Source organism: Rossellomorea sp. GAMAL-10_SWC (assembly GCF_049568075.1).
Taxonomy (GTDB): Bacteria; Bacillota; Bacilli; order Bacillales; family Bacillaceae_G; genus Gottfriedia.
The window spans coordinates 1-57,671 of record NZ_CP144911.1; the positions used below are offsets into that span (position 1 = coordinate 1).

41 protein-coding genes, 16 tRNA genes, 3 rRNA genes and 3 pseudogenes (1 of these 63 running past the window's edge) are annotated in these 57,671 nt (G+C 34.5%); 52 read left to right on the plus strand and 11 right to left on the minus strand.

What is annotated here, in order from left to right; translation table 11 throughout:
- Nucleotides 1–80 precede the first annotated feature (80 nt).
- From V5E38_RS00005 to V5E38_RS00095, 19 genes are all read left to right on the plus strand, one after another.
- Nucleotides 81–1,630: ribosomal RNA gene (locus V5E38_RS00005) — 16S ribosomal RNA — on the plus strand.
- 153 nt (nt 1,631–1,783) lie between these two features.
- Nucleotides 1,784–4,721 (plus strand): 23S ribosomal RNA (locus tag V5E38_RS00010).
- Nucleotides 4,722–4,842: 121 nt separating this feature from the next.
- Nucleotides 4,843–4,958 (plus strand): 5S ribosomal RNA (gene rrf, locus V5E38_RS00015).
- Together the 16S, 23S and 5S rRNA genes with 16 tRNA genes alongside form the textbook arrangement of a ribosomal RNA operon.
- Before the next feature lie 10 nt (nt 4,959–4,968).
- Nucleotides 4,969–5,043, plus strand: a tRNA-Asn gene (locus tag V5E38_RS00020).
- A 4-nt stretch (nt 5,044–5,047) separates the two neighbouring features.
- A tRNA-Ser gene (locus tag V5E38_RS00025) sits at nt 5,048–5,139 on the plus strand.
- A 23-nt stretch (nt 5,140–5,162) separates the two neighbouring features.
- A tRNA-Glu gene (locus V5E38_RS00030) sits at nt 5,163–5,237 on the plus strand.
- A 9-nt stretch (nt 5,238–5,246) separates the two neighbouring features.
- A tRNA-Val gene (locus V5E38_RS00035) sits at nt 5,247–5,322 on the plus strand.
- A gap of 164 nt (nt 5,323–5,486) precedes the next feature.
- Nucleotides 5,487–5,563: transfer RNA gene (locus V5E38_RS00040), tRNA-Met, on the plus strand.
- 3 nt (nt 5,564–5,566) lie between these two features.
- Nucleotides 5,567–5,642, plus strand: a tRNA-Asp gene (locus V5E38_RS00045).
- Nucleotides 5,643–5,650: 8 nt separating this feature from the next.
- Nucleotides 5,651–5,726 (plus strand) — tRNA-Phe (locus V5E38_RS00050).
- A gap of 32 nt (nt 5,727–5,758) precedes the next feature.
- Nucleotides 5,759–5,831 (plus strand) — tRNA-Thr (locus tag V5E38_RS00055).
- Nucleotides 5,832–5,841: 10 nt separating this feature from the next.
- A tRNA-Tyr gene (locus tag V5E38_RS00060) sits at nt 5,842–5,926 on the plus strand.
- Between the two features lie 5 nt (nt 5,927–5,931).
- A tRNA-Trp gene (locus tag V5E38_RS00065) sits at nt 5,932–6,005 on the plus strand.
- A 15-nt stretch (nt 6,006–6,020) separates the two neighbouring features.
- Nucleotides 6,021–6,096: transfer RNA gene (locus tag V5E38_RS00070), tRNA-His, on the plus strand.
- Nucleotides 6,097–6,176: 80 nt separating this feature from the next.
- A tRNA-Gln gene (locus V5E38_RS00075) sits at nt 6,177–6,251 on the plus strand.
- Between the two features lie 5 nt (nt 6,252–6,256).
- Nucleotides 6,257–6,331 (plus strand) — tRNA-Gly (locus V5E38_RS00080).
- A gap of 5 nt (nt 6,332–6,336) precedes the next feature.
- Nucleotides 6,337–6,407, plus strand: a tRNA-Cys gene (locus V5E38_RS00085).
- Nucleotides 6,408–6,421: 14 nt separating this feature from the next.
- Nucleotides 6,422–6,505: transfer RNA gene (locus tag V5E38_RS00090), tRNA-Leu, on the plus strand.
- A gap of 93 nt (nt 6,506–6,598) precedes the next feature.
- Nucleotides 6,599–6,681, plus strand: a tRNA-Leu gene (locus V5E38_RS00095).
- 204 nt (nt 6,682–6,885) lie between these two features.
- On the opposite strand, the gene V5E38_RS00100 is transcribed toward V5E38_RS00095, so the two are convergent.
- Complete coding sequence (locus V5E38_RS00100) at nt 6,886–7,182, minus strand: hypothetical protein (protein WP_499211715.1); 297 nt, start codon at nt 7,180–7,182, stop codon at nt 6,886–6,888.
- Between the two features lie 483 nt (nt 7,183–7,665).
- Between V5E38_RS00100 and queG the strand changes: the two genes are divergently transcribed.
- The 6 genes from queG to yhbH all read left to right on the plus strand — a co-directional run bounded on the left by queG (nt 7,666) and on the right by yhbH (nt 15,195).
- Nucleotides 7,666–8,790 (plus strand): epoxyqueuosine reductase, encoded by a 1,125-nt coding sequence (gene queG, locus V5E38_RS00105; protein WP_499211716.1) that lies wholly within the window; start codon nt 7,666–7,668, stop codon nt 8,788–8,790.
- Between the two features lie 77 nt (nt 8,791–8,867).
- Nucleotides 8,868–9,782, plus strand: a complete 915-nt coding sequence (locus tag V5E38_RS00110) for an amidase domain-containing protein (protein ID WP_499211717.1) — start codon at nt 8,868–8,870, stop codon at nt 9,780–9,782.
- 62 nt (nt 9,783–9,844) lie between these two features.
- Nucleotides 9,845–10,339 (plus strand): tRNA (cytidine(34)-2'-O)-methyltransferase, encoded by a 495-nt coding sequence (gene trmL / locus V5E38_RS00115; protein WP_499211718.1) that lies wholly within the window; start codon nt 9,845–9,847, stop codon nt 10,337–10,339.
- A 437-nt stretch (nt 10,340–10,776) separates the two neighbouring features.
- Nucleotides 10,777–12,672, plus strand: coding sequence for a PrkA family serine protein kinase (locus tag V5E38_RS00120; protein WP_097976853.1), 1,896 nt, complete (start codon nt 10,777–10,779; stop codon nt 12,670–12,672).
- A gap of 103 nt (nt 12,673–12,775) precedes the next feature.
- Nucleotides 12,776–13,678, plus strand: coding sequence for an aldo/keto reductase (locus V5E38_RS00125; protein ID WP_499211719.1), 903 nt, complete (start codon nt 12,776–12,778; stop codon nt 13,676–13,678).
- A gap of 323 nt (nt 13,679–14,001) precedes the next feature.
- Nucleotides 14,002–15,195: a sporulation protein YhbH gene (gene yhbH, locus V5E38_RS00130; protein ID WP_097976849.1), complete on the plus strand. Its 1,194-nt coding sequence runs from the start codon at nt 14,002–14,004 to the stop codon at nt 15,193–15,195.
- A 704-nt stretch (nt 15,196–15,899) separates the two neighbouring features.
- Here yhbH and V5E38_RS00135 read toward each other — a convergent pair.
- Nucleotides 15,900–16,292, minus strand: a complete 393-nt coding sequence (locus V5E38_RS00135; RefSeq protein ID WP_499211720.1) for a barstar family protein — start codon at nt 16,290–16,292, stop codon at nt 15,900–15,902.
- A 566-nt stretch (nt 16,293–16,858) separates the two neighbouring features.
- On the opposite strand from V5E38_RS00135, the gene V5E38_RS00140 reads away from it, so the two are divergent.
- From V5E38_RS00140 to V5E38_RS00240, 21 genes and pseudogenes are all read left to right on the plus strand, one after another.
- Nucleotides 16,859–17,140 (plus strand): site-specific integrase, encoded by a 282-nt coding sequence (locus V5E38_RS00140; protein WP_499211721.1) that lies wholly within the window; start codon nt 16,859–16,861, stop codon nt 17,138–17,140.
- A gap of 141 nt (nt 17,141–17,281) precedes the next feature.
- Nucleotides 17,282–17,698, plus strand: a pseudogene (locus V5E38_RS00145) (tyrosine-type recombinase/integrase).
- A 164-nt stretch (nt 17,699–17,862) separates the two neighbouring features.
- Nucleotides 17,863–18,018, plus strand: a pseudogene (locus V5E38_RS00150) (sporulation protein YhbH); the annotation flags it as partial.
- A 215-nt stretch (nt 18,019–18,233) separates the two neighbouring features.
- Nucleotides 18,234–19,415, plus strand: a complete 1,182-nt coding sequence (locus V5E38_RS00155; RefSeq protein ID WP_499213482.1) for a GTP-binding protein — start codon at nt 18,234–18,236, stop codon at nt 19,413–19,415.
- A 135-nt stretch (nt 19,416–19,550) separates the two neighbouring features.
- Nucleotides 19,551–20,555, plus strand: a complete 1,005-nt coding sequence (locus tag V5E38_RS00160; protein WP_499211722.1) for a permease — start codon at nt 19,551–19,553, stop codon at nt 20,553–20,555.
- A gap of 9 nt (nt 20,556–20,564) precedes the next feature.
- Entirely contained in the window at nt 20,565–21,314 is a 750-nt protein-coding gene (locus V5E38_RS00165) for a TIGR03943 family putative permease subunit (RefSeq protein WP_499211723.1), read from the plus strand.
- Between the two features lie 211 nt (nt 21,315–21,525).
- A complete protein-coding gene (locus V5E38_RS00170; protein WP_499211724.1) occupies nt 21,526–22,485 on the plus strand; it encodes a metal ABC transporter substrate-binding protein in 960 nt (319 codons plus the stop codon).
- A 68-nt stretch (nt 22,486–22,553) separates the two neighbouring features.
- On the plus strand, nt 22,554–23,258 hold the full coding sequence (locus V5E38_RS00175) for a metal ABC transporter ATP-binding protein (RefSeq protein ID WP_499211725.1): 705 nt from the start codon (nt 22,554–22,556) through the stop codon (nt 23,256–23,258).
- On the plus strand, nt 23,204–24,064 hold the full coding sequence (locus tag V5E38_RS00180) for a metal ABC transporter permease (RefSeq protein WP_499211726.1): 861 nt from the start codon (nt 23,204–23,206) through the stop codon (nt 24,062–24,064). Before V5E38_RS00175 ends, V5E38_RS00180 begins: the two co-directional genes overlap by 55 nt.
- 121 nt (nt 24,065–24,185) lie before the next feature.
- Nucleotides 24,186–24,332, plus strand: a pseudogene (locus V5E38_RS00185) (sporulation protein YhbH); the annotation flags it as partial.
- A 593-nt stretch (nt 24,333–24,925) separates the two neighbouring features.
- A complete protein-coding gene (locus V5E38_RS00190; protein ID WP_387331931.1) occupies nt 24,926–25,156 on the plus strand; it encodes a hypothetical protein in 231 nt (76 codons plus the stop codon).
- A gap of 195 nt (nt 25,157–25,351) precedes the next feature.
- Nucleotides 25,352–27,433 carry a transglycosylase domain-containing protein gene (locus tag V5E38_RS00195; protein WP_499211727.1) on the plus strand — a complete coding sequence of 694 codons (2,082 nt, stop codon included), beginning with the start codon at nt 25,352–25,354 and terminating at the stop codon, nt 27,431–27,433.
- Between the two features lie 331 nt (nt 27,434–27,764).
- Nucleotides 27,765–28,067, plus strand: a complete 303-nt coding sequence (locus V5E38_RS00200; RefSeq protein ID WP_499211728.1) for a DUF3784 domain-containing protein — start codon at nt 27,765–27,767, stop codon at nt 28,065–28,067.
- Between the two features lie 271 nt (nt 28,068–28,338).
- Nucleotides 28,339–28,497, plus strand: a complete 159-nt coding sequence (locus V5E38_RS00205; RefSeq protein WP_499211729.1) for a DUF2750 domain-containing protein — start codon at nt 28,339–28,341, stop codon at nt 28,495–28,497.
- Between the two features lie 226 nt (nt 28,498–28,723).
- Entirely contained in the window at nt 28,724–29,620 is an 897-nt protein-coding gene (gene cidR, locus V5E38_RS00210; RefSeq protein ID WP_387331948.1) for a cidABC operon transcriptional activator CidR, read from the plus strand.
- Nucleotides 29,621–29,865: 245 nt separating this feature from the next.
- Complete coding sequence (locus V5E38_RS00215; RefSeq protein WP_499211730.1) at nt 29,866–30,384, plus strand: acyl-CoA thioesterase; 519 nt, start codon at nt 29,866–29,868, stop codon at nt 30,382–30,384.
- 15 nt (nt 30,385–30,399) lie between these two features.
- Nucleotides 30,400–30,771, plus strand: a complete 372-nt coding sequence (locus V5E38_RS00220) for a hypothetical protein (protein WP_499211731.1) — start codon at nt 30,400–30,402, stop codon at nt 30,769–30,771.
- Between the two features lie 185 nt (nt 30,772–30,956).
- Nucleotides 30,957–31,190 carry a DUF5412 family protein gene (locus V5E38_RS00225; protein ID WP_387331954.1) on the plus strand — a complete coding sequence of 78 codons (234 nt, stop codon included), beginning with the start codon at nt 30,957–30,959 and terminating at the stop codon, nt 31,188–31,190.
- Between the two features lie 20 nt (nt 31,191–31,210).
- The gene (locus V5E38_RS00230; RefSeq protein WP_499213483.1) at nt 31,211–31,273 is read left to right on the plus strand and encodes a hypothetical protein; all 63 of its coding nucleotides are present in this window, start codon (nt 31,211–31,213) and stop codon (nt 31,271–31,273) included.
- A 310-nt stretch (nt 31,274–31,583) separates the two neighbouring features.
- Nucleotides 31,584–32,768, plus strand: coding sequence for a COG4705 family protein (locus tag V5E38_RS00235; RefSeq protein WP_499211732.1), 1,185 nt, complete (start codon nt 31,584–31,586; stop codon nt 32,766–32,768).
- Nucleotides 32,769–33,467: 699 nt separating this feature from the next.
- Nucleotides 33,468–35,399, plus strand: coding sequence for an Ig-like domain-containing protein (locus V5E38_RS00240; protein WP_499211733.1), 1,932 nt, complete (start codon nt 33,468–33,470; stop codon nt 35,397–35,399).
- A gap of 321 nt (nt 35,400–35,720) precedes the next feature.
- Here the strand turns inward: V5E38_RS00240 and V5E38_RS00245 are convergent, their stop codons facing one another.
- Both V5E38_RS00245 and V5E38_RS00250 read right to left on the minus strand, forming a co-directional pair.
- Entirely contained in the window at nt 35,721–36,197 is a 477-nt protein-coding gene (locus V5E38_RS00245) for a transposase (protein ID WP_499211734.1), read from the minus strand.
- 147 nt (nt 36,198–36,344) lie between these two features.
- Nucleotides 36,345–37,271, minus strand: coding sequence for a DMT family transporter (locus tag V5E38_RS00250; RefSeq protein WP_387331960.1), 927 nt, complete (start codon nt 37,269–37,271; stop codon nt 36,345–36,347).
- Nucleotides 37,272–37,390: 119 nt separating this feature from the next.
- Between V5E38_RS00250 and pdxR the strand changes: the two genes are divergently transcribed.
- Complete coding sequence (gene pdxR, locus V5E38_RS00255; RefSeq protein WP_499211735.1) at nt 37,391–38,788, plus strand: aminotransferase-like domain-containing protein; 1,398 nt, start codon at nt 37,391–37,393, stop codon at nt 38,786–38,788.
- A gap of 430 nt (nt 38,789–39,218) precedes the next feature.
- Nucleotides 39,219–39,392, plus strand: a complete 174-nt coding sequence (locus V5E38_RS00260; RefSeq protein WP_390311648.1) for a hypothetical protein — start codon at nt 39,219–39,221, stop codon at nt 39,390–39,392.
- Between the two features lie 159 nt (nt 39,393–39,551).
- Here V5E38_RS00260 and V5E38_RS00265 read toward each other — a convergent pair whose 3' ends face one another.
- The 3 genes from V5E38_RS00265 to V5E38_RS00275 all read right to left on the minus strand — a co-directional run bounded on the left by V5E38_RS00265 (nt 39,552) and on the right by V5E38_RS00275 (nt 42,027).
- Entirely contained in the window at nt 39,552–40,832 is a 1,281-nt protein-coding gene (locus tag V5E38_RS00265; RefSeq protein ID WP_499211736.1) for a purine/pyrimidine permease, read from the minus strand.
- A 135-nt stretch (nt 40,833–40,967) separates the two neighbouring features.
- Nucleotides 40,968–41,411, minus strand: coding sequence for a cyanase (gene cynS, locus V5E38_RS00270; protein WP_499211737.1), 444 nt, complete (start codon nt 41,409–41,411; stop codon nt 40,968–40,970).
- 34 nt (nt 41,412–41,445) lie between these two features.
- The gene (locus V5E38_RS00275) at nt 41,446–42,027 is read right to left on the minus strand and encodes a beta-class carbonic anhydrase (protein WP_499211738.1); all 582 of its coding nucleotides are present in this window, start codon (nt 42,025–42,027) and stop codon (nt 41,446–41,448) included.
- 150 nt (nt 42,028–42,177) lie between these two features.
- On the opposite strand from V5E38_RS00275, the gene V5E38_RS00280 reads away from it, so the two are divergent.
- Nucleotides 42,178–42,609 carry an Lrp/AsnC family transcriptional regulator gene (locus V5E38_RS00280; RefSeq protein ID WP_499213484.1) on the plus strand — a complete coding sequence of 144 codons (432 nt, stop codon included), beginning with the start codon at nt 42,178–42,180 and terminating at the stop codon, nt 42,607–42,609.
- Between the two features lie 127 nt (nt 42,610–42,736).
- Here the strand turns inward: V5E38_RS00280 and V5E38_RS00285 are convergent, their stop codons facing one another.
- The 3 genes from V5E38_RS00285 to V5E38_RS00295 are packed head-to-tail and all read right to left on the minus strand — an operon-like array spanning nt 42,737 to nt 46,397.
- Nucleotides 42,737–43,831 carry a Ger(x)C family spore germination protein gene (locus V5E38_RS00285; RefSeq protein WP_499211739.1) on the minus strand — a complete coding sequence of 365 codons (1,095 nt, stop codon included), beginning with the start codon at nt 43,829–43,831 and terminating at the stop codon, nt 42,737–42,739.
- Nucleotides 43,828–44,940 carry a GerAB/ArcD/ProY family transporter gene (locus V5E38_RS00290; protein ID WP_499211740.1) on the minus strand — a complete coding sequence of 371 codons (1,113 nt, stop codon included), beginning with the start codon at nt 44,938–44,940 and terminating at the stop codon, nt 43,828–43,830. Before V5E38_RS00290 ends, V5E38_RS00285 begins: the two co-directional genes overlap by 4 nt.
- A complete protein-coding gene (locus tag V5E38_RS00295) occupies nt 44,937–46,397 on the minus strand; it encodes a spore germination protein (protein WP_499211741.1) in 1,461 nt (486 codons plus the stop codon). Before V5E38_RS00295 ends, V5E38_RS00290 begins: the two co-directional genes overlap by 4 nt.
- 450 nt (nt 46,398–46,847) lie before the next feature.
- Between V5E38_RS00295 and V5E38_RS00300 the strand changes: the two genes are divergently transcribed.
- Entirely contained in the window at nt 46,848–51,113 is a 4,266-nt protein-coding gene (locus V5E38_RS00300) for a S8 family serine peptidase (protein ID WP_499211742.1), read from the plus strand.
- 56 nt (nt 51,114–51,169) lie between these two features.
- On the opposite strand, the gene V5E38_RS00305 is transcribed toward V5E38_RS00300, so the two are convergent.
- The gene (locus tag V5E38_RS00305; RefSeq protein ID WP_499211743.1) at nt 51,170–51,880 is read right to left on the minus strand and encodes a DUF421 domain-containing protein; all 711 of its coding nucleotides are present in this window, start codon (nt 51,878–51,880) and stop codon (nt 51,170–51,172) included.
- 399 nt (nt 51,881–52,279) lie between these two features.
- Here V5E38_RS00305 and V5E38_RS00310 point away from each other — a divergent pair, with 399 nt between their 5' ends.
- Both V5E38_RS00310 and V5E38_RS00315 read left to right on the plus strand, forming a co-directional pair.
- Complete coding sequence (locus tag V5E38_RS00310; RefSeq protein ID WP_499211744.1) at nt 52,280–53,521, plus strand: cation:proton antiporter; 1,242 nt, start codon at nt 52,280–52,282, stop codon at nt 53,519–53,521.
- A 769-nt stretch (nt 53,522–54,290) separates the two neighbouring features.
- Nucleotides 54,291–57,671, plus strand: the 5' portion of a protein-coding gene (locus tag V5E38_RS00315) for a S8 family serine peptidase (RefSeq protein ID WP_499211745.1). It continues 789 nt past the right edge of the window; only the first 3,381 of its 4,170 coding nucleotides appear in the window; its start codon is at nt 54,291–54,293; its stop codon lies off the right edge, out of view.

Below are 57,671 nucleotides of genomic sequence, written 5' to 3' on the forward strand. Positions count from 1 at the left end.
GTGAACTTTGAAAACTAAACAAAACATGAAGTAAACGTCAATTATTAGTTTTTTGAGCAATACAAGATTTAAACTTAACTTTTATGGAGAGTTTGATCCTGGCTCAGGACGAACGCTGGCGGCGTGCCTAATACATGCAAGTCGAGCGGACTAATGGGAGCTTGCTCCCGTTAGTTAGCGGCGGACGGGTGAGTAACACGTGGGCAACCTACCTGTAAGACTGGGATAACTTCGGGAAACCGGAGCTAATACCGGATGACATAAAGGAACTCCTGTTCCTTTATTGAAAGATGGCTTCGGCTATCACTTACAGATGGGCCCGCGGCGCATTAGCTAGTTGGTGAGGTAACGGCTCACCAAGGCGACGATGCGTAGCCGACCTGAGAGGGTGATCGGCCACACTGGGACTGAGACACGGCCCAGACTCCTACGGGAGGCAGCAGTAGGGAATCTTCCGCAATGGACGAAAGTCTGACGGAGCAACGCCGCGTGAGCGATGAAGGCCTTCGGGTCGTAAAGCTCTGTTGTTAGGGAAGAATAAGTGCTAGTTGAATAAGCTGGCACCTTGACGGTACCTAACCAGAAAGCCACGGCTAACTACGTGCCAGCAGCCGCGGTAATACGTAGGTGGCAAGCGTTGTCCGGAATTATTGGGCGTAAAGCGCGCGCAGGCGGTTTCTTAAGTCTGATGTGAAAGCCCCCGGCTCAACCGGGGAGGGTCATTGGAAACTGGGAAACTTGAGTGCAGAAGAGGAAAGTGGAATTCCAAGTGTAGCGGTGAAATGCGTAGAGATTTGGAGGAACACCAGTGGCGAAGGCGACTTTCTGGTCTGTAACTGACGCTGAGGCGCGAAAGCGTGGGGAGCAAACAGGATTAGATACCCTGGTAGTCCACGCTGTAAACGATGAGTGCTAAGTGTTAGAGGGTTTCCGCCCTTTAGTGCTGAAGTTAACGCATTAAGCACTCCGCCTGGGGAGTACGGTCGCAAGACTGAAACTCAAAGGAATTGACGGGGGCCCGCACAAGTGGTGGAGCATGTGGTTTAATTCGAAGCAACGCGAAGAACCTTACCAGGTCTTGACATCCTCTGACAACCCTAGAGATAGGGCTTTCCCTTCGGGGACAGAGTGACAGGTGGTGCATGGTTGTCGTCAGCTCGTGTCGTGAGATGTTGGGTTAAGTCCCGCAACGAGCGCAACCCTTGATCTTAGTTGCCAGCATTTAGTTGGGCACTCTAAGGTGACTGCCGGTGACAAACCGGAGGAAGGTGGGGATGACGTCAAATCATCATGCCCCTTATGACCTGGGCTACACACGTGCTACAATGGATAGTACAAAGGGTTGCAAGACCGCGAGGTGGAGCTAATCCCATAAAACTATTCTCAGTTCGGATTGTAGGCTGCAACTCGCCTACATGAAGCCGGAATCACTAGTAATCGCGGATCAGCATGCCGCGGTGAATACGTTCCCGGGCCTTGTACACACCGCCCGTCACACCACGAGAGTTTGTAACACCCGAAGTCGGTGGGGTAACCTTTTAGGGGCCAGCCGCCTAAGGTGGGACAGATGATTGGGGTGAAGTCGTAACAAGGTAGCCGTATCGGAAGGTGCGGCTGGATCACCTCCTTTCTATGGAGACATCATGAACCGATGGTTCATGTATGAAAATGTTTCTTCATTGTTTTGTTTAGTTTTGAGAGTTCACTCTCAACTTTGTACCTTGAAAACTAGATAATGTCATTCATTAAACTGCGTAAGTTTAATTCAATTAGTTTTAAAATTAGTTAAGTTAGAAAGGGCGCACGGTGGATGCCTTGGCACTAGGAGTCGATGAAGGACGGGACTAACACCGATATGCTTCGGGGAGCTGTAAGTAAGCATTGATCCGGAGATTTCCGAATGGGGAAACCCACTACTCGTAATGGAGTAGTATCTTTACCTGAATACATAGGGTACTGAGGACAGACCCAGGGAACTGAAACATCTAAGTACCTGGAGGAATAGAAAGCAATAGCGATTTCCTGAGTAGCGGCGAGCGAAACGGAAGATAGCCCAAACCAAGAGGCTTGCCTCTTGGGGTTGTAGGACACTCTATACGGAGTTACAAAGGAACGGGGTAAATGAAGCGACCTGGAAAGGTCCGTCAAAGAAGGTAAAAACCCTGTAGTTGAAACCTCGTTCCCTCTTGAGTGGATCCTGAGTACGGCGGAACACGTGAAATTCCGTCGGAATCTGGGAGGACCATCTCCCAAGGCTAAATACTACCTAGTGACCGATAGTGAACCAGTACCGTGAGGGAAAGGTGAAAAGCACCCCGGAAGGGGAGTGAAAGAGAACCTGAAACCGTGTGCTTACAAATAGTCAGAGCTCGTTAACGAGTGATGGCGTGCCTTTTGTAGAATGAACCGGCGAGTTACGATCCCGTGCAAGGTTAAGTTGAAGAGACGGAGCCGCAGCGAAAGCGAGTCTGAATAGGGCGATATAGTACGTGGTCGTAGACCCGAAACCGAGTGATCTACCCATGTCCAGGATGAAGTTCAGGTAACACTGAATGGAGGTCCGAACCCACGCACGTTGAAAAGTGCGGGGATGAGGTGTGGGTAGCGGAGAAATTCCAATCGAACTCGGAGATAGCTGGTTCTCCCCGAAATAGCTTTAGGGCTAGCCTTATGTGTTAGAGTCTTGGAGGTAGAGCACTGATTGGACTAGGGGCCCCCAACGGGTTACCGAATTCAGTCAAACTCCGAATGCCAATGACTTATCCATAGGAGTCAGACTACGAGTGATAAGATCCGTGGTCAAGAGGGAAACAGCCCAGACCGCCAGCTAAGGTCCCAAAGTATACGTTAAGTGGAAAAGGATGTGGAGTTGCTTAGACAACCAGGATGTTGGCTTAGAAGCAGCCACCATTTAAAGAGTGCGTAATAGCTCACTGGTCGAGTGACTCTGCGCCGAAAATGTAACGGGGCTAAACGTATCACCGAAGCTGCGGATTGATACCGTATGGTATCAGTGGTAGGGGAGCGTTCTAAGGGCGTTGAAGCTAGATCGTAAGGACTGGTGGAGCGCTTAGAAGTGAGAATGCCGGTATGAGTAGCGAAAGACGGGTGAGAATCCCGTCCACCGTATGCCTAAGGTTTCCTGGGGAAGGCTCGTCCTCCCAGGGTTAGTCAGGACCTAAGCCGAGGCCGACAGGCGTAGGCGATGGACAACAGGTTGATATTCCTGTACCACCTCATTTCCGTTTGAGCAATGGAGGGACGCAGAAAGATAGGGTAAGCGCGCTGCTGGATATGCGCGTCCAAGCAATTAGGCTGATGTGTAGGCAAATCCGCACATCATAAGGCTGAGTTGTGATGGCGAGGGAAATATAGTACCGAAGTTCCTGATTCTACGCTGCCAAGAAAAGCTTCTAGCGAGGAAATAGGTGCCTGTACCGCAAACCGACACAGGTAGGCGAGGAGAGAATCCTAAGGTGAGCGAGAGAACTATGGTTAAGGAACTCGGCAAAATGACCCCGTAACTTCGGGAGAAGGGGTGCTCTTTTGGGTGTATGCCCGGGAGAGCCGCAGTGAAAAGGCCCAAGCGACTGTTTAGCAAAAACACAGGTCTCTGCGAAGCCGCAAGGCGAAGTATAGGGGCTGACGCCTGCCCGGTGCTGGAAGGTTAAGAGGAGGGGTTATCCCTTACGGGAGAAGCTCTGAATTGAAGCCCCAGTAAACGGCGGCCGTAACTATAACGGTCCTAAGGTAGCGAAATTCCTTGTCGGGTAAGTTCCGACCCGCACGAAAGGCGTAACGATTTGGGCACTGTCTCAACCATAGACTCGGTGAAATTATAGTACCTGTGAAGATGCAGGTTACCCGCGACAGGACGGAAAGACCCCGTGGAGCTTTACTGCAGCTTGATATTGAATTTTGGTACAGCTTGTACAGGATAGGTAGGAGCCTGAGAAGCCGGAGCGCTAGCTTCGGTGGAGGCGTCGGTGGGATACTACCCTGGCTGTATTGAAATTCTAACCTAGAGCCGTGATCCGGCTCGGAGACAGTGTCAGGTGGGCAGTTTGACTGGGGCGGTCGCCTCCTAAAGAGTAACGGAGGCGCCCAAAGGTTCCCTCAGAATGGTTGGAAATCATTCGAAGAGTGTAAAGGCATAAGGGAGCTTGACTGCGAGACCTACAAGTCGAGCAGGGACGAAAGTCGGGCTTAGTGATCCGGTGGTTCCGCATGGAAGGGCCATCGCTCAACGGATAAAAGCTACCCCGGGGATAACAGGCTTATCTCCCCCAAGAGTCCACATCGACGGGGAGGTTTGGCACCTCGATGTCGGCTCATCGCATCCTGGGGCTGTAGTCGGTCCCAAGGGTTGGGCTGTTCGCCCATTAAAGCGGTACGCGAGCTGGGTTCAGAACGTCGTGAGACAGTTCGGTCCCTATCCGTCGTGGGCGCAGGAAATTTGAGAGGAGCTGTCCTTAGTACGAGAGGACCGGGATGGACACACCGCTGGTGTACCAGTTGTTCTGCCAAGAGCATGGCTGGGTAGCTATGTGTGGAAGGGATAAGTGCTGAAAGCATCTAAGCATGAAGCCCCCCTCAAGATGAGATTTCCCATAGCGTTAAGCTAGTAAGACCCCTGAGAGACGATCAGGTTGATAGGTCAGAGGTGGAAGCGTGGTGACACGTGGAGCTGACTGATACTAATCGGTCGAGGACTTAACTAACAAGTTTGATGATGACATTATCTAGTTTTGAGGGTACAAAAATTATTATAAAAAACTTTGAAAAAGTCATTGACTTTCGAATGAGATATGATATAATAGTTATTGTCCTTAAGGAATTGAATCAAGTGATGATAGCGAAGAGGTCACACCCGTTCCCATACCGAACACGGCAGTTAAGCTCTTCAGCGTCGATGGTAGTTGGGGGTTTCCCCCTGTGAGAGTAGAACGTCGCTTGGTTTATGATTATTCCGCAGTAGCTCAGTGGTAGAGCACTCGGCTGTTAACCGAGTGGTCGTAGGTTCGAACCCTACCTGCGGAGCCATTTTGGAGAGCTGTCCGAGTGGCCGAAGGAGCACGATTGGAAATCGTGTAGGCGGGTAACCCTGTCTCAAGGGTTCAAATCCCTTGCTCTCCGCCACATGTTTTCAGGACTATTATACTGGCCCGTTGGTCAAGCGGTTAAGACACCGCCCTTTCACGGCGGTAACACGGGTTCGAGTCCCGTACGGGTCACCATTTTATTACGGAGGATTAGCTCAGCTGGGAGAGCACCTGCCTTACAAGCAGGGGGTCGGCGGTTCGAGCCCGTCATCCTCCACCATCTAATTAAATTCTTATTATCGCGGGGTGGAGCACGAACGAATATGCTTCGAAGAAATTACTTCAGCATACCAATCGAGCTGCTACTTGCAATAACATCCTGAGATTGGGATGGTCTTAACGAAATACAGTTTATGGATCTATAAAAAATAGAATCCACATTATCGCGGGGTGGAGCAGTCTGGTAGCTCGTCGGGCTCATAACCCGAAGGTCGCAGGTTCAAATCCTGTCCCCGCAACCAAATGGTCCCGTGGTGTAGCGGTTAACATGCCTGCCTGTCACGCAGGAGATCGCCGGTTCGATCCCGGTCGGGACCGCCATTTAAGATGGCTCGGTAGCTCAGTCGGTAGAGCAGAGGACTGAAAATCCTCGTGTCGGCGGTTCGATTCCGTCCCGAGCCACCATCTTAAAATAGATAACAAGTAATTATTATTAAGCCGACTTAGCTCAATTGGTAGAGCAACTGACTTGTAATCAGTAGGTTGGGGGTTCAAGTCCTCTAGTCGGCACTCTTTAATCGGAGGGGTAGCGAAGTGGCTAAACGCGGCGGACTGTAAATCCGCTCCCTGTGGGTTCGGCGGTTCGAATCCGTCCCCCTCCACCATTTATAGGGGCATAGTTTAACGGTAGAATAGAGGTCTCCAAAACCTTTGGTGTGGGTTCGATTCCTACTGCCCCTGCCAAATAATACAATAATGGCGGTCGTGGCGAAGTGGTTAACGCATCGGATTGTGGTTCCGACACTCGTGGGTTCGATTCCCATCGGTCGCCCCATTTAAATTATTGTAACGATTTTTCAAGTGAGTAATATAATTTATAGTAAATTGAATATAGTATATAAAGTTCTTAATTAATGGGCTATAGCCAAGCGGTAAGGCAACGGATTTTGATTCCGTCATGCCCTGGTTCGAATCCAGGTAGCCCAGCCATTTATGCGGAAGTAGTTCAGTGGTAGAATACAACCTTGCCAAGGTTGGGGTCGCGGGTTCGAACCCCGTCTTCCGCTCCAAGTATGGCGGTATAGCCAAGTGGTAAGGCAGAGGTCTGCAAAACCTTTATCATCGGTTCAAATCCGGTTACCGCCTTTTAATTTACTTCTGCCGGGGTGGTGGAATGGCAGACACACAGGACTTAAAATCCTGCGGGGGTTGACCCCGTGCCGGTTCGAGTCCGGCCCTCGGTATCATTAAACCTCTTACTTTTGTAAGAGGTTTTTAATTACAGATTTGAATGGACAATTTGTCTTTCATATATTATAATTATTTTATAACTTTTTGGCGGTGTGGTGGAATGGCAGACACGCCTGACTCAAAATCAGGTATCTTCACGGATGTGCAGGTTCAAGTCCTGTCACCGCTATATTGAATGAAGGGAAGAGGATTTTGCAGAGATGCAGAATCCTTTTTTTGTTTAGAAAGTAAGTGTTAGGAAAAAAGATTAGAGTCTTCATCTGATATAATATAATCGTATTCATTTTGGGATCAGCACAAAGAAAGGCAGCGAACATAGTTATAGTCGCTGCCTTTCTTTATGTGACTACTATTCATTTAGCAGTGCATATCATTACATCTTTACATACTTACGTTTTTGCTTAGCAGCAAGCCAATCAAATTGTTTTGGTTTTCTTTTATTTGCTAAAGTAACTACTAAGCCTGTTGTTGCTATTAGAAGGCTTGCAGCAGCTACTTTAATAGTAAATTGTTTTGCATTTTTTAATTTCTCATTATTGTATCGATCAAGTTCTTTAAGTGTATCCTGTGTAAAATCAATTCTGTCGTTTGTTTCTTCAATCAAACTACAGACACCTTCGAAACTTTCAACCAAAGGATTTTTTTCTTCATTTACCAAAGGATCTGTCATAGTTATTCTCCTCCTAAATTTAACCTATAAAGAAGAATTCTATGGGAAAATTCATTATACCTTCATTCAAATTTCTACAAATCTTTTAATATCCTCTATAATTAGTTAATTAATTAAAGTTCTGATGAATATTGATCTTTTTCTTATTCACGTCATCCGCTATTTTTTAAGTGCTATAATCATGTTAGAACTCTTTCGACAAAAATTGATTTTATTCTTGAATTTATGACATATTTATGATAAATTTAATTACAAGTTCATTAAAAACCTACTAAATACAGATTGCATTTGTATTAGTAGTAAAGCACTTATAACTTGATAACAACGCAGTGTATTGATTCATTCGAAGAACGATACATTGCGTTTTTTTATATTAAAAAGTCTATTATTAGAGGCTTTTGTGACATAATTAGATAAAGAAATAATTTTCTGACTAGAATAGAAAATATAATTTGTAAATTAACAGGCAGTTAGGTGATTCTTGTGAATATAAAAGAATTTCAAAAAGAATTGATTTCATATAGTAAAGAAATTGGAATAGATAAGATTGGATTTACGACTGTAGATCCATTTTTAACATTAAAAAATCGTCTATATAGGCAGCAGGAATTAAATTATCAATCGGGCTTTGAGACAAAGGATATTGAACGAAGAGTAGATGCCAGAAAAATTATGACAGAAGCTAATTCAATTCTTGCAATTGCGCTAGCTTATCCATCTAAATTGAAAAATCCTCCTAAAAGTAAAAAAGGATCTACAAGGGGGATTTTTTGTAGGGCTTCATGGGGGGAAGATTACCATGTAGTTGTAAAAAAGAAATTACTTCAGCTTGAGTCATTTATTTTATTACATTATCCAAATGCAAAGGTTCAGTCGATGGTCGATACCGGTGAGCTTGTAGATCGAGCTGTAGCTGAGCGAGCAGGTATAGGTTGGAGTGCTAAAAATTGTTCAATTATTACGCCAGAATTCGGTTCTTATGTGTATTTAGGGGAAATGATTACCTCATTACCTTTTGAACCAGATTCGCCTATTGAGGAACAGTGTGGAGAGTGTACAAAATGCCTTGATGTTTGTCCGACAAGTGCAATTGTTTCTCCAGGGCAATTAAATGCTAAAAATTGTATTGCTTTTTTAACACAATCAAAAGAGATGATTCCTGTTGAGTTTCGAAAAGAGTTGGGAAATCGTATATATGGGTGCGATACATGTCAGACAGTTTGTCCTAAAAATAAAGGAATTAATTTTACTCATCATATTGAGATGGAACCTGATCCAGAAACTGTAAAACCTTTATTACGCTCTGTATTAAAGGTAAGTAACAGAGAGTTTAAAAGTCAGTTTGGCCAAATGTCTGGATCATGGAGAGGAAAGAATCCTATTCAGCGTAATGCTATCATTGCTTTAGCACATTTTAAAGATGAATCGGCATTAGATGATTTAAAGGAATTAGCGAAAAAAGATGCAAGACCAGTAATTAGAGGTACAGCTATTTGGGCTATTTTTGAGATTGAGGGAAAGAACAGTACACCATTTATTGAAAGTTGTTTGCAAAAAGAGCAAGACGAGATTGTATTAAATGAAATTAATGCTGTTCTATCAAAGTAAGCAATATTGAGTGGTATAATCTCTTATTTTTCAACATCGTATAGAATAAGAATATATGTTGAAAAAGGGGGATTATCTTGTTTAATCGTGAACTTTTAGAGTGTTATTTAAAAGAACGATTACATCTTTATTTTGGTGAAGGACATCGAAGTCATCCTATTCAAAAAAAAGAATATCAGGCAATCAGACGTAAAGTTGAATTATATAATAAGCGTAATATTTCATTAGTGAAAGTATATGGAAATCTTGATGTAAACAATATTTGGACTGATCAGGACGTAACGTATATAAATTATACATTCCATACGCGATATTTTTTAAAGCAAAATGATTTATATTTTGAAGAGGATCAACATGAAAGACAGATCGCTATTGAAAATAATGAAATCTTATATGACATACCATTCCCAATTGATAATCAAGTTGAACATTTTGAACTTGAAGAAGACGATTTAGGTGAAAATGAATCATTGGATCGAAATAACAGATATAACCGATTTAATGCTGTTAAATATGCTGAAACCTGGTGGGATGGCCATAATAAAGAATATCCATTGTATGCAAATGATTGTACTAATTTTATATCTCAATGTTTAAGGGCTGGAGGCATTCGAATGGTTGGAATGCCAAAACCCGGGACAGGGTGGTGGTATAGAAATCATTCTAATAGTAGTTATAGCTGGAGAGTTGCTCACGCATTAAGAAGATTTTTACCTTCGCCTAAAACTGGAATTAAAGCAGAAGAGGTGCCTTCTCCAAAAGATCTTACATTGGGGGATATTATCGTATATGATTTCGAAGGTGATGGAGTATGGAATCATTGTACGATCGTTGTTGCTAAGGATGAAAATGGTGAACCGTTAGTGAATGCACATACTGTCAATAGCCGTAAAAGATATTGGTCATACTATGATTCTTCTGCTTTTACGGAGAATATTAAGTATAAGTTTTTTCACTTCGTTGATGACTTTTCTAACCCTCCAGTGGAATAATACCTTATTAATTACGAATTTGGTATAATATAAAGCATTGAAACAATATAGAGGTGAAAAAGATGGGAATACACGTTGTATTATATCAACCACAAATTCCAGCAAATACAGGAAATATTGCACGTACTTGTGCAGGAACAGATACAAGTTTGCATTTAATTCGTCCGTTAGGTTTTTCAACTGATGATAAAATGTTAAAAAGAGCTGGTCTTGATTATTGGGAGCATGTAGATATACATTATCATGATTCTTTAGACGATTTATTTGATAAATATAAAGACGGGAAATTTTACTTTATAACTAAATTTGGGGAAAAAACATATTCAAACTTTGATTATACAAATTTAGATGAAGAGATTTTCTTTGTATTTGGTAGAGAAACAACAGGGCTTCCGAAAGAGTTGATTGAAAAAAACATAGAAACTTGTTTACGTATACCAATGACAGATCATATTAGATCTCTAAATTTATCAAATACAGCTGCAATTTTAATTTACGAAGCTTTACGTCAGCAAGATTTCCGTGAGCTGTTAAAGGTAAAGGATTATTCTAAATAAAAAAGTCACCATATTAATGGTGATTTTTTTTATTAATTTAAGATTTTATCAAAGAGTAAGCAAATAAAAAAGATGCTTCCATTAGAACGGTCTAAATAAAAATTAAGATCCGCGTCTAGAAGCATCCTTAAAAAAATATTATCTGTTTTTCAGTCCAGGTTTGTCATTATAGCCGCCTGTGAAAATTGCTGCTAAGAATGATGCTGTAACTAATAAAATTAATACTAGTCTCATCAGTATGTATCCTCCCAATTGAAAAATTCCCAACACCCTAAACCTTATTATACAAAAAAAACATAGAAATATGAAAGTAAAATTATGAGAATTGAATTTCGATAAAATATATTTTCCTACTCAAAGATATAGCATGAGTACGGACATCCTTGCATATCCTTTAATAATCTCTCTTACAGATGAGAAGAAGGAGGTACTTGTCCATGGATATTTTAAAGAAACTTGAGCAGCACCGGGACATGGAACAAAGATTGAAATGGGAAGGCACTTTTGCTGAGTATCTTGAAATGCTAAAAGAGGAGCCCTTGGTTGCACAAACTGCACATTCTAGAATTTATAATATGATTAAAGACGCAGGTATTGAAGAAGTGAATGGTAAAAAAACCTACAGTTTCTTTAATAACAACCTATATGGATTAGAAGAAGCGCTAGAGAGACTCGTGGAAGAATATTTCCATCCTGCTGCCAAGAGATTAGATGTAAAAAAACGTATTTTATTATTAATGGGTCCTGTAAGTGGTGGTAAATCTACACTGGTAACGATGTTAAAAAGAGGCTTAGAAAATTATTCAAGGTCTGATCAAGGAGCAATCTACGCTATTAAAGGTTGCCCAATGCATGAAGATCCATTGCATTTAATTCCTAACCATTTAAGAGATGATTTTTTCAATGAATATGGAGTTCGAATTGAAGGAAATCTTTCACCTTTAAACTTAATGAGACTTGAACAAGAGTTTGGTGGAAGAATAGAAGATGTTATGGTAGAAAGAGTATTCTTATCAGAGGATCGTCGAGTTGGTATTGGTACTTTTAGCCCGTCTGATCCAAAATCTCAAGATATTGCAGATTTAACAGGAAGTATTGATTTTTCAACAATTGCTCAATTTGGATCAGAGTCAGATCCACGTGCCTACCGGTTTGATGGTGAGTTAAATAAAGCAAACCGTGGAATGATGGAATTCCAAGAGATGTTAAAATGTGATGAAAAGTTTTTATGGCACTTATTATCCCTGACACAGGAAGGAAACTTTAAGGCAGGGCGTTTTGCATTGATTTCTGCGGATGAATTAATCATTGCTCATACGAATGAAACAGAGTACAGATCTTTTATTAATAATAAGAAGAATGAAGCACTTCATTCTCGAATAATCGTAATGCCAATTCCGTATAATTTAAGAGTTAGTGAGGAAGAGAGAATTTATCAAAAAATGATCTCTGAAAGTGATGTTTCAAATGTTCATATTGCTCCACATACTTTACGTGTAGCAGCAATGTTTACAATTCTTACTCGTTTAAAAGAACCAAAACGAGGAGATATTGATTTAGTTAAGAAGATGCGTCTATATGATGGTGAAATGGTAGAAGGCTATAACACTGTTGATTTAGAAGAGCTGAAGAAAGAATATTTAGATGAGGGTATGCATGGTATCGATCCACGATATGTCATTAACCGTATTTCATCTACTATTATTCGAAAAGAGATTCCTTCAATTAATGCTTTGGATGTATTACGCTCATTAAAAGATGGTTTAGATCAACATCCATCTATTTCTAATGAAGATCGTGAGCGTTATATGAATTTTATCTCTATCGCAAGAAAAGAATATGATGATATTGCAAAACAAGAAGTTCAAAAAGCTTTTGTATATTCATATGAAGAGTCTGCAAAAACACTAATGGATAATTATCTTGATAATGTAGAAGCATATTGCAATAAGAATAAGCTTCGTGATCCTTTAACAGGTGAAGAGATGAATCCAGATGAGAAGTTGATGCGTTCGATTGAAGAACAAATTGGTATCTCTGAGAATGCAAAGAAAGCATTCCGTGAAGAAATACTAATTAGAATCTCTGCATATGCAAGGAAAGGTAAACGTTTTGATTACAATTCACATGAAAGATTAAAAGAAGCAATCCAAAAGAAACTTTTTTCGGATTTGAAGGATGTTGTGAAGATTACGACGTCCACAAAAACTCCTGACGAGCGTCAATTAAAGAAAATCAATGACGTTGTCAGCAGATTAGTTGATGAATATGGATATAACTCAACATCAGCAAATGAATTATTACGCTATGTAGGCTCATTACTTAACCGATAAATTGTTTAAGCGGCTATCTATTAGATAGCCGTTTTCTTTTGCAATTAATAATGTTTATCCTATAATGATGATAATGATTAAAAAGAAGGATGAGGTAGTGTAGATGAAAAGAATTCAACTAGCTGAAAATCTTGAGTTTTCACAAATTATTCATGGATTATGGCGTTTATCTGAATGGAAAATGACATCAGAACAATTAGTCACTTTTATAGAAGAATGTATTGATTTAGGAATTACAACATTTGATCATGCCGATATTTACGGTGGCTATACTTGTGAAGAAATTTTTGGAAAGGCTTTAGCGCTAAAACCAGAGCTTCGTGAAAAAATCCAAATCGTTACAAAATGTGGAATAAAGTTAAAGTCATCAAAGTTTCCTGAACTTAAAATGAATCATTATGATACTAGTAAGGAGCATATCCTTATGAGTGTTAATAATTCTCTTGAAAATCTACAAACAGATTATATCGATTTACTTTTAATACATAGACCAAATCCTTTTATGAATCCAAAGGAAATCGCAGAAGCGTTTAATCAACTTCATTTGGAAGGAAAAGTACGCAACTTTGGGGTATCAAACTTTTTACCATCTCAATTTAACGCATTACAAGCATATCTAAACATGCCTTTAGTAACAAATCAAATTGAAGTATCTCCAATGCAATTAGAGCATTTTGAAAAGGGAACAATTGATTTATTACTTGAAAAAGATATTGCTCCAATGATCTGGTCCCCATTAGCTGGCGGACAAATTTTTACTAGTCAGTCTGAAACAGCGGTACGTGTTCGAGCATTGCTTGAAGAGATTTCTAGTGAAATTGGCGCAAATTCAATCGACGAAGTAATGTACGCATGGTTATTAGCTCATCCTGCTAAAATGATGCCAATCGTAGGATCTGGTAAAATTGAACGTGTTAAAACAGCAGTTGAGTCTACAAAGTTAAGTATGTCAGCGGAACAATGGCTACGAATTTACGTAGCTGGAATGGGGCATAATTTACCTTAAATAAAAAAGTGGAAAACTTTTTACTAGTTTTCCACTTTTTTTGTTCTTTTTTAAGTATTGTTACATATAGTTAAAGGCAAAAGTTTATTGGAATTAATATATAAATATATTTATTTTTAAGGACTCGTCCTATTTTCTGAAAAAATGGGTGTAAAATTTAGAAGAAACATTGTCAATTATTGTGTCCTTCTGCATATGATAGAGTAATCCATAAAAAAGGGTAGAAAATCACCTACCGAAATAGTTTATGCAATTGTGTATTACTGTGTGACGATTTTTTTATTTTTACAAATAAATCAAAACAAGTAAGGGAGGGAAAGAAAATGAGTAATGAAAATAATGAACATGAACAAAAGCATAATTTTACCATTTCACAGGAAGACTGGACCCTCCATCGTAAAGGACACGACGACCAACAGCGCCACCAAGAAAAGGTACAAGAGGCGATTAAAAAGAATTTAGCAGATTTGATCACAGAAGAAAGCATCATTATGTCAAACGGGCGCGATGTAGTAAAAATCCCAATTCGGTCACTAGATGAGTATAAGATTAGATACAACTACGATAAAAATAAACACGTTGGTCAGGGTACTGGAGACAGTAAAGTTGGCGATGTAGTAGCAAGAGATGGTTCTCAAGGAGGCCAGCCACAAAAAGGTGCAGGTAAAGGGCAAGGCGCAGGCAAAGAATCAGGTGAAGATTATTATGAGGCAGAGGTTTCACTAATGGAATTAGAGGAAGCTCTTTTTAGTCAGTTAGAATTACCTGATCTAAAACGAAAAGAACAAGATTTAAATACAGTAGAAAACATTGAATTTAATGACATTAGAAAAACTGGGTTAATGGGTAACATTGATAAAAAACGTACGATGATGTCAGCGTTTAAACGCAATGCTATGAGTGGTACGCCATCATTCTATCCGATCTCTCCAGAAGACTTAAAGTTCCGTACATGGAATGAAATTAGAAAACCAGAATCTAAAGCCGTCGTACTCGCAATGATGGATACGAGCGGAAGTATGGGCTTATGGGAAAAGTATATGGCACGAAGCTTCTTCTTTTGGATGACTAGATTTTTAAGAACAAAATATGAATCAGTTGATATCGAGTTTATCGCACATCATACAGAAGCAAAAGTAGTTACAGAAGAAGAGTTCTTCACAAAAGGAGAAAGCGGAGGAACGATCTGTTCATCTGCTTATCGAAAAGCTTTAGAAGTGATTGAATACAAATATTCTCCTGAAAGATATAATATCTATCCATTCCACTTCTCTGATGGAGATAATTTAACATCTGATAATGCTCGCTGCGTAAAATTAGTTCAAGAATTAATGAAAGTGAGCAATATGTTCGGATACGGAGAAGTAAACCAATACAATCGACACAGTACGCTAATGTCCGCGTATAAAAACATAAATGACGAGAAATTTCGCTATTATATTCTAAAGCAGAAGTCAGATGTGTTCCATTCTATGAAGAGCTTTTTCAAGCAGGAGCATGAGAAGGCAGCGAAATAGAGAGCGGTTATGGAGAATTAAATGGCGTGCGAAATAAGTAGAAAGTGAAACCAGAAAAGCCCGGTAGAGGGTTTTTCTGGTTTTTTGTCGTAGATATTTAGAGTTAAAATCAATAGTGAAGACAGAGTTCTTATTCAACATAATGGCAGATTAGTTGCATAAGGATTTTTCAAAAAGTAAATATCAGTGAAGAATTTGCCTAATCATGCGTTAGTTGCATTAGGATTAAAAAAATAGCCTGTATCTATGATTACTCTGTAATCATAGATACAGGCTTTATATTTGGATAACTTGTAACCTCTATATATGTTTTAGATATTCCAACTCTTTTTTCCGAATAGATTAAGCTGATTGAGATTGTTTACTATTCACTTTTCGTTTAGTTAAATAACGAGCAGCTAAGCAACCGAAGACAAACGACTATCAACCAAAAGCTACCAGCAAAGTATTGTGAACGGACTGGTGAACGGGATCGTGAAAACTGTTCATTAAGCAGAAATTTTCATCACTGGATATTTAGTTAACTTGCTTTATGATAAGATGAGTTTAGTACTTTAGTGTACCAAATGAAGAAAAATTAAACATTATCAGAAACTCACAACGTTTTTTCTAAACAAATATTTAAAGATTTCTTAATTGATATAAATTGTCAAATAGTAAAAAAGAGGACGATCGTTTCTTAATGATTATCCTCTTTTTGTTGTTCAACTATCGCATAAGTTAGTTGAATAAGAACTCACATTTCCAATTGGGAAATTCCTGATTATGTTCTGAAGATACTCTTTCATAATATTCGAATCTTCAGGGAATCTTCTCTCCAATTCTGACCACCCAACAAACCTAATTTTATTTGGTAACTCAACAACACCAGAAATGATCTCCCAAAACGAGTCCCAGTCCTCGCTATAATAATCTGGAAATTTCAGTTTTTTTTTCAAAAGTGAGTGCAATTCTTTGGTAGTTCGTACGGTCGAAACATTAATGTACAACGTGGGTGCTTCAGTTTTTTTCTTTTCAATTTTGTATAGAAATACAATAAAAAAAGGCAAGACGAATAAAAAAAATAATAAAATAGAACTTAGTACATAAATTGTCATCCTATTACCCCTTACATCTCAAAAAGCGCTTAGACAAAACTATTTTAATTAAATCAATACCCATATTTTACCATGTTTTATTCAACTAAATTACCAGTTAGCACAAAAAAAGACCGATAATATTGCCGATCATGTTGATAAACTAACGCTGGGCGTTAGTTTAATAAATACTTACTGAGGCTAACATAGCGATACTCCACATAATAAAGATAAATGATGTTGTTAGCCAGAATGTATTTTTTGTAGTTTTTTCATCATTTTTTATTTTTTTCATTATCGTAACAAGATTAATACAAAAGGTAATACAAAGTATAGGTATTAAAAACCATCCTATGTATAGAAAAGGAATAATCATTAGTTTCATCGTTTGGTCTACTCCTATTAATTTTAGTTTAAGTTCCTAATATAGTAATACTACGAAGGTGTATGTATTACCTTGTAATTCAACTAAACTGCCATTTAGTGCAATAATATTTGATCCTTTTCTAGCTTTCACCCACCGATTTTAATCATGAATTTCGTCAATAATGCTTGGTAAAAGACCTTTTATTGGAGGGGATTCATTAATGATATTATCTAAAGCATGGAAAAGTTACTATAATAATAAGTTAATTGAAGGATACTCAACAACTACTCTAAAAGCATATAAAATACAAGCAACACTTTTAATTAAACACTTCGGTGATATTGATATTGCTCATATCTCAACTGATACTTTAAAAGAGTATCTTGTAATTGTTGGAGAAAATTTAAAACTTGCAAGTCTAGCACACAGAGTTCGTTTTATAAAATCTTTATTCCGTTGGGCTCATGAAGAAGGTGAAATTCATAGTAACCCTTCCTCATAGTTAAAAGAACCAAAAGCTGGAACTAGAGTTCCTAAATTCTTAACTGTTAAGGAAATTGAACTCCTTCGGGGAGCCTGTAATACGTCAAGAGAACATGCAATAATTGAGTTTATGTATTCATGAGAATGCCGTATAGGAGAAATTGGCTTAATAAATAAAAATGATATAAATTGTACGAATCACTCTGTAATAGTACGAGGAAAAGGTGATAAAGAAAGGGAAGTATACTTCAATACTCGAGCTGAAATTTGGTTATTAAGATACTTAAACGAACGAGACGATGCAGATCCTGCATTATTTGTAACAGAAAGAGCACCTCGTCGGTTAAGTATTGCTCAAACGCGCCATGTAATTAAGGAGGTTTCTTTAAAATCAGAGTTTAACAAAAAGATTTCTCCCCACTAATTAAGGCACAGTTACGCAACTCATTTAATGGATAACGGAGCTCCAATTGAAGTAATCCAAAGTTTATTAGGTCACGAAAAGAGTGAAACAACACGAATATATGCGAAACTAAGTGGAAAGCAACGCCAAGATCAATATTGTAAATACTTTTAAAAAAGGAACTGCAACGCTCCATTTAATAGCTTCATATAAATAATCTCTTGTATAAAGAAATTAGAACGCGATAGTTAAAATACGGGTATATCCTAAACATCTTAATGGCATTCTTGAAAAATGAATACGAAAAAATTCAGTCATATCAATGGGTGAATCCTAGACAAGTAAACCAATACAATCGACATAGTACGCTAATGTCCGCGTATAAAAACATAAATGACGAGAAATTTCGCTATTATATTCTAAAGCAGAAGTCAGATGTGTTTCATTCGATGAAGAGCTTTTTCAAGCAGGAGCATGAGAAGGCAGCGAAATAGTAATTAGGTATGGAGAATTAAATGGAATGCAAAATTCGTAGAAAATGAGAAACAGAGGGGCCAGATTTGTTGGTTTTTATGTTTTTTTATGTTTTTTTATGTTTTTTTATGTTTTTTTAAAATATGTTGCAAAACGTAGTTGTTACGATTTATAATTATTTAGCTTGATATAATTCGTAATTATTACGTTTCATGTATATTATTTAGGAGGAATAATTATGAGAGTACCTATTACAGTTTTAAGTGGATTTTTAGGATCAGGTAAAACAACGTTATTAAATCATATTTTGACGAATCGAGAAGGGTTGAAAGTTGCTGTTATTGTAAATGACATGAGTGAAATAAATGTAGACGCCCGACTTGTAAAAAATGGAGGTTTTTCACGTACAGAAGAAAAGCTTGTTGAAATGCAAAATGGCTGCATTTGTTGCACGTTAAGAGATGACTTGATGAAAGAAGTTGAAAGATTAGTAGATAATGGAGGAATTGATTACATAGTAATAGAGTCTTCAGGTATAAGCGAACCAATTCCAGTTGCACAAACTTTCACTTATGTGGACGAGGAGCTAGGGATTGATTTAACTAAAAAAACTCGTTTAGATACAATGGTGACAGTTGTAGATGCAAATCGTTTTTGGGAGGATTATTCTTCAGGGGAAACATTATTAGATCGTAAACAAGGAACTGATGAAACAGATATTCGTGAAATTGCAGATTTGCTTCTTGAACAAGTTGAATTTGCAGATGTAATTATTTTAAATAAAATTGATCTTTTAGAAGAACACGATGTAAAAGAATTAACTGCATTTCTTAAGAAAATTAATGCACAGGCAAAAATTATACCTGCTATATTTTCGAATGTCGATTTGAAATCTGTATTAAATACTCATCTATTTGACTTTGATAAAGCTAGCCAAGCAGCAGGTTGGATTAAAGAATTAAATGATGAACATATTCCAGAATCAGAAGAATATGGTATAAGTTCATTTGTTTATCGTCGTAAGAAACCATTTCATCCGGAACGTCTATTTTCTTGGCTAGAGAATTGGTCAGTTGACGTTGTTCGTGCGAAGGGATTCTTTTGGCTAGCTACAAGAAATGATATGGTAGGAATGCTATCTCAAGCTGGTTCTACGATAACCATTCAAGGAGCTGGAGAATGGATTGCTACATTACCTAAAGCAGAACAAAACGAGATGAGAAGAGAAGATCCATTGTTAGAATATAAATGGGATGATAATTTTGGTGATCGGATGACTGAACTCGTTCTTATTGGAATTGATATGAATCAATTAGAGATTGAGAAGTCACTTGATAAATGTTTGTTAACAGAAGAAGAAATGGAAACAAATTGGAATGAATTTAATGATCCAATGCCAGTATATGTCCAAAATTAAACATATGAATCTACTAATTAATCTAGAAAAATAAGTTTAAATTAGATAAAACTTATTGATTTTTAATGGTTGGACGAGCATATGTCTGTTTCGTATAGAATATATTTCACTATAAAAAATTATTTGAGGTGATGTATGGCACGGAAAGTTGGACAAGAAGTAATAATTTTTTTGGTTCTATTTTGTTATTTATTTTGTTATGTATTTATTGATTTTACGAATTTATCGTCTTTATTTCATAAAGTACCTAAAGAACTTTTAAATATGAACACTATATTTATAAGTTTGTTTTTAGAAGCTCTTCCATTTGTATTAATTGGAATCATAGTTTCTTCAATTATTCATGTTTTTGTAAAACCAGAGACGATTAGTAAAATTCTTCCTAAAAATGCATTATTGGCATTTATTCCTGTTGCTTTAATTGGCATGATTATGCCTGTATGTGAATGTGGTATTGTTCCGATTGTCAGATCTTTGTTAAAAAAGGGTATGCCTGCGTATATTGGGATTGTTTTTCTTAGTAGTGTACCAATCATAAATCCAATTGTATTTACTTCAACCTACTATGCATTTCAATCGAATTCTCAAATGGCATTTTTAAGGCTAGGGTTAGCATTTATAGTAGTTCTAATCATTGGTTTTTTTACATTTTTATTTTATCGAAATAAAAATGTACTATTAGAAACTAGGGAAAAGCACGAGAACCATAAACATGTTCATCATATTCATTCAAATACAAATCGAATAAGTGAAGTCATTTCTCACATTAGTAGTGAATTTTTCTCAACATGTAAATTTTTAATTATCGGTGGATTAATCACAAGCGTATTTCAGACTTTTCTTGATAGAAGTGTGTTAATACATCTATCAAATCATACGAATCTATCAAGCATGGTTATGATGGGATTAGGATATTTCTTATCTTTATGTTCTGGATCTGATGCATTTATAGCTGCATCTTTTTCGAGCACATTTCATGTAAAATCTATTCTAGCGTTCTTAATATTTGGAGCTATGATTGATTTGAAAAATACATTTATGATGTTTGCATATTTCAAGAAAAGATTTGTATTTTTTTATATTTTCTTAACTGCAAGCGTCGTATTTGTAGTGACGTCGATTTGGAATTTATATTGGTGAGGTGAATAAATGTCTTCTTTTCAAAATCGATTACGCTCTGTATTTTTCTTCGGGATTGTTCTAATGCTTTTGAAGCTTTTAGTTTCAGGAGATATTCAATATTTCATTGCACCAAAGATGGTGAAATTCACAATCATTACTTTAGTTGCTTGTATAATTATTGGATTAATTCACTTCTTTGAATTACTAAAAGAACATCATACTTCATGTAATTGTTGCTCGAATCAAAAAAATAGGACTTTAAGTTTAGTAGTTTTAATAAGTATTCCAGTTATAACAAGTAGCTTATTTTCAACAAATGTTCTTGGAGCAAGTATTGCTTCAAAAAGAAGTATTTCTTATAGCCAAAATATAGTAAAAAAACAAGCCAAAAAAATAAAAGTAAAAAATGATAAATCAAATTTCATAAAAGTTGATGATTCGATGTATGGACATATTATTTCAGATGTACAGGATAGTTTAGATCAATATGTAGGTAAAAAAATATCTTTTAATGGTTTTATATATCGTGATAAGCAAACAAGAAAAAATCAGATTTATGTATCGCGTTTTGCTATTACCTGTTGCGTAGCTGATGCTCAAGTGTTTGGATTGATGATTGAGGGAAAAGAGGTTTCAGCATTTAAAAGTGATCAGTGGGTAAAAGTAACTGGTACAATTCATAAAGTGAAGATTGGAAAATTTTATGAACCTATTATTCAATTAGAAAAAATAGTAGAAATAAAACCACTAAAAGATCCATATGTTTATTTTGATTAGGAAAGTTTAATTAATATTTAATCAGAAAAACATTGAAAACGTAATTGTTTCGTTTTAATATTAAGCGTACTATACTTGCTTATTTTTTGGTAAGTATCTATTTTTACTTAATAAATCGTAACTATTACGTTTAAAAATATAAAATAAATTCTAGTATTAGATAGAAGGGCGGTGCACTTACAGTAAAATATAAATTTTATTGTTTAGTGATATGAAAAATATAAAATTAAGATCGTTATTATCATTTAGTATTTCTCTCTTTTTATTAGCAGGATGTTCATCTAAATCGATTTCTACTTCGAATAAATCAAAGGAGAACGAATCTAAAAAAATTAAAATAGTGACTACTTTTTATCCTGTATATGAATTTACTAAAAATGTTGCAAAAGAAAATGCCGATATTAAACTATTAATTCCATCATCAATTGAACCCCACGAATGGGAACCAACACCAAAAGATGTTGGAGCAATTCAGAATGCAGATTTATTTATCTATAATAGTCCATATATGGAAACCTGGGTTCCAAACATTGAAAAAAGTTTAAGTAACAAAAAATCATCATTTATTGAAGCAAGTAGCGGTATTTCTCTGATTAAAGGGCAAGAAAATGAAGAAAAACAAGGTAATAATAACCATTCCGAACAAATGGATCCACATGTGTGGTTAAGTCCAGTATTAGCTCAGAAGGAAGTTCAAAATATAGCAAAAGCTCTAATAAACATTGATCCAGAACATAAAGAAGAATATAAAAAAAATAGCGATGATTATATTAAGAAATTAAAAGACCTTGATAATCAATATCGAACTACTTTAACGAATATGAAAAATAAAGAAATCATTACACAGCATGCTGCATTTGGATATTTAACAAAACAATACGGTTTAGTACAAGTTCCAATTGCTGGCTTATCTCCATCAAATGAACCAAGTCCATCAAGACTGGCGGAACTTAAACAGTTTGCAAAAAGTCACGATATTAATACAATCTTCTTTGAGGAAGTTGCTTCCCCTATAGTAGCGAATACACTAGCAAATGAAATTGGTGCAAAAACAGCTGTCTTAAATACAGTTGAAGGTTTAAGTGAAGAAGAACAAAAACAAGGAATTGATTATATAAGCGTTATGCAGAAGAACTTACAAATATTAAAAAAAGTATTAGAAAATAAATAATAATTAAGTAAAAAGCGTGTTCCTACTTAGTGTCACGCTTTTACTTAATTAAGAAAGGAAATGAAGAGATGAGTTTAATCCAGTTAAAAAATGTCAAATTTGGTTATCATCATACCTCCGTTATAGATAATGTAAGTTTTGAAGTAAATCAAGGAGAGTTTATTGGAATTACAGGTCAAAATGGTGCATCTAAATCGACTCTTTTAAAACTAATGCTCGGTTTATTAAAACCATGGAGTGGTGAGGTTCAAATTAAAAAAGATGTAAATCATGAGTTGATAAAAATTGGATACGTGCCACAACAAATATCTTCATTTAATGTAGGGTTTCCAAGTACAGTAATTGAACTTGTGAAATCGGGTAGATTTAATCAAAAAAAATGGTTTGAAAAAATGAATAAAATAGATCACGACTCAATTAAAAATGCACTAGTAATGGTAGGAATGTGGGATTTTCGACATCATAAAATTGGTTCATTATCTGGGGGACAGAAACAAAAAATTTGCATTGCTCGTGTATTAGCTTCTGAACCTAATTTATTAGTTTTAGATGAACCCACTACTGGAATGGATAAAGAAAGTAGAGAAAACTTTTATCAATTTTTGGATCATCAAGTTAAAAGGCATAATCGAACAGTCGTTATGGTGACTCATGAAAAAGAGGAAGTTGAACAATATCTTGATAAAATCATACATCTAGAGAAAGGGGAACATGGCATATGGAGATGCTTAACCTTGAATTCATGCAACGGGCATTTTGGGTTGGTGGATTAATCGCTGTAATCGCACCAATATTAGGTGTATTTTTAGTATTAAGAAGACAGGCTTTAATGGCAGATACACTATCTCATATTTCACTTGCAGGAGTAGCGATTGGTTTTTTTATTCATGCTGATTTAACATTTTCCAGTATGTTGGTGGTAATCATTGGAGCAATTGCAATTGAATATATGAGAAGAGCCTATCTATCATATTCAGAAGTATCGATTGCTATCCTAATGGCAGCAGGATTGTCACTTGCTCTCTTTTTAATGAGTATTAGTGCTGGAGGGATGACTACCAATGTAGAACAATACTTATTTGGATCAATTGTTACTGTTACTCAGCAACAAGTCTATTTGATGATTGGCGTGACAATCGGCGTATTATTCTATTTCCTCTTGTTAAAAAGACCTCTATTTTTAATGACTTTTGATGAGGATACTGCTTTTACAAGCGGGGTAAATACAAAATTATTATCCTTATCGTTTAGTGTATTAACAGGTGTTGTCATTTCAGCTATAATTCCTACAATTGGAGTGTTGCTTGTTTCCGCTCTACTTGTTCTCCCTGCTGCATTCGCAATCCGAATTGCGAAAGGATTTAAATGGGTTCTCTTATTAGCGGTATTAACAGCAATTTGTAGTATGTTTGTAGGTTTAACATCTTCATACACGATGGGAACACCACCAGGTGCAACAATCACTTTGGTATTAGTGATTATATTAATATTGGGTTTTATTATTCAGAAAGTTGTTGTACAAATTCGAAGAGAAAAAATAGTTAATCAGAATGTTAATTTAAATGATAAGTATTTATAATAATACTCGGCTGAATTAAATAAAAAATAGGATATTAAAATGGGTGTATCATATGCAGTATAAGCAACCTTTAAAAAAAGACATTAGAAAAATTCAGTCATACCAATGGGTGTATCCTAAACAAGTAAACCAATACAATCGACACAGTACGCTAATGTCCGCGTATAAAAGCATAAATGACGAGAAATTTCGCTATTATATCTTAAAACAAAAGTCAGATGTGTTCCATTCTATGAAGAGCTTTTTCAAGCAGAGCATGAGAAGGTAGCAAAATAGTGAGCGGGTATGGAGAATTAAATGGCGTGCGAAATAAGTAGAAAGTGAAAAACAGAGAGACTCCATTGAGGGGGTTTCTGTTTTTTTGTCATGAATACTCAAAGTTTAATGAATGGCATACAGAGGACCTTATTCAACATAATTGTATAATTGTTGAGCAATATTGTTAAAAAAATAATTTTGGATGTAAAATAATGAACTTGTTTGAATGGGTTTTTCTTTTTGTTGGAATAATCGGGGTACATATTAAAAGTCATGTGTGTTTGTAAACAGATTTGTACTGAACAGATGATTATTCCCAAAAGCTTCTGGTAATTTCATAAGCCCACCTTTATCTTTAATTTAATCTTGAAATTCAATCATTTCATCAATCAGAGTAGAAACATATTGAGTGTTGTTGTTAGCTTTATCCTTTTATTAGTTAGTGATATATATCACAACAAGATGTATAATTGTGATAAAAAACAATAAAAACATAGCTAGTGTAAAATTTATGTAAACTAAGATAGCAGTACACTGTGGAATACCCGAATGAAAAAGGGTATTTTTTTTGTGAAGACAGGAGCGAAAGAAAGGAGGATATACTTGAAAACATTTTATGTTTGTTACACTTGTGAATCCTATATAAAATGGGAAAATGTAACCCAAGGATTAGAAGTTACCATTGAGGAGATTCGAATTGAAGTGATGAATAAACTGTTAAAGTATGATTATTTTATTGTGAAAAATGATAATGGATATAGTTTGATTAATTCCTCTTTAGTACGGTATGTAAGTATTGTTAATGAGAAGACCGAATCAATGAAAGTAAATTAGATTTAATACAAGCTTTTATTCTATAAGGGTAAATAGCGTTATAGCTCTTATTTGTTTATGTTATCCGTCTTGAATTAACGAAGCAAAAATGATTGATAGGATATAGAACATTATTGGATGAACCATCCAGCAAATGATAAGCATTTTTACAGATAAATGACAAACAGTTACATTAAATTTAAAGGGGTAAACAGTTTGGGGAGAATAGAGAGAAGACAGCAAAGAAAATTATCAAAGAAACTATGGAACCGTTTATCTTCCAAAGGCTTCCTTTTCAAAATAATATCGATAGTCGCAGCGTTAGCTTTATGCTGTTTTTTTATTCTGAATATATTGATTTGGACAAGTGATGTAAGCAAATTGGAAGATCCTGCGCCGCAGCCGACAATCATTTTTGATCAAAAAGGAGAAGCTGCAAGTAAGATCTCAGCATCGAATATCGAGGGAGTCAGCATAAAGCAAATTCCAGCAAATATGATACATGCCGTTATTGCAACAGAAGATCAACGCTTTTACAAGCATAATGGTATTAACTATTTCGGGATTGCAAAGGCGCTACTAAAAAACTTAGTAAGTGGAGAAATTGTTGCAGGTGGAAGTACAATTACGCAACAGTTAGCCAAAAATGCTTTTCTAACACAAGAGCGTACCTATACAAGAAAGTTAAAAGAATTGATTTTGACAAAAAAGATTGAACGAGTATACTCAAAAGATGAAATTTTAGAGCGTTATTTGAATCAAATCTATTTCGGAGAAGGTGCTTGGGGTATTCAACGTGCAGCCCAAGTGTATTTTGGGAAAGATGCGAATCAGTTAACATTAAGCGAATCAGCGATGTTAGCGGGCATCATTAAGGCTCCTTCTAACCTGTCGCCTTTTAAGAATTTCGATAAAGCAATAAATCGTAGAAATACTGTGCTGTCATTAATGGAAAATGAAGGCTATATTAGTCAAAGTGAAGCTCAGAAGGCTAAGGCACAACCAATTGTATTAGCAGATAAGAAAAATAAAGATTACCAAGGTAAATATCCATATTATGTAGATTATATTATTGATGAGGCGATCAATAAATATCATTTGACACCAAATGAGGTTCTTTCGGGAGGACTCCATATTTATACCGAATTGAATCCTGCCATTCAAGGTGCTGTTGAAGATGTGTATAAAAATAACAATTTGTTTCCTAAAAGTCAACCTGATCAAACCATTCAAAGCGGAGCCATTCTAATTAACCCTTCATCAGGAGGTATTACTGCTCTTGTTGGCGGACGTGGTGAGCATACTTTCAGGCAATATAACCGTGCCACTCAATTAAAACGTCAGCCTGGGTCTACAATGAAACCATTGGCAACTTATACTCCAGCGTTGGAACAAGGATATGATATTTTTGATACTTTAGAAGATCATCCTATTAATATCAATGGCTATCAACCTCAAAACTCTGACAATCAATTTCATGGAGAAGTTACGATGTATGACGCACTTATCCACTCTTATAATGTACCTGCTGTTTGGTTATTACAAAAAATAGGATTAGGTAATGGGATAAATGCAGTAAAGCGTTTTGGTATTCCATTAGATAAAAAAGACCAGACTCTTGGTCTAGCTCTTGGAGGTATGAATGAAGGAACATCCCCTTTAAAAATGGCTCAAGCATTTTCCGCCTTTCCAAATAACGGCATTATGGTAGAAGCACATGCGATAAAAAAAATTGAGAATGCAGATGGAGAGACGATTGGGAAATGGAATAAAAAACAAACTCGGGTGACCGAGGCATCCATCGCTCAAAAAATTACATTTATGCTCAAGGGTGTTGTCAAAGAGGGAACAGGAGTTAAAGCACAAATAGCAGGCAGAGATATTGCAGGTAAAACAGGAACTACTCAGCTGCCTTTTTCCACTGAAAACGGAGCAAAAGACCATTGGTTTGTAGGATATACTCCAAACATCGTTGGGGCAGTATGGTTAGGCTATGATAAAACAGATAAAAATCATTATTTGACATCATCAAGTAGTCAAACCGCGACTGTAATATTTAAAGAAATTATATTGAAATCTGGAAAGGAAATTCCGCCCAATAAGTTCGATCTACCACTACTTGGAAAGAATTATAAAAAACAATTAGAAAAGAAAATGAAACAAGAGGAAATGTATAGAGAAGAAGAGAAAGAGCAAGATGATGGTTGGAAAGAAGACAAGCATGAAAAGAAGGAGCATAAAAATAAAGGAAAAGGACATGGAAACGGAAAAGGGAAAGGTAAAAAATGGAAGGGTTAAAGAAGCGATCCGACATAAATATAAGTAGAGTTTAGTAAATCTATATAAAATTCGTAGAAAGTGCGAAACAGAGAGACCCCATTGAGGGTTTTTCTGTTTTTTTATCATAAATACACAAAGTTTAATCAATGGGATAGATAGGATTCATATTCAACAAAATGGCAGATTAGTTGAATAAGAAAATGGTTTTTTTTTATTGAAGCAAGCAATTAGTAGCATTGGTGAGTAAAAAAGGTTTCTATCATTTATAGTGGAATATAATAATGCAAATGGAAATTAATACCATTTTTAAAAAACAAATAATTTGAAGGAATTAGATGGAGGTATGTAAGTGCATATTTTAATAAATTTATTAGCAGCTTTGGTGATTTTTGCATTTGCTTATATGATTTGGAAAAAGAAAATGCTATTTTTACTCATTGGTTTTAACGAAAAGTCGTTTTTGGGTGATAAAGAGAAGCTTGCCAAAAGAGTAGGAATAATCACTACAATTATTGGGCTTGGCACTTTTTCACTTCCCATCTTCACTTATATTTTTGGTCAAAATGCTATAATTTTTTATGGGATTTTTGTTTTATTATTTGTTACATTAGCAACCTTTTTTTATACTATTCCTTACTTCTATTTAAAATAATAAGAAAGATCCTCCAGTTACGCAGCTGTGATGGAATAAAGAGATTTTTACACTCTGAATCATTAAAATTGTAGAATCATCTTGATAACTTTTGGAGTGTCAAAACTGAATACTTTGGTTGACCAAAGAAAAAACCTAATTCAACTAACGCAGTGCATTACTACTATTACGCTTAGGGGGCAATTCTCGGCTCTTTTTTTTATTATGGGTATAACTCAATATGAATAATTTAATGATATTATTGAAGTACTAGTTATAAAGGAGAAGGGTAATGTCATTTGATTTAACAATAAATTCTAAAGGAAGAAATGAAAAATTTATAGAAAGAGTTTCTGAGAGTAAATTGATTTGGGGTCTAACGAGTGAAGAAGGTTGGGGTGTATGTGAGTCAAATGAATATGAAGACACTGATGTAATGCCATTTTGGTAAGATGAAGCATATGCACGACAATGTGCAATTAATGAATGGTCTTATAACAAACCCACTCCATACCTTTAGATGTGGTTTATGAGTAATTGGCTAAATGGTTGAAACATAGGCTTCATTGCCTTCAATCGTAGTATAAAGGGCCATTTTATTAAAAAGGATATACTTTAATCAATTAAAATAGAGTTAAAGAAATTACCTAAATATAGCCACAAGTAGGTGTACAAAATTGGATATCAAACATTTACAATATTTTATTGAGGTGTCTAAATTTAATAGTTTTTCCCGAGCGGCAGACCATTTATTTATCACTCAACCGACAATTAGTAAAATGATTAAAAACCTTGAGACAGAGTTAGGAGTTGCTTTAATTGATCGCTCTAGTAAGCAATTAACATTGACCGATGCAGGGCAAATTATATTAGAGCAAGCAACATTAATTGACAAAGCATTTAATAATTTAAAAACGGAATTGGACAATCTTACAGGATTAAAAAAGGGACATATTCGTATTGGATTACCACCAATTTTTAATGCTCATTTTTTTCTAAAGATTGTTGGGAATTTTCATGAAAAGTATCCAGGGATTACGTTTCAATTAGTAGAAGATGGTTCAAAGAAAATAGAAGAAGATGTAGGTAACAAGTTACTTGATGTTGGTATCATTGTTCTTCCTACTAAAAGTGACATTTTCGACCATTATTCTTTTATGGAAGAGGATCTAAAGCTTATCCTTCACCCATCACACCCATTAGCAATAAGAGATGAAGTTGAATTATCAGAATTAGCTAATGAATCTTTTATCTTGTTTAATAAGGACTTTGTTTTAAATGATCGAATTATACTTTCTTGTAACAACGTAGGTTTTAATCCACACATAATATCTGAAAGTTCTCAGCAATCTTTTATTGAAGAAATGGTGGCTTCCAAACTTGGAATTTCACTTTTGCCTGAAAGTATTTGCCATAATTTAAACGAAAATGTTAAATCTGTTAAAGTAACTAATCCTTCAATTAGTTGGAACTTAGGAATTATTTGGGGGAAAAATCAGTATTTCTCCTATGCTGCAAAAGAATGGTTGAAGTTCACGATCGAGCAACTCAAAAAAGGAATTTTAAAAAACTAATTTATATGACCTATACTTAAAAAGATGGTTCATTTTAATTGAACCGTCTTTTTTTCTAACTATTCAATTATTTACAAACGGCATAATTGAAAGCATTTACATAGATAAAAGTTATAATACTGATGAAAACTAACCATTTTACTTCCACTACATCCAGACGTAAACTTTGTATATGGAACAACAACCTTTAAATGGTCTGGAAGGTATTTTTACATTTAGATTCCAAACATGAAAGGAAGTTAAAAATGGAAGCAAAAAAAGTGAAAGAAAGTCGTATTATTAATACCGCACAAGTATTATCATGCGATTTAAATAACTATAATACTCTGTTCGGTGGAGTTTTAATGAAAAAGCTTGATGACGCGGCAACTCTATCTGCCCGTAGACATTCTCGGGTTAAGGAATGTGTCACTGCTTCTACTGACCATATCGATTTCTTGTGCCCAATTCATCAAACTGACTCAGTCTGTGTCGAATCGTTTGTAACATATACAGGTAAAAGCTCAATGGAAATTTTTTGTAAAGTTATCGCAGAAGATATGATAAATGGTGAGCGACTAATTGCTGCTACTGCATTTCTGACTTTTGTAGCTTTAGATGAAAATAAACAACCGGTTGAAGTTCCAAGTATTATTCCAGAGACAGAAGAAGAAAAATTCCTCTACAAAACAGGTAAAGAAAGAGCAGAAATGCGTAAATTAAGAAGACAAAAAAGTAAAGAATTAGCTGAGTATATTTCTTTAGATAAACCTTGGGACAAATAAGAGGAGGAACAATTAATGATTACTTTATCTAGTATAGATGAATTAAAAACCACTAAAGAAACCCTTGAAAAATTAAAATTTGAATACCCTAACCTTTTTGAAAAACTATTATATATGGTTAATCTTACTCGTGCATTTCAATTTAAATACCATTTTCTAGGATGTTTAATTATGGATGAAGATCCAAGTCAATATACGCCAAAATTCGTGGAAGATTCAGTTCTAAACTTGTATAAAAAAGAATTAAAAAACTTATTAAATGATCCTGATTTCCAAGAATTGAAACGTACTTTTTCTGAAAATAAAAATACAGGTTACTCAAAAATTAGCCTTTTAGCACTGGATATGAAACCTGAATCATTATTAGGTTCTTCCAGCATTAAATAAATTTAGACTTCGAAGCTTTTACAATACAACTATTATGTTGTATTTTAAAATAAATTTTGCATCTCTCCTATTTAAAGAAGTAGGAATCATTTTCATGATTTTTGCTTCTTTTTTCTTGCTTTAATAATATGGAAATCGATTCAAGGCATCTTTGACTTACCTTCTTTACTATCTTAAGTTTAAAAATGGACTTTATAGGCTTTTTTGAGTGTCTACTATATGCACCACCTACTTTAAGTTATCTTCCAAAAGGTGAGTTAATTGGACAAAGTAAGTCGCCAAATCAAGAATATACTTTAAAAGCGTATGTTTCGAGTGGGGAGCAACAACAGATTTCTGTTAGGGGTGAACTAAGCTTTAACAAGAAAGCTATAAACCCTATAAATACTGGAATTATCATGAAGAGAAAGCAAATATAAAATGGATAAATAATGAGACTGTGATAATAAATGGTCATAAATTTATTGTTCCAAATCAAACTTACGATTTTCAAAAAAATTAAATCTCTTGTTCAACTAACGCGCTTGAGTTGCATAACATGATCGACTGTTTAGTCGATTTTTTTTGTCACTAAATGACAGTTTAGTTTAATAAGGAATTCGAATATTTTTACGAATTATGTACTAGAATTCATTACAAAATAAAAAGGAATCCTTATTCGATTTAAAAAGCGAGGTTAGAATATAATGAAAAAACAAATACTAAGTCAAAAATGGCTTTAATATTAGCATTTTACCTGTTTTTTCATTTTCTTTTCATAATTATGGGTAAATATAAAAATATAATTTAAATCAAATGAAAGGAATTTATTTATGGAAACAAACCAAAATAAAATGAAACCTTTACTCAACAAGGTACCAGAAGTTACACTCTATTTCTGGATTATCAAAGTTTTATGTACAACAGTTGGTGAAACATTTGCTGATTTCCTTAATTTTAACCTTGGTTTTGGATTAGGACTTACTACGATCATTATGGGTGTAGCATTTTTTATCTCATTATTTTTTCAATTCAGAGCAAAAAAATATGTACCAAGTTATTATTGGATAACTGTTGTATTAATAAGTGTATTCGGTACTTTGGTAACAGATAATTTGACTGACGCAATGGGAGTACCTCTTGAGACAAGTACAATTGTTTTCTCAATACTTCTAGGATTAACTTTTCTTTTTTGGTATCTTAGTGAAAAAACACTCTCTATACACTCAATATTTACAAGAAAAAGAGAAGTTTTCTATTGGCTTGCCATTCTTTTCACATTTGCTCTAGGAACTGCAGTAGGAGATTTATATTCAGAACAACTTGGACTAGGGTATTTTAAAACCGGAGTAACGGTAATTAGTATCATACTTTGTGTATTTTTAGCGTGGAAGTTTTTAAAACTTGATGGAATGTTAGCGTTTTGGATTGTGTATATTCTTACTCGACCACTCGGCGCATCAATAGGGGATTACTTATCTCAGCCAAAAGTAAATGGTGGTTTAGGCTTAGGAACAACAGTTACAAGTGTAATTTTTCTATCCGCAATTTTAGCTATCATCATTTTCCTTGCTGTTACAAAAATTGATATTTCCGCAAAAAGTGAATCAAAAGAAATAAACAGTAGTAAGAAAAATGTTATGGCACAAACAATATTGGTATTGTGTATTTTCTTAGCAGTAGGTATTGGTGGTTATATAAAATTATCATCACAAACTGCTTCTACTCAAACTACATTATCTGGTCAATTAACGGATTTTGTAAATATTGAAAATAAAATGCTAACAGATGTGAACTCAAAGAACTTTACTTCAGCTAATAAAGATGCTGATAATTTGGAACATCAATGGGATACATCAGAGGCTAAACTTAGAAAAATAGATGGCACAACATGGACTAAAATTGACGGAACGATTGACGTTGTATTAGCTGCAGTTCGTTCATCAAAACCTGATGTAAGTAAATGCAAAACGGCAATAAATAATTCACTTAGTGTAATTAAGGTTGCTAATAAATAAAAGACTTTAGATTAGGAATTGCAAATTGCGGTTCCTTTTTTTATTGTCGATTTTGTAAAGTTAGAAATGCAATTTGAAAACTATGAGCAACTATTTTTCACAATGCGGTTAGGCAATTTTGTATACAGTTAAAATCAAAAATCTTTTATAACAGAGCCAAAAGAAAAAAAATTAACAAATCACTCTTTCTCTACAGGTTCACGAATTGAATCTTCACATACATCTCCGCTGTTTGTTGGGTTTATATAAGGTATTAGATAATTTAGTTGAGGATGTTAGGGATATTTATTGTTATACATTTCGCAATGTTTTACGAATGAAATGCCTTATGCCCCTATTTGAAATAATCATTCTTCCTTCCTAGTACATCCTAAGGCTTGGTGAATTAGTTGAGTGAAGATGTTATCGGATAGGTGCGGTGTTAGTATGGAATTAAAATATACCGACAAGCGTTTCATCGTCCAAAGAGAAATTAAAATAAGGTATGTAAGTCAATTGAACAAATATCTACGTTCCAATTAAAGATAAACTTTTAAAGCATTTATAGAAAATAAATATTTTTTTTGAAAAAAATAGATTAATTTAAGTGTATGAATCTAGTAAAAATATGTTAGATTTGGTGATGAACATAAAAATATCTTTGTGTAAAAAGAGTAGGGGATATAAAGGTGGAAATAGAAACGGATACTGGAGGGAAAAATGAAAAAGATATTTAGCATTTTTATAATTGTTTTTATGATGACCATTCCATTTAGTGGTCTTACATTTGCAGAAGAAACGAATACACCAATACAAAATGGTAACCCGATTACTGCACAGATAACAGAAGGAACGAAACACACATATGAATTTACAACGAATGAAGATGGAGAGTATTACATCATACTCGATAATATAGTCGGTAAATACAATCTAACTCTTTTTGATAGTGATCGGAAGACCATTTCAACCACTTATAATGGTGGTTCGAATCCAATTCTTAACTTAAGAGGCAAACTACTAAAAGGTAGTTATACCATTCAAGTAGAACCGCGCGATTTAAGTGGGATTTCTATTGGTAGCTATCGAATTAAAGCGACATATGCAGCTTCTTTTAGTAGGAATGAGGTTACATTTGAACCAAACGAAACCATGCTAACAAGTACAATTCTTAAAAATGGAGAATATACGAGCTCAACTGCCGAACATTATCTTGATAGAGATGTCTATCAATTGACAACAGACAAAGCAGGGAACGTATTTATTGCTATTGATGAAATTGTCGGTAATTTTAATTTTAATCTATATGATAGTTCCGGAAATTACGTAGACCACCCTCACCAACCATCACCAAATGGTCTTATCTATTTCAGTACGAACGTTCCACAAGGTACGTATTATCTTTATGTTGACCCATACTATACAGCTGGCAAAATTGCTTCTTATCGAATAAAAGCAACATTTCCATCTTCATTTACAAGAGATAAAATTACTTTCGAACCAAATGATACAGACGAAGCAAGCATGCCATTGACATCAAACCAATATTATTCTTCAAGTTGTACGAATATGAATGATAGAGATTTTTATCAGATTACGACAAATAAATATGGTTTTGTCCGTGTTGTACTCGATAATACAGTGGGACTTTTTTCGATGTGGCTTTATGATAGCAAGGGAATGCCTTTAAGTTCATACGGTTCATACGGCTATACGCAAAATTCAGGTGAAAAGATACACCTCAATTTAAATCTAGATAAAGGTACGTATTATGTTCACGTTGTTCCGATTGAACCACCTGGAGTAGATTTACCTGGAACAACAATTTCCTCTTATCGAATTAAAGCGGATTTTCTAGATAAAACACCAAGTGTTGACCCTGTTTATCATATTGATACGCATTTAACAGGTGCAGCCGAAAATGGTACGAAAGTGTCTGCGACTTTAGGAAGTAAAAAACTTGGAGAAACTGTAGCAGTAAATGGAAAGTATAACATCACGATTCCAGCTCAAAAAGCAGGAACTGTAATCGGAGTTTACACAGTTGATGAAATCGGAAATATCAGTACGACAGCAAACACCACTGTAGTTGATGCAACAATTAAGGCTGTGTCTAGTTCGTACAACAAGATTAAAATAACTTGGAACATCTTACCAGGAGTTAGTGGCTATGAAATATACCGAAGCACCTCAAGTTCAGGGACTTATAGTAAGGTTGGTACGGTGTTAAATGAAAGTACGAATACCTTTACAAACAACTCTGTTGCAACTGGTACTATCTATTATTATAAAGTAAGAGCATATCGTACTATTAATGGAACGAATAGCTATACTTCTTTCACAAAAAACACGAGTAGTAAAGCTATCCCGGCAACACCTAGTACACTTTGGGTGAAAAAACTGAGCTCAACTTCAATGACTTTATCTTGGTCAAAAATTGATGGAGCAAGTGGGTATCAAATTTATCGTTCCACTTCTCCGAATGGAACATTTAGTTTGGTTGGTACAAACACAAGCGGAAGTCTAACTAGCTTTAAAAATGTGAAGTTGACAAAAGGGAAAACATACTACTTTAAAGTAATTGTTTATCGTACAGTTAATGGAAAGAAAGTATTTAGCCTTCCAACCTATGCTAGAATTTATAAAAATTAACAAAATTAGTTGAGTCATTGTGCTGATAACCGCTCTAACTTCACTTTTAAAAAAATTACGATACTTTTAAATGTTCAAAGTCTTAACAGTCATAGATTTTCCTTGAACAGTCATAAAAGCGGTTCATTAAATTGACCTTTAAAGATTTAAAAGAGAAATATTAACTTCTTTGTTCAGACTGTAACTACTCTAAACTTCAACGAATCAAAGTAAAAAAGAAGAACCTCTTTTAATTTAAAGAGGTTCTTCACGCTGTTGAAAAAAGACTACGTCAAGTAAATGCCATGAATTTTTCGTGGCATTTTTGTTTTAGTTGTTCATTTAGTCTGTTTTTTGGTGAATAAAATGGAGACCTATTTCCTTTAGTGAGAGAAGTTTGGTCCATTTAATTAAGTTTTGTATGATGGCGGCCATCAAAACTTGTCTTTTTACTTTGTGAACTCCTCGGTATCGTGTGTAGCGTAACCCGTGGAGTGGTCTAACTGATCTTAATATTATTTTTCTATCAGGTGAAATCCCTAAAAACCAACGATAAGTAGCATTTTGTTTGTCTTGTTTACAAGTAAATCGAACAGAACGAAACCCCTCAATGTATTGTATCAGTTGAATCTTTACTAAGATCAGTGGATCAATTGAAGGTCTGCCAACGGTTGACCGATAATAAGGTTCGATAAGTTTATATAAAAAATTCCAATTGATTTCCTTATCAATTTTTACAATGTGGTGCTCCAAATCAATCATATTCTCATAAAGTTTACGATTTTTTGCGATGTCTAAATTCTCTTGATAGTAGTACATAAAAAATCCCTCTTGTAATTATTTAAGGGGATTTTTTCTGAAATTATATGCTAAGATCTATTGACTAAGTTATTTTTCAACACTCTGACAGAAAAGCCCCTTATAGGGTTTTTCTGTTTTTTGTCATAAAGATTTTTACATTTGGCATCATATTTGTTCAGTTGTGAATGTGGATTTTGCTTCTTTTTCTGGCATTGTTAAGAAAATAACTGCGATGACGATACATATTCCACCTAGTAATTGGTATACTCCGAAAGATTCCTTTAGCCAAGTAATAGAAACAATAGTTGCTACAAGTGGTTCAATACTAGATAAAATACTAGTCTCTGTTGCTGATAAATATTTTAGGCTACCGATGTAGAGAAGAAAAGAAAGTGTACCTATTAAAATAATTAAAATCAGCATTGAGAATGTTGACATCGTAAAGGTTTGTGAAAATTGTTTCCATTCAAATGAATGATTGTAAATAAATAATACAATACCTCCAATTAGCATACCCCAGCCGATAATAAGAGTCGTCCCCCATTGTTGAATAAGGGAAGTAGGATGAAGTGTATAGAAGGTAAAACCAATAGCTGTTAACAGTCCGAATAAAATCGTTTCCTTAGACATGACAATATTATGGGCTGACCCGTTTGTAATAATAAAGTATGTGCCGATCAGTGCAGAGAAAATTGCTAGCACCTGCATAGTAGAAGGCAGTTTTTTATGCTGTATTGCAACATAAATAGTAATGAGAACTGGCCCTAAAAATTGGAATAGAGTAGCGGTCACAGCGTTGCTAATATGCACAGTTTCAATAAAAGCATATTGTGCGCCAAGCATTCCTAGAATAGAGAAAATGATAAGTTGTAATAGATGAACTGGTTGTTGCCAAATAAGAAATATATTTTGTTTTTTTGTAAGTAAGAAACATAAAATGAAGACTCCAGCAAGTAAGAGGCGAATTACTAAGTAGTCGATAGATGACATTGTCGTACGTTGAAAAAACCACTGAATTAATGGACCGGATAATCCCCATAAAGTAGCTCCTGTAAGAATCATAAATAGTCCAAGACGTCTGCTGTTTTGCATGATTATGATGCTCCTTTCAAAAATTGATTTTATGTGATTTACATGATAAAAAGAATTATATATAACCTCTGGTACTATAAGAAGTATCAATAATTCATTTTTCGAGGGGGTCAGATTTCATGTTAGAGATAACACCGAATTTGAATATTGAGTCAAAAATGCCGTTGTATGTACAGTTATATGGGTATATAAAAGAAGAAATAAGAAGTGGAAAAATCCCTCCTATGACGAAGCTTCCAGCAAAAAGAAAGTTAGCTATGTATTTAGAAGTGAGTAAAAATACAGTTGAATCGGCATATGAACAACTTCTGGCAGAAGGGTATATTGAATCCGTTTCACGTAAGGGGTATTTTGTATGTGAAATTGAGCAAATGATGCTTACAGAGAAAAAAAGAGAATTCGTTAAGGAAGTATTATACGAAGAACAGATATATAAATATGATTTTACACAAACGGGTGTAGATCCAAAGACATTTCCATTCGCTGTCTATCGGAAAATTTCAAATGAAGTATGGCAACAAGAAAATAAGGAACTTCTATTCCTTGGTCATCCTCAAGGTGAATCCAACTTGCGTGAAGAGATTGCGAAATATTTATATGAATCAAGAGGTGTTAGATGTTCATTGAGTCAAATTGTCATAGGAGCCGGAACCCAATTTTTAATAAGAATCTTGTTTCAATTACTAAATGGAAAGCATTTTGCAGTTGAAAATCCAGGGTATCATCGGAAGTTGGTTGTTTTTGAGAAGGGAGAAGAAAATGTTCAAATAATCCCACTTGATGAGGATGGGATTTGTATTGCAGCTTTAGAAGCTAGCAATGCGAAAGTTATTTTCGTTACCCCGTCTCACCAATTTCCTTGTGGAATGATTATGCCAATTAAAAGAAGAGGACAACTATTACAATGGGCACAAGAGGAGTACGGACGTTATATTATTGAAGATGATTATGACAGTGAATTTCGTTATTCTGGAAAACCAATTCCAGCATTACAGGGGCTTGATACAGGGGGAAACGTAATTTACATGGGTACATTTTCAAAAGCATTACTCCCTTCATTACGAATGAGTTATATGGTGTTGCCAAAACAGCTAATTAAATTGTATCAATCACACTATTTATTCTACACACAAAGTGTTTCGAGAATTGATCAAGAAATCATTAGAAGATTTTTAAACGAAGGACATTGGGAAAAACATATTAATAAAATGCGAGTTGTTTACAGAAAAAAGAGAGATGTACTTATTTCGGCGATAGAAAGGTATTTTTCTAATAAAGTGGAAGTGATAGGAGAAGATTCTGGCTTACATATTTTATTAAAGGTTCACAATGGAATGTTAGAAGAAGAGTTAATAAAAAGAGCGGCTGAAAACAGTATTAAAGTCTATCCAGTTTCAATGTATTATAGCGAAGGGAATAATCCGAAAAATACAGTCTTACTTGGATTTGCTATTTTATCAGAGGCTGAGATTGAAGAGGCTATTCGATTGTTGTATAATTCATGGTTTAAAATATAACATGATACTAAAATAATTCTCGATTACTTTAGATCTGTTTAAAAGCCAATATGCATAAAAAAGTCTGTAATTATAGATACAGGCTTTATATTGTGTTCTATTCAATGAAGAGCTTCTTTAAACAGGAACACTGGACAATAGAATAAAATGAAGTACGAATAGAATAGCAAGTGAAAAACATAAAAGCCCCTTATAGGTTTTTTTGTTTTTTTGTTGTATATAGAGGGTGTCTTCAAAAAATGAACTCTTCAGCTAATCATGGAATATCATCTGGTGGATCACCTTGAATATTGTGGGAAGTTTTGAATTTATTTAATACTTCAGATTTTTTTGTTTTTGTAAAATAATTTATTCTTTTTTGTGTTATAATTTTAGAGTGAGATTGTAATATATGCATCTTAGAACTTCTAAAAGGAGCAAAATTTTTAAAATGAAATGGTTAATTGTATTTGGACCGGTAATAGAATTAGTATTATATGCAATAGTTTCTAAGTTTTGGGTAAGTGATTTTAAAGAAATAAAACCAATAATTATTTTACAAATAGTACTTTACACTTTTCTTATTACACCATTATTACTTTGGGGATATATGTTAAAGCACTAATAAATATAATTTTACAATAAAGTAAGCATACCAACTAAAAACCGGGAAGAATGCTTTTTTTTATCCTTATTTTTCTTGGCTATAGGATTGTTATGCAACAAATCAAGTGAAAAACAGAAAAGCCCCTTATAGGGTTTTTCTGTTTTTTGTTATCAAGAATCATTCTTTCCAAAATTGTTCCAGTAGAATAACAATCATGGTACCTACGAGTAATCCATTACTTAAAACATATTTGAAGGTTGATGGTATTCCGCTAAATGCACTTTCTGGAAGAAACATTATTCCCAAACTAATTAATAATGAAATTCCTAATATCGTTAATCGACGTTGGTTTAATTCTTCACGTAAAATCGATTGAAATGAAATTCCGATCATTTGGACAAAGGTTGCAAAAAGCGCGGCATTTGCAATAGGACCTGGTAGCAAGGATATAAAGCCTACAAAAGAGGGAATAAAAGAAATTCCAGCTAATATGAGATTTGCTATAAGGAACGGCTTCACTTTTTTTTGTCCTGTTAGCTGAATAAATCCTGCTGATGCAGGTAATGGTACAACGCCAATTGTAGAGAATAATGACGTGAAAACATGAGATATACCTCCGACCCATATACCCCGATTCAATATTTGTCTTTCATTTTCTTTCGATAGTGGAGCCACTTGTTTTACAGCTGAAATAGCAGCAATTGTGTTTGCAACTAATAAGAATGTAAATAAAGTTACAGTTACGGTTATCCCAATATCTAACTTAGGCATGCCCCAAGCAAATACATCAGGGAACTTAACTAAAGGTGTATCAGAAGGAAGATGGGACGGTTTTCCAAATATAGCATACAAAAGCCAACCAACTGAAATTCCAAGTAACACAGCGTAACTTTTCATCCATCCTTTCCCCTTAATTGATAAGAAAGTAATAAGGGCAAAAACAAAGAGTGCAATAGTAGCTAATGTATAATTAGGATGAGTTACTGTTCCTTGTAACCCCATCATTCCTTTTAGTAACACACCACTAAGCTGAAGAGCTAAGATTAAAAGAAATGTTCCTGTAACCAAAGGGGTAAATAAACGTAGAATTCGATGCACAAGTCCTGTTATCCCAAGGACGAAAAGTAATAGACCTGCAATAATTAATCCACCTTCTAAAAGTCGGAGTACATCTTTTGCACTTTGTCCCTGATGCATAGCTACTTGTCCCAATATGACAAATATACTGACCCATGAACCGGCTGGGCCATCCGCAATGGGATAGCGATGCCCTAACCATGCTTGTAAAAAAGAACTCACTCCCACAACTAAAAAAGTTCGCTGCATTAAAGTTGAAATTTCATCAATTGATAAATGGAATATGCCTCCAATAATGATTGGCAATGCAATTGCATTTGCTAATAGAAACACAAACCACTGTAAGATACTAAAACTAGTATTAACATATTTATTATTCATATTAATCTCCCCTGCTTAAAAAAGAACCTTATAGAAAAAATCCATCTTTTCTATAGTGGTAGATTAAAAAGATGGATTTCTAAGGTTTATATAGTGTAAATTTATTTTAATTTAATAGAAATATTTTTTTATAATTTACCATTTACGATAAGGTAAGAATTTACCATTAAGTGTTAGGATTACACGGTCACCATTTGGATCTTCTTTTTTCTCCACACCTAGTTCGAAATCAATTGCACTCATAATACCTTCACCAACTTTTTCTTGAATTAATTCTTTAATAGTTGGTCCGTACACTAATAACATTTCATATAAACGATATAAGATTGGGTCAGTAGGAGGCATTTGTATTGCATCACCTCTATGTGGAATAATCGTTAAGGCTTGAACTACTTCTTCATTTAACCCTAATAGTTCAGCCATTTTTTCTGCTTCTGGACGTGTCATTGTAGCTTGTCCTAATAATGCTGTTACAACCCAAGACTCAGAGTTCTCACTTACTTTTGAAATTTCTTCCCATGTTAAACCTTTTGCAATTTTTGCTTCTATAATTTTTTGCGTAGCTTCTTTTCTATTCATATTTATTAACTTCCTTCCATTTAAGTAGTAATAATTAATTTTTCACTTCATTTAATGTTTTATATCCATCAACTAATAAATCTAATTTACCTGTGTGGGGATCAATAGCTAAACCATGGACAGGAATATCTTTTGGTATAAATGGATGATTTCTTACTAAATCAATATTAGCTTGAATTGAATCGTTGACATGATCAAATCCAAATAACCACTTTTCAAGGTCAATTCCAGCATATTCAATAGCTGAGATAATATCTGGTGAAGATACTCCACGATTTAATATTTTTTGAAGTGTTCCTTTTGGATTACTTTGACTCATTCCACATGCATGATGTCCAATAATATAAATTTCTTCTGCATTCAATTCATATACAGCTGTTACAACACTTCGCATGATACTACCGAAGGCATCTGTAATCGTCCCACCTGCATTTTTGATGATTTTTGCATCACCATTGTGTAAATCTAAAGCTTTTGGAAGCAGCTCAATTAAACGAGCATCCATGCAAGAGACAACAACCATACGTTTTTGAGGTATCTTTGTTGCTTCATAAGGAAGGTATTCCTTGTTTTGTACAAATTGTTCATTGTACGCTAAAATTTCTTGTAATAACATGTTTTTAACCACCTTTACATTAAGATGTATTTCTTTGTTGAATCCACTATGTTATAAGTAAAGTGATATAAGAGGATAAATTAAGTATAGTGAATTGTATCGATAAGCAGAATAAGTTGGCGAAACACTATCTGGCTTTCTACTTTCATGATGAAAGGATTGATTTATATCATTGATCAAACAGATTTTGAGATACTGAAATTATTAGGAGGAAACTCAAGAATTCAATGGAAAGAACTCGGTCAAAAAATACATATGACAGGGCAGGCTGTAGGAAATCGAATTCGAAGACTAGAGGATTTAGGAATAATTGAGCAATATACAATCGCAATAAACCGAATCAAATTAGGACAAATAGTGACTGCATTTGTTACTGTGTTCGTAAAAACAGCTAATCATCAAGAGTTTAAGATATTCTTTCAAGAAGAAGAAGCAGTTTCTGAAGTACATCGTACAAGTGGTGAAGGATGTTATTTATTAAAAACTCATTTTGCTTCGAATGAAGAATTGGATACATTTCTAGAAAGACTATTAAAGTATGGAAATTATCGTGTTAACCTATCAATAGGAAAGTTAAAATAAAGCTAATCACATTTGTAAACTGACACAAATTACGAATAGAAATAGTAAAACAAAAAAAAGCCCGATAAAGGGCTTTTCTGGTTTTATAATGTAATAAATGATTGCTAAACTTTACTAGTTTTAACTGTCATAAAATAATTCCACTTGTATACATAGTCACTTTTGTATTGACCTCAAAGGGAACTTTTGAATAGTCCTTTTCCCAATTTAACTTCTTCCAATTATCAGGATGATAGGCCATTAAATATCTACCTATTCCTAATGCATCACAATTTGTTTCTTGAAGAATGCTAATTACTTCTTTTAGCTCGTTTTCGATATTTTTAGCAATTTTGTTTTCTATTTCCCTTTTCTTGATATTACTAGCTAAGTCTTCGCCAGTATACTCGATTAAATCAATCTTTATTTTTAAATCGATCTTTACTTTAGGTTGCTTTTCATTTTTAATTTGTAGGTTTCTTTTTATACTTTTTACTTTAAAAGAAACAATCTCATTATTGCTCCCTAATGGTTCCGTCAAACTCATCGTATTACTTTTTTTGTCTTGCAGTAATAACAATAATTTTGACTGTTTATTATTTAGGACTTTTCCGGTAAAACGATTGTTTTCTAAAAGTGCCACACCTTTAATTTTTATTGTTTCATCATCTATTTTTTCTAAATAAGGGACGACTAAATCCCTACCTGGATCGTCCATTTTTTTGTAAATAGTTTCTTGTGTCTCTTTTGGAATAACAGAAATATTTTCAGCTGCCTCAAGCATCTCTGAAAGTGACTCACTGATAGAAATATCTTTATAGGTTTTCATTTCAATAATACTAGAGGCCTGTCCTTTTACGATTGCTACTCGTGAAGTTAGTGGGTTTCTAATAAATCGGAAAAAGGTATCAAAATAAGGATACAAATTGTTTTTTGCGAGGTTTTCACCTAATAGCATCACTAGCAATTTGTTGGGTGAAAAACTACCAGGAATTTGGTAATCAATATTGTTACGTACATCTCTTATACTTGCGCCTTGATCATTAACAATATAATTAGTGGCCTCGGTTTGGTCACCTTTTGCAATATTAGCACTGACGCTTGCTGTTCCCTGAATATTGTCATTAGGAAGTTGGTCAAATGCAATACTTAGTACTAATGCAGAGTCCTTCAAGGAGTGTTGATCCCAGCAGCCTGTTAAAAAGAAGATTAATAAATAAACAGTGTAATGATATTTTTTCATGACACTTTAACTTCCTTACTTTTAATCTTAAAGAGTAGGGAAATACATAAGATCAACGCCGGAATCAATAGTATAAAAATAAAACTCGAAATAGATAAGATTTTTATTAAGATATCTAAAAACCCATTTGAAGAAGGTACTAAATTACTAACTAGAAAGATAATCAAGCAAATTGCAAGAGTAGAAAATGTACTAACTCTATTTCTATTTATCAAATTTGAAATGCCAACATTAGCCAAATTTAAATAAGCAACATAGGAAGAGGCAATTATGACAAACCACAATGAAAGAAATAGTAAATCGAGTCGTTCTAGTACTTTGAAAAAAGTTAAGGTTTTAAATAAATAAATTGTTGGTTCTGGAATTAACGCCATTTCTTTTTTACTAAAGAATACGAAACATAAAACGACAGTAAATAGATTAATCATTGTAATAAATAATATAGAAAAAATAGAGCTTTTTATTATTTTTCTGTGAGGGCCTTTTACAAATGGGTAGACAACTAAAAGACACTCAAAACCATGTAGAAAATAATAAGACGTATAACTTCCTTTCAATATATGGGTAAAGTTAACTTGAGCAACTGGTAGTAAAAATTTCCATTCCACCTGTTGAAACGCTTCAATACTAAAAACGAAAATGATTAAAAATGTCCAAAAAGATAATTGGAAAAATCGAGTCATCGTTCGAATATTTTCTTTTCCTAAATAGATACCTATTATCAATAAAAGGAGTAAAATACTCCAAAATGGTGAGTTTGGAAAAACCCACTTACTAAAAACAAATAGATAGGATTGATTAATTGAATAAGCAATAAAGACAAAATATAAAATATAGCTAATTTTTAATATTCCACCGATCCATTTTCCAAAAAAAAGCGTACAAACTTCAAAAATTGTTAAATTAGGAAACCGCTTAATTAAAAATGAATATAGGAATATAGTACAAATAGAATAGAAACAAGAAAATAATAAAGAAATCCATCCATCATGAGCACTTTCTTTATATAAATACATTGGTAACCTTAATGTTGTAACATTTAATTGGACGATTACCATATAAAAAAATAATTGAAAGGATGAAATGGTCTCGTTTTGCTTAATTATCATTTTTTCCACCCTTTCGTTCCTTGGGACTGAATCGTATCAGTAGGCTGCGCATTTGTCGGCCGAGTCTTCATTTTCCAATTTGGCACTCTTATCAAGGTATCCTTTAAATCCTTTATTCGTATTGGTGCAAGAGGTGAAAAGTATGGAGAACCAAAAGATTCTAGTTTAACAATATGAATAAAAATAATCGTTAAACCGAATATAATACCAACAAATCCATAGATTGATGCCAAAATAATCATTGGAAAGCTTAATAATCGAAGTGTAAAACTCATTTCATGAACAGGAACAACAAATGATGCAACTGCTGTGATGGCGAGTACTACTGTCATAGGATTTGAAACTAAATTAGCCTCTACAATAGCTGTTCCGATAACGAGCCCTCCTACAATGCCGATCGTTTGAGCAATTGGGCTTGGGAGTCGAATGGATGCTTCTCTTAATAATTCCAATATCAATTGCATAATGATCGCTTCGACAAATGGTGAAAATGGTACAAATTCGATGCTGTTTTGAATAGTAGTAACTAATTCATATGGAAGAATTTCATAACCAAATGAAATAACTGATATGTATACTGCAGGTAAAGTTATACAAAGAAAAAAACTAAATAGCCGTATGATTCTTAAAAAAGACCCAACTAAAACCCGCCCATTATAGTCATCAGGAGTTTGAAAAAACATAAAAAAAGTAGCTGGCATAATTGAAACGGTAGGACTCCCCTCAACGATTACGGCAATTTTACCGTCAAACAAATTTGAAATAACTCGATCAGGACGCTCTGTTTTTAATAATTGTGGGAAAGGAGAAAAAGAACTATCCTCGATAAATTCTTCCAGTTTACCCGATGTTAAATTATTTTCAAGTTGAATTGAATGAATACGATTTTTAACATTTTGTAGAATATCTTTATTTACTATATTATCTAAATATAAAATTCCAACATTTGTAGCAGGATCACCAATTTGTACAATTTCCGTTTTAAAATGAGAACTTCTAATTCTATTTCTTATATAATTTACATTTTTACTTAGGCTCTCAACAAAACCGTCGTGAGCACCCGAAACGACTTTTTCATTTACAGGTTCACTAGTTGATCTCACTTCAAATAAAATAGTATCTATTATATAGGCTTCCTTGGATCCATCCTCTAATATAATTGTATTTCCATTAATAAGAGATACATTAATTTCGTTAAAACAATCAGTTGTAGAAATAGTTGAAACTGGAAGATCAGTCATAATATTTCCATGTTTGATATTTAAAAGTACCTTTATAATTTTTTCATTAATAATCTCTTTATTTGAGATTGTATCGATAAAAGCAATACATAGTGGTCTATTATTGAAAGTAATCTTTCTTGTTTTAAAATCAAAAACATTCGAAAACTCTTCTTTTAATTTTTCTAAATTACTATTTATGTCTTTAGAAATTGTCATTTTTTGTTGTGTTTTCAATAATATTCCACCTCCTATCGTATATTGTTTGTAAAATAGAAAAACATATTCATTGGTCAGATTAAGAAATTCAATGATTATAAATAAAGAAAAGGTCTCTCACAAAGGTCAGATTAACTGACATGTGAGGACCAATTTTTAATTGTAATAATAAAATAGATTGCACTGGGCTAGTGGGAGGTATTTTAACTATATTCATTTGACACAGATAGACATCTAATTTACCTTCTATTAGATTTATTTACATTTCAAATTTAATTCACTACGAAAGCGAGCGGAAAACTAGCTATTTCGAGAAGAATCTTACATATTTTTACAAAATATCAATTTTGAAGTAAAAAAAAGCAGAAAATCGTAAAAAAGTTTGAATTGAGTGAATTTTGCAAAATATAAATCGTGCCAACTTTCTTTATAATGAACATATCTTGAGAAAAGAAAGTAGGTTAGTAGATGAAAAAGAAAATGTTTCGAAATGTTACAACACTAGCATTAACAACAGGACTGATAAGCACTACTTTAACACCAAATTCACTTTCACATCAGGTACATGCACAAGCAACTTCAAAGATTGATCAAGTATTAGCAAATCTAACACCTCAACAGCGTGAGGCAATTAAGCAATTGAAATTAAGTGACAAAGAGGGTCTGCAATTATCCTCTGATGTCGATCAAACAAGTGACAAGCTTACATCTGTTATTGTCGAGTTTAAGGATAAGCCCGAGCAGACGGCTGTTTTAGAAGCTGCTTCGAATGGTGAAACATTATCAGTAAAAGATGCACAAGAAAATGTAAACGCTTCACATGAGACGTTCCAAAAAGATTTAAAAACATTGTTTAGTAGCGAATTAAAAGAAAAGAATAATCCATATTCAATTAAACGTTCATATAAAAAAGCATTTAATGGTGTTTCAATGACCATACCTGCAAACAAAATAAAAAATCTACTTAAATCAAGCTCAGTAAAAGCTGTTTATAGTGATTTACAAGTTCAAGTAGAGCCACCATCAATCAGTGAAACTGCAACTTCAGGAGCACAAGCTGCAACTCATACGATGGTGACATTCCCTGGAGTTGAAAAACTTCATGAAGAAGGCTATACAGGAAAAGGCGTAAAAGTTGGTATTCTGGATACTGGAATTGATTACAATCACCCAGATTTAAAAGGTGCTTTTAAAGGTGGATATGATTTCGTTGATAATGATAATGATCCAATGGAAACAACTTACGCAGATTGGAAGAAATCTGGACAAGCTGAGTTAGCCACAAACGGAGAAGCATACTATACTGAGCACGGAACGCATGTAGCCGGTATTATTGCAGGACAAGGGAAAAACACTGGAGACCTTTCAGTGACAGGTGTTGCACCGGATGCGGATATTTATTCTTATCGTGTTCTAGGGCCATATGGATCCGGTTATACTTCAGCTATTCTAGCAGGACTTGATAAAGCAGTTTCAGATGGAATGGACATTATTAATATGTCACTTGGTGCAAATTACAATGATCCATTATATCCTACAACGATTGCTGTTAATAATGCCGTTCTTGCTGGTGTAACCGCGATTGTCGCAGCAGGAAACTCTGGGAATACCATGTATTCTCTAGGTGCACCTGGTACTTCACCTTTAGCCATTACTGTTGGGGCAAGTGACACATCTATAACGATTCCGTCTTATACAGGAACATTAAAATCGTCAACAGGTGATGTTCCAGCTGATTTGAAACTAGCAGCTCAAGGTTATACAGATAACGTAGCTGATTTTGATGGGAAAACTGTGAAATTAGTCAACGTACTATATGGTACTGAAGCTTCGTATTGGACAGGAGCCGTTGGTACGTCGACTCAAATAGATGTAAAGGGAAAAGTTGTATTAGCTCAACGAGGTAGCATAGGTTTAGCACAAATCATAGCGAATGCGAAAGCGCATGGTGCAATCGGTGCTGTATTATATGATTCACCAGTGCCAAATGGAGATGTATATCTTGGAGAAGGTTATAGCTATATTCCGACATTTTTAATTAGCAATGCACAAGGAAAAGCTTTAGCTGCTAAAATAGGAGGATTGAGTACTGCTGGTGGTTCTCAAGACTTTACATTTAGTAATATGACAAAATTAGTCACAACAGGCGATAAATTAGCTCCATTCAGTTCACGTGGACCATCTCGCGTATTATACGATATTAAACCTGAAGTAACAGCACCAGGTGTATCTGTATTCTCGACTGTTCCTTCTTATATGCACGGGGCAGATCAAATCGGAAACTATCATTATGCTTATGAGCGTTTATCTGGTACTTCGATGGCAACACCTAATGTTGTTGGGGTAGCGGCTCTAATTAAACAAGCGCATCCAGACATGGATACAGCAGATATTAAAGCGACACTGATGAATACAGCAGATCCTTTGTCTGACAAATATAGTGTATATGAGGTTGGTGCAGGGCGCGTAAACCCATATAAAGCCGTTCATGCGCAAACTGAAATCCAAGTGAAAGACAAGACCTCAACTGTAAAAAATGTACCAAATGCTATAACAACTTTAGCAGATAAGGGAATTAAACAAATAAAAAACATAACTGGCGCTTTAAGTTTTGGTGAACAAGCCGTCGAAGGTAAAGATCTTTCGGATCAACGTTCAATCACTTTATTTAACAAAAGTTCTGTTGATAAAACATATGACGTAAAGGTTCAGTTCCAAACGTTGGATGCTCGTTTTACTGACGACTCTAGAGCAGACCAAGATGCTGCAGCAAATGGCGTTACATTAGATGTGAAATCATCTGTAAAAGTTAAAAAATACAGCAGTACAAATATGGATGCGACAATTAATGTCCCTAAATCTGCAAAACATGGAACATATGAAGGTTATGTAGTCTATACAAACCAAAAGGATCCAAATGAAACATACAAAATTCCATTTGCGATTCATACAGTTAAAGAAGGAATTGACTATGTGACAGGTAATCCATCAGCCTATACAATAGCATATGAAGCAGGAAGTAATGCGACCAGATGGTCAATTGGAGCTAACTTTAAACTGAATTCACATATGCGTTATTTTGATTTCTTCCTTGTGGATCCAAAAACAAACGAAGAAATCGGATTCTTAGGCTCTGCTGATGGAATGGGTGCAGACGAGAATACTGAATATTATTTCCGAGGCGTTCTGAATGAAGGGAAATATTATCCTTTAACTGGTAACCCAGATAATCCAATTACCTATGATTTTAAACGAACAGAACCAGGGTTATATAAAATCCGAATGGTAGGAACAAATGATAAAGGAGCAACCTTTACATCAGATGCACCTGTATACTATGGAATAAAAGAGCCAAAGGTAACGATGAATAATATGACGGCTGGAGGAATTTACGAGACAGCTAATCCAACCGATACAAAAGTTACTGTATCAGGAAATGTATTTGATAAAGATATCGATGAGATGAAGGAAGCAGGTATTACCGCTTCTCAAGGCGATAATAATTTTACATATTATAATCCTAATAATTCTTCAGAAAAAAGTATACCAGTAGACGCACAAGGAAATTTCAACGCAGAAATTCCTTTAAGTACATCTGGTCCAATTGTAAATGCGATTACTGAGTACGACTTCTCAGATTATAGTAAATCAACTGTTAGAAATTATGGTAGTATAATAGATGCCTATTTTGTAAGACAAGGAACGGCTTATACAACTGCAATCTCTGATAAAAAACGTATCAATATGGGAGATTCAACAACTGTAACGTTCTCTACAAAAAATGTGAAAACAAATGTGAAGAAAGCTGTATTTTCATTCCAATACCCAAGCGCGTTTCTTGATGTTGTGAATGTCCAACCAAATTCGGCATTTAAGGACAAACTAGATGTTCAATATACGACTGTTCCTCAAAGCGGTGGTAAATCGTTAATGACGATTACCGCATCGGCGACTGGAGATTTAGCGAATACGGGAATAGCTGGGGACGTATCTTTAGTAGACTTAAAATTTAAAGCAAAAGACGTCTACTATAAAGGTCCAATGAGCTTCAGTAGTCCAACTGGAAGTAGATTCTTTAGTGCTGTTTATACAAATGTGGATAATAGTACAGTAACAACACAAGGTATTCAACCATACTTCTATGTTACACCAACGTATTCATTATTGAGAGCAGGTGTTTCAGCAGAAGGATTAACGAAGTTTGGTGGTTTAGAACCTGAAACGAAACAAATTGACTATAATAAAACGGGTACAAAAATCAGCGTAACAGATGGAAAAGGTAAAGAATATGGTGTAACTGACCCATTAGGTTATACTTCTACAAACACTCAATTATTTAGAACGAGATTGTCGATTACAGATGATAATTTCAAATTAAAAATTGATGTACCAGGTCACTTTACTGTATCGAAAGACTTTACAATAGGATTAAAAGAAGATGGGAAAATAACAGCAGCATCAAAACCTGTTGATTATGACTATACTCCTGGTGGGGATGTTAATAAAGATAATGTCATTGACGTAAATGATGCGTTATTTATCCAAACGTATTGGGATACAAATAAACGTGATGCTGACATTAATTTTGATGGAGTTGTAGATGCAAAGGATATGCAATATGTAATTAATAACTACATGATGCAAAATCCATGGAATGATAACTCTCCAAAACCAGTTAAGAAATATAAGGGCAAAACATTAGATGATGTTTTAGATGCTCTTGGTTTAAATTAATCTAAAAAATCTACATGAAAATCGGTAATCCCAAATGAGGTTACCGATTTTTTTATTCATTCCTCTATATCAACAGGAGAATTAATCTCATCTTTGTACAAATCAAAATACAGTTGACTATTTGTTCCACGAACACAATATGAAACATCAGCTAATTTCAACCCTCGCTGCTTTATTTCAGTAACAATCCAATCTTTAGTTAGGTGGTTTTGAGTGATGTTTTTATCAATAAATTGACCATCCATAATGATTTCAATAGGGAAATCTGATTTGGAAGGACTAGAAATACCCAAATCTTCTCTAGTTACAAAACGATATAACGGTTTCTTTAATATAGATAAATGTCCGTCAGGTTCAAAAATGGCGTATTCTACTTCATCAATATCAAAAATATCTCTTCTCCTTAGTGCTTGATTTAGTGAATCCATAGTAACTTTTAATTTTTCTAAGTTTTTTTCCAGAATTTTTCCATCTTGTATTACAACAGTTGGCTGTCCATTGAATAATGCTCTAGCTTTATTATTTTTTAATGAAACTAAAGTAGCAAGGAATAAAAACATACTGAAGATTATTAATGCAGTGATATAGTTACTGAAATGGATGGAAGTATTAAATGCCAAGTTGCCTGCAATAGATCCTAATGTAATTGAAGTAATATAATCATGATAAGTCATTTTTGATATCGTTTGTTTTCCAAGTAAATGGGTAATACAAATAAGTAAAACGAATGCTGAAAGAGTTCGTATTATGACATCAAATGTTTCCATCACTACCCTCGCTTTTAACTTATTTCTTACTATATTTTTACATAAAAGATATAGAAAATACGTAAAAGTAGATTCTTTTGTAAAGTACCTATTGAACAGAACCTTTAGTAAACGGGTCAAAGGTACTTTTACTTATGTATTTCCAGTTTAAATGATTACGTATTCTAATTACTATGAACGTTAATCAAAGAAGTGGGCATTTATGTAATAAACTTAATGCCCTTTTTACTTCTACATAAATTTACTTTATTTGGTAAAAATGTTATTAACCCAAAAATGGTAGATGGGTAGTTTAGCTTAACTATAAACAGATAAATAGTTCAAAAAATAACTAAAATCCATTTCAAAATGATTTTTGAGAGAGAATTTTTGCAAGGTTATTTCTAAGGAGAGTTTTAAATGGAACACGGATTGTTAGAAGTTTCAAACGTGATTATTGGAGAATTCTTAATATTACTCTTAATTGGTGTGATATCTTGGTTGGTTGCAAATAAACTTAATAAACCTTATACAATATTTCTAGTCATTATTGGTTTAGTAATTGGCCTTATGAATATTGATTTTTTAGATAAAATTGCCGACCTATTTACCAAAAGCGAGACTTTTTCATTAATCGTTCTTGGGCTTTTTTTACCTTCGCTTCTTGGAGAGGCCTCGATGAAGTTTGAATATAAAGAAATTAAAAAATATAGAAATGAAATTCTAAGTTTGGCTCTTTTAGGTACATTCATAACATTTGTACTTGTTGCTGTTGCTTTGATTTATATTTGTAAGTTACCAGTAGTAGTATCTTTTACGATTGCTTCTCTTATGTGTGCAACTGATCCTATCTCGGTTATGGGAATGTTTAAGATTTACAATGTAAAGAAAAGTATTGCTGTTAGTCTAGAAGGAGAAAGCCTGTTTAATGATGGAATAGCAGTTGTGTTTTTTAAGATTTCTACCGTATTCCTATTAAGTTATATTAACATGGGATTATCAGGAGTAGGGGCTGGTATTTTATTATTCTTCAAGGTTGTTCTTATCGGAACAGTTATAGGGTTAATTTTAGGATTCTTAGCTTCTTACATGATTAGTTTTGTAGATAATTATCCGCTTGAAACAATGGTGTCTTTTTTACTTTTTTATGGAAGTTATCTACTATCGGAGCATTTTCATGGAAGTGGCGTAATTGCAGTTGTAATTGGAGGCATTGTGTTTGGCAATTATGGAAAGAAAGTTGGAATGAGTGCGGTAACTGAAGATTACATCGCAAGTTTTTGGGATATCGTATCGTTTGTAGGAAATACGATTTTATTCCTACTAATTGGTTTAGTCGTTTATCGATTAGATGTATTTTCAAATTGGAAAGTTTCTTTAATAACAATATTGATTGTTTTAATTGCTAGAACAATTGCAGTAAATATTAGTCTGCTAAAAATAAAAACCTTTACTAAAAATGAAAAGTTTCTGATTAACTGGGGTGGGTTAAAAGGTGCATTGTCAATTGCACTGGCACTAACTTTACCAGCTGATTTTCCATATAGAGAAAACATCTTGCTAATTGTATATACAAATGTAGTGTTTTCATTGCTGATTCAAGGTTTGAGTATCCCACAAGTAATAATGTATATTAAAAATAAAGAAAAAGTTAGACAGTAATAGACAAAAAGATTTTTGATAAATAATAAACTAAAATAAATCATTTATAAAAAGACTTAAACGTTGTTAACTGTTTTTACAGGAATACAACGGTTAAGTCTTTTTTTGTTTACGCGTAGTTACTGAATCGTATGGAAGTATTACATGCCAATTTGCCTGCAATAGTTCCTAATGTAATTGAAGTAAAACAAAAATTCCATACCAAATAATAGTTAAAGATTATGAAAACGCTTGATTTTAAAGGGATTCAGCAGCTTTTAATCTTAGGAAAGTAACAAAATATACAATCTATAAAATGACATTCTCTTTAAATACAACATTAAAAAGTTAATAAGATAATTAGGAATTGGTAGTATTTGTTAATTTTTGTCGATAAATTTAAAATGAATGACAGAATTTTTAGAAATATGCATATAATCAACTTTCCATATAATCAGTTTAGGATGGGAAGTTAGTACTGGGAGGGAGAAATTTAGAATACTTCTTTGACTTAAGAGAGATGAAAAATGGTGAGTTCCTATCAATAATGTGTTAAAGGGATAATACAGTACATATAAAGTTCTGTTTAAGATTCACTTTGGCAAGTACTGAATGGAGCAAATGGATAAGGTAAAACAAAGGATAAAGATTTACTTAGAATATGAACACCAAAACCCATACATGGCACTTGATCAGTTTCAACATCTGATTTAAGTGAGTATAAATTTCATCTGATATTGGTTAAAGTCCCATTCGTTTTAAAACTAATTTTAACGTCAGGGGGAAAGTTATGAAACTACGTAAAATGAAACACGTTGTGACCGGTACTTTAATTACTAGTTTGTTATTCTCTGCAAATAGTCAATTTAAGGCTATTGCTGAAGTGAAAAATCAGAATACTCAAAATAGTGTAGAAAAAATGTTAGCAAGTTTAACAGATGAACAAAGGATGGCTCTGAAACAACTTGATGCGTCACCAGGGTTCGTAATTTCTCCAGAGATTAACCAACAAAGCTCTGAATTGGTTAATGTAATTGTTGAATTTAACGATGCTCCTGCAAAAGTAGAGGTTCTAAAACAGGCAGTGAAAGGAAAACGACTATCTCTTTCTTCAGCAAAAACTAAACAAAATAGTGAGCACACTAAATTTAAACAAGAGTGGAATAAAGTAAAGAGTGAAAATGAACGAAAAGCAGATAAAATGAAAGACGCTAAAATTACAAGAGAATACCATGATGCTTTCAATGGTGTAGCGATGACATTACCTGGAACAACTGTCCAACAGTTACTAAGTACAGGAGTTGTTAAACGGGTATGGCAGGACAATAAAATAAAGCTTGATCTTCCGAAAGAAGCTGATGAACTGCAAACATCTACTCCGACAAAAGTGGATGATAGTCTACCTCAAATCGGTGTGGACAAGCTTCATGATGAAAATATTACTGGTAAAGGCGTCAAAGTAGGGGTTATTGATACAGGGATCGATTATAACCATCCTGATTTAAAAGATATTTTTAAAGGTGGATACGATTTTGTTGATAATGATTCAGATCCGATGGAGACCACTTATAAAGATTGGAAAGCTTCTGGACAACCAGAAATTTCAAATGGTTCAACTTATTATACAGAACATGGAACACACGTATCAGGATCAATTGGGGCACAAAAGAAAAATAACTCGCCATCAGCTGTTATGGGTGTAGCTCCTGACGTTGATCTATATGTGTACCGAGTATTAGGTCCGTATGGTAGCGGATCAAACCAAGCAGTTTTGGCTGGTATTGATAAGGCTGTAAAAGATGGTATGGATGTTATCAACTTATCTTTAGGATCTAGCGTTAATGATCCGCTTGAAGCGACATCGATTGCAATTAACAATGCGATGCTTTCAGGCACTGTTGCCTGTGTCGCAGCTGGTAATGCAGGTCCAGATGAAAAAACACTTGGATCTCCTGGAGCAGCAGCTTTAGCGTTAACAGTTGGAGCGAGTGATGTATCTCAAACAATTCCAACATATAATGCTAGTGCAGGAGACCAAAAGTTTACAAATATGCAATTATTAGCACAAAATTATTCAGATAAATTAGAGGACCTTCAGAATACAACTTTACAGTTAGTTAATGTAGGTTTAGGAACCAAAGCTGATTATACGAATAAAGATGTGGCTGGTAAAGTAGCGTTAATTCAACGTGGAACTTATACTTTCGATGAAAAAGTTCAAAATGCAAAAGCAGCTGGAGCAAAAGCAGCGATTGTTTATAACAATGTTGATGGTGATATTCCATCATTTATTGGTGAAGGAACAAATTATATCCCTTCGTTCCGCATATCTAAAGCTGACGGAGAACGTTTAAATGGACAAAAAGAAATTAAGTTCGAAACACTAGGTAGTGTTAAAACAGAAGGAGATCACTTAGCTGATTTTAGTTCAAGAGGACCAGCTGAAGGTAATAATGATATTAAACCGGATGTCGTAGGGCCAGGTGTGTCTATATTCTCTACGCTTCCGAAATATATAAATAACAAGTCAGATGATGCGAATTATGATATGGCATATGGTCGACTTTCGGGTACATCAATGGCTACTCCTCACGTAGCCGGTGCAGCAGCATTAATCTTGCAAGCGCATCCTGATTATACACCTTTTGAAGTAAAGGAAGCGTTAATGAATACAGCTGATAAAATGAACGGGGATTATTCAGTCAATGCAGTCGGAGCAGGTAGAATTGATGTGTACGAGGCAGTTCATTCAGATGTTTTACTGAGAGTTATCGACAAAACGAAGAATATACAAGATGGCAATACAGTCGAAATTGATGAAGAAACAGGTTCAATTGCTTACGGTACTCACTATTTAGAGGAAGGTAAGAATATTCAAGACAGTCGAAAAGTTGTCATTGAAAATCATAATAAGCAAGATCTGAAGAAGTTTGATCTAAGTGTTAAGCTATTACCTTCAATGGATGAAATTCAAGATGGCGAAAAAAATGGATTAACAGTAAATGTGCCAAGTACAGTATCGGTAGAAGCTGGAAAATCAGTAGAAATTAATCCAACGATTGTTGTACCCAAAACAGCAAAAACAGGAAGATATGAAGGATACATTTATTTTGTCAATCCAATTAATAAGGATGAAAATTATCAAATTCCATTTGCAATTAATGTAAGAGATAGTAAGGGATTTGATTACATGCATTTAAGTAGACCAATGATGGCAAATGATCCGGAAATTATACATCCTATGTCGACATTGTATGAAAACGTGTATTTCAAATTGTCAAGCCCAGTAACGACGATCGATGTGTTAGTGAAAGACGGAGAAACGGGAGAACCAATTGGACTTGTCGGTACTTATGGTGGAAGTAATTTAATGACGGGTAAAGATTACTTCTCTGAGTCTCTATTTACTGGAGTAGTTTATCCATTTACAAATGATAAAAAGCGACCAATTTCTGATCAAAAGATGAGACTACCAGAAGGCGATTATATTTTTGAAATGATTGCGCATGATGAACAAGGAAAATCATACAGCAAAGAAGATCTTGTTACTATTGACAATACACCTCCTAAAGTAGAGGTAGACATGAAACCTGGTATTTATGAAGTAAATGATTCAATGTATTCGACAGAGCCTGGATACAATGGACCTGCTATCTGGATTCATGGTAACATATTTGATTCAGGTGTTGATCGACTTAAACAGAAAGGTTTAAATGTTGATCAATCGATTAATGGTGCACTAAATTTTGAATATAGCTTATATAATTATCGTCTACTTGCAATTGATCCGGATGGTAACTTTAGATTCCCTGTAACTAAGGCTGGGGTTGACGGAGTAGGCTATGTAGATTCGAATTTATTTGTTTTTGATAACGGAACAGCAGCAGAATCATATCCAAAAGGTATTAAGAATTACAAGTTTATAAAAGCAGGAACAGAATACGCGGTTCCAACTTATAATAAAGACAAGATCCGACTTGGTGACGAATTTACAATGACATTAAATTTAAACAATATTAAGCAACTTGCTTCTGGAGAGTTCACATTACCTTTCCCTAAGGATTTTTACACATTCCAAAGTGTTAAAATCAATGATTCATTTAAAAAATATGCTGAAGAAAAAGGTGCAAAAGTTAACTTAACGCCACCAGTTTTGAATACAAGTACTGTT

What these genes read in the sequence shown, in the direction of transcription:
- V5E38_RS00100 (WP_499211715.1), bottom strand. Translation starts at nt 7,182, where the DNA reads ATGACAGATCCTTTGGTAAATGAAGAAAAAAATCCTTTGGTTGAAAGT.
- trmL (WP_499211718.1), top strand. Translation starts at nt 9,845, where the DNA reads ATGGGAATACACGTTGTATTATATCAACCACAAATTCCAGCAAATACA.
- V5E38_RS00120 (WP_097976853.1), top strand. Translation starts at nt 10,777, where the DNA reads ATGGATATTTTAAAGAAACTTGAGCAGCACCGGGACATGGAACAAAGA.
- V5E38_RS00125 (WP_499211719.1), top strand. Translation starts at nt 12,776, where the DNA reads ATGAAAAGAATTCAACTAGCTGAAAATCTTGAGTTTTCACAAATTATT.
- yhbH (WP_097976849.1), top strand. Translation starts at nt 14,002, where the DNA reads ATGAGTAATGAAAATAATGAACATGAACAAAAGCATAATTTTACCATT.
- V5E38_RS00135 (WP_499211720.1), bottom strand. Translation starts at nt 16,292, where the DNA reads ATGACAATTTATGTACTAAGTTCTATTTTATTATTTTTTTTATTCGTC.
- V5E38_RS00140 (WP_499211721.1), top strand. Translation starts at nt 16,859, where the DNA reads ATGATATTATCTAAAGCATGGAAAAGTTACTATAATAATAAGTTAATT.
- V5E38_RS00160 (WP_499211722.1), top strand. Translation starts at nt 19,551, where the DNA reads ATGGCACGGAAAGTTGGACAAGAAGTAATAATTTTTTTGGTTCTATTT.
- V5E38_RS00165 (WP_499211723.1), top strand. Translation starts at nt 20,565, where the DNA reads ATGTCTTCTTTTCAAAATCGATTACGCTCTGTATTTTTCTTCGGGATT.
- V5E38_RS00170 (WP_499211724.1), top strand. Translation starts at nt 21,526, where the DNA reads ATGAAAAATATAAAATTAAGATCGTTATTATCATTTAGTATTTCTCTC.
- V5E38_RS00175 (WP_499211725.1), top strand. Translation starts at nt 22,554, where the DNA reads ATGAGTTTAATCCAGTTAAAAAATGTCAAATTTGGTTATCATCATACC.
- V5E38_RS00180 (WP_499211726.1), top strand. Translation starts at nt 23,204, where the DNA reads ATGGAGATGCTTAACCTTGAATTCATGCAACGGGCATTTTGGGTTGGT.
- V5E38_RS00205 (WP_499211729.1), top strand. Translation starts at nt 28,339, where the DNA reads ATGTCATTTGATTTAACAATAAATTCTAAAGGAAGAAATGAAAAATTT.
- V5E38_RS00215 (WP_499211730.1), top strand. Translation starts at nt 29,866, where the DNA reads ATGGAAGCAAAAAAAGTGAAAGAAAGTCGTATTATTAATACCGCACAA.
- V5E38_RS00220 (WP_499211731.1), top strand. Translation starts at nt 30,400, where the DNA reads ATGATTACTTTATCTAGTATAGATGAATTAAAAACCACTAAAGAAACC.
- V5E38_RS00225 (WP_387331954.1), top strand. Translation starts at nt 30,957, where the DNA reads ATGGACTTTATAGGCTTTTTTGAGTGTCTACTATATGCACCACCTACT.
- V5E38_RS00235 (WP_499211732.1), top strand. Translation starts at nt 31,584, where the DNA reads ATGGAAACAAACCAAAATAAAATGAAACCTTTACTCAACAAGGTACCA.
- V5E38_RS00240 (WP_499211733.1), top strand. Translation starts at nt 33,468, where the DNA reads ATGAAAAAGATATTTAGCATTTTTATAATTGTTTTTATGATGACCATT.
- V5E38_RS00245 (WP_499211734.1), bottom strand. Translation starts at nt 36,197, where the DNA reads ATGTACTACTATCAAGAGAATTTAGACATCGCAAAAAATCGTAAACTT.
- V5E38_RS00250 (WP_387331960.1), bottom strand. Translation starts at nt 37,271, where the DNA reads ATGCAAAACAGCAGACGTCTTGGACTATTTATGATTCTTACAGGAGCT.
- pdxR (WP_499211735.1), top strand. Translation starts at nt 37,391, where the DNA reads ATGTTAGAGATAACACCGAATTTGAATATTGAGTCAAAAATGCCGTTG.
- V5E38_RS00260 (WP_390311648.1), top strand. Translation starts at nt 39,219, where the DNA reads ATGAAATGGTTAATTGTATTTGGACCGGTAATAGAATTAGTATTATAT.
- V5E38_RS00265 (WP_499211736.1), bottom strand. Translation starts at nt 40,832, where the DNA reads ATGAATAATAAATATGTTAATACTAGTTTTAGTATCTTACAGTGGTTT.
- cynS (WP_499211737.1), bottom strand. Translation starts at nt 41,411, where the DNA reads ATGAATAGAAAAGAAGCTACGCAAAAAATTATAGAAGCAAAAATTGCA.
- V5E38_RS00275 (WP_499211738.1), bottom strand. Translation starts at nt 42,027, where the DNA reads ATGTTATTACAAGAAATTTTAGCGTACAATGAACAATTTGTACAAAAC.
- V5E38_RS00280 (WP_499213484.1), top strand. Translation starts at nt 42,178, where the DNA reads ATGAAAGGATTGATTTATATCATTGATCAAACAGATTTTGAGATACTG.
- V5E38_RS00285 (WP_499211739.1), bottom strand. Translation starts at nt 43,831, where the DNA reads ATGAAAAAATATCATTACACTGTTTATTTATTAATCTTCTTTTTAACA.
- V5E38_RS00290 (WP_499211740.1), bottom strand. Translation starts at nt 44,940, where the DNA reads ATGATAATTAAGCAAAACGAGACCATTTCATCCTTTCAATTATTTTTT.
- V5E38_RS00300 (WP_499211742.1), top strand. Translation starts at nt 46,848, where the DNA reads ATGAAAAAGAAAATGTTTCGAAATGTTACAACACTAGCATTAACAACA.
- V5E38_RS00305 (WP_499211743.1), bottom strand. Translation starts at nt 51,880, where the DNA reads ATGGAAACATTTGATGTCATAATACGAACTCTTTCAGCATTCGTTTTA.
- V5E38_RS00310 (WP_499211744.1), top strand. Translation starts at nt 52,280, where the DNA reads ATGGAACACGGATTGTTAGAAGTTTCAAACGTGATTATTGGAGAATTC.